The 57,671-nt window shown below is 63.1% G+C and carries 54 protein-coding genes (1 of these 54 running past the window's edge); 31 read left to right on the forward strand and 23 right to left on the reverse strand.

The features are described from left to right. Positions 1-147 precede the first annotated feature (147 nt). A complete protein-coding gene (locus P3G66_RS27735; protein ID WP_276117399.1) occupies positions 148-906 on the forward strand; it encodes an ABC transporter permease in 759 nt (252 codons plus the stop codon). Positions 907-915: 9 nt separating this feature from the next. Here P3G66_RS27735 and P3G66_RS27740 read toward each other — a convergent pair whose 3' ends face one another. Beyond that, positions 916-2,298 (reverse strand): amino acid permease, encoded by a 1,383-nt coding sequence (locus P3G66_RS27740; protein WP_073513025.1) that lies wholly within the window; start codon positions 2,296-2,298, stop codon positions 916-918. Further along, positions 2,298-3,251: a 2,3,4,5-tetrahydropyridine-2,6-dicarboxylate N-succinyltransferase gene (dapD, locus tag P3G66_RS27745; protein ID WP_019749368.1), complete on the reverse strand. Its 954-nt coding sequence runs from the start codon at positions 3,249-3,251 to the stop codon at positions 2,298-2,300. The genes P3G66_RS27740 and dapD overlap by 1 nt, the downstream gene beginning before the upstream one ends. 49 nt (positions 3,252-3,300) lie before the next feature. Between dapD and dapE the strand changes: the two genes are divergently transcribed. The 10 genes from dapE to P3G66_RS27795 all read left to right on the forward strand — a co-directional run bounded on the left by dapE (position 3,301) and on the right by P3G66_RS27795 (position 13,302). Beyond that, complete coding sequence (gene dapE, locus P3G66_RS27750; protein ID WP_030536946.1) at positions 3,301-4,371, forward strand: succinyl-diaminopimelate desuccinylase; 1,071 nt, start codon at positions 3,301-3,303, stop codon at positions 4,369-4,371. 16 nt (positions 4,372-4,387) lie between these two features. Beyond that, positions 4,388-5,191, forward strand: a complete 804-nt coding sequence (locus tag P3G66_RS27755; RefSeq protein ID WP_003945176.1) for a TIGR00730 family Rossman fold protein — start codon at positions 4,388-4,390, stop codon at positions 5,189-5,191. Then, positions 5,185-5,742, forward strand: a complete 558-nt coding sequence (locus P3G66_RS27760; protein ID WP_276117400.1) for a TIGR00730 family Rossman fold protein — start codon at positions 5,185-5,187, stop codon at positions 5,740-5,742. Before P3G66_RS27755 ends, P3G66_RS27760 begins: the two co-directional genes overlap by 7 nt. 112 nt (positions 5,743-5,854) lie before the next feature. After that, a complete protein-coding gene (locus P3G66_RS27765) occupies positions 5,855-7,627 on the forward strand; it encodes a long-chain-acyl-CoA synthetase (RefSeq protein ID WP_003945170.1) in 1,773 nt (590 codons plus the stop codon). Between the two features lie 1,582 nt (positions 7,628-9,209). Next, positions 9,210-10,109: a dihydropteroate synthase gene (gene folP / locus P3G66_RS27770; protein WP_030536944.1), complete on the forward strand. Its 900-nt coding sequence runs from the start codon at positions 9,210-9,212 to the stop codon at positions 10,107-10,109. Then, entirely contained in the window at positions 10,106-11,047 is a 942-nt protein-coding gene (locus P3G66_RS27775) for a glucosyl-3-phosphoglycerate synthase (protein ID WP_019749363.1), read from the forward strand. Before folP ends, P3G66_RS27775 begins: the two co-directional genes overlap by 4 nt. Before the next feature lie 32 nt (positions 11,048-11,079). Then, on the forward strand, positions 11,080-11,457 hold the full coding sequence (locus P3G66_RS27780) for a DivIVA domain-containing protein (protein WP_003945181.1): 378 nt from the start codon (positions 11,080-11,082) through the stop codon (positions 11,455-11,457). Continuing rightward, complete coding sequence (locus P3G66_RS27785; RefSeq protein ID WP_030536943.1) at positions 11,457-12,026, forward strand: DNA-3-methyladenine glycosylase I; 570 nt, start codon at positions 11,457-11,459, stop codon at positions 12,024-12,026. Before P3G66_RS27780 ends, P3G66_RS27785 begins: the two co-directional genes overlap by 1 nt. Positions 12,027-12,177: 151 nt before the next feature. Next, positions 12,178-12,345 (forward strand): DUF3117 domain-containing protein, encoded by a 168-nt coding sequence (locus P3G66_RS27790; RefSeq protein ID WP_003945169.1) that lies wholly within the window; start codon positions 12,178-12,180, stop codon positions 12,343-12,345. Between the two features lie 117 nt (positions 12,346-12,462). Further along, on the forward strand, positions 12,463-13,302 hold the full coding sequence (locus P3G66_RS27795) for a putative RNA methyltransferase (protein ID WP_054832111.1): 840 nt from the start codon (positions 12,463-12,465) through the stop codon (positions 13,300-13,302). Positions 13,303-13,308: 6 nt separating this feature from the next. Here the strand turns inward: P3G66_RS27795 and glgA are convergent, their stop codons facing one another. Further along, the gene (glgA, locus tag P3G66_RS27800; protein ID WP_064075552.1) at positions 13,309-14,481 is read right to left on the reverse strand and encodes a glycogen synthase; all 1,173 of its coding nucleotides are present in this window, start codon (positions 14,479-14,481) and stop codon (positions 13,309-13,311) included. 132 nt (positions 14,482-14,613) lie between these two features. On the opposite strand from glgA, the gene glgC reads away from it, so the two are divergent. Beyond that, positions 14,614-15,828 (forward strand): glucose-1-phosphate adenylyltransferase, encoded by a 1,215-nt coding sequence (gene glgC / locus P3G66_RS27805; protein ID WP_003945185.1) that lies wholly within the window; start codon positions 14,614-14,616, stop codon positions 15,826-15,828. Here the strand turns inward: glgC and P3G66_RS27810 are convergent. Further along, positions 15,825-16,460, reverse strand: a complete 636-nt coding sequence (locus tag P3G66_RS27810; RefSeq protein WP_007736091.1) for an O-methyltransferase — start codon at positions 16,458-16,460, stop codon at positions 15,825-15,827. The two genes, glgC and P3G66_RS27810, sit on opposite strands and share 4 nt — an antisense overlap. A 330-nt stretch (positions 16,461-16,790) precedes the next feature. On the opposite strand from P3G66_RS27810, the gene sigE reads away from it, so the two are divergent. The 4 genes from sigE (at position 16,791) to tatB (ending at position 19,820) form a co-directional block, all read left to right on the forward strand. Next, positions 16,791-17,387 (forward strand): RNA polymerase sigma factor SigE, encoded by a 597-nt coding sequence (sigE, locus tag P3G66_RS27815; RefSeq protein WP_029255812.1) that lies wholly within the window; start codon positions 16,791-16,793, stop codon positions 17,385-17,387. A 52-nt stretch (positions 17,388-17,439) separates the two neighbouring features. Continuing rightward, positions 17,440-17,799, forward strand: a complete 360-nt coding sequence (locus P3G66_RS27820) for a hypothetical protein (RefSeq protein ID WP_003945180.1) — start codon at positions 17,440-17,442, stop codon at positions 17,797-17,799. 75 nt (positions 17,800-17,874) lie between these two features. Continuing rightward, positions 17,875-19,353 carry a trypsin-like peptidase domain-containing protein gene (locus tag P3G66_RS27825; protein ID WP_064112472.1) on the forward strand — a complete coding sequence of 493 codons (1,479 nt, stop codon included), beginning with the start codon at positions 17,875-17,877 and terminating at the stop codon, positions 19,351-19,353. Positions 19,354-19,427: 74 nt separating this feature from the next. Then, a complete protein-coding gene (gene tatB / locus P3G66_RS27830; protein WP_003945177.1) occupies positions 19,428-19,820 on the forward strand; it encodes a Sec-independent protein translocase protein TatB in 393 nt (130 codons plus the stop codon). A gap of 64 nt (positions 19,821-19,884) precedes the next feature. Here the strand turns inward: tatB and P3G66_RS27835 are convergent, their stop codons facing one another. From P3G66_RS27835 to P3G66_RS27855, 5 genes are all read right to left on the reverse strand, one after another. After that, positions 19,885-21,021, reverse strand: a complete 1,137-nt coding sequence (locus tag P3G66_RS27835) for an Mrp/NBP35 family ATP-binding protein (RefSeq protein ID WP_003945178.1) — start codon at positions 21,019-21,021, stop codon at positions 19,885-19,887. A 24-nt stretch (positions 21,022-21,045) separates the two neighbouring features. Continuing rightward, positions 21,046-21,909, reverse strand: coding sequence for a lytic murein transglycosylase (locus P3G66_RS27840; protein WP_003945171.1), 864 nt, complete (start codon positions 21,907-21,909; stop codon positions 21,046-21,048). A 145-nt stretch (positions 21,910-22,054) separates the two neighbouring features. Further along, a complete protein-coding gene (locus P3G66_RS27845) occupies positions 22,055-23,518 on the reverse strand; it encodes a lytic murein transglycosylase (protein WP_225320098.1) in 1,464 nt (487 codons plus the stop codon). Positions 23,519-23,593: 75 nt separating this feature from the next. Beyond that, positions 23,594-24,136: a DUF1003 domain-containing protein gene (locus tag P3G66_RS27850; protein ID WP_003945067.1), complete on the reverse strand. Its 543-nt coding sequence runs from the start codon at positions 24,134-24,136 to the stop codon at positions 23,594-23,596. Further along, entirely contained in the window at positions 24,133-25,419 is a 1,287-nt protein-coding gene (locus P3G66_RS27855; RefSeq protein ID WP_003945077.1) for a CBS domain-containing protein, read from the reverse strand. Before P3G66_RS27855 ends, P3G66_RS27850 begins: the two co-directional genes overlap by 4 nt. A gap of 72 nt (positions 25,420-25,491) precedes the next feature. Here P3G66_RS27855 and P3G66_RS27860 point away from each other — a divergent pair, with 72 nt between their 5' ends. The 6 genes from P3G66_RS27860 (at position 25,492) to ugpC (ending at position 31,613) form a co-directional block, all read left to right on the forward strand. Continuing rightward, complete coding sequence (locus P3G66_RS27860; RefSeq protein WP_209922304.1) at positions 25,492-26,454, forward strand: CoA ester lyase; 963 nt, start codon at positions 25,492-25,494, stop codon at positions 26,452-26,454. Between the two features lie 107 nt (positions 26,455-26,561). After that, positions 26,562-27,056, forward strand: a complete 495-nt coding sequence (locus tag P3G66_RS27865; protein ID WP_003945065.1) for a general stress protein — start codon at positions 26,562-26,564, stop codon at positions 27,054-27,056. A 251-nt stretch (positions 27,057-27,307) separates the two neighbouring features. Then, positions 27,308-28,645 carry an ABC transporter substrate-binding protein gene (locus P3G66_RS27870; RefSeq protein ID WP_276117416.1) on the forward strand — a complete coding sequence of 446 codons (1,338 nt, stop codon included), beginning with the start codon at positions 27,308-27,310 and terminating at the stop codon, positions 28,643-28,645. Next, complete coding sequence (locus tag P3G66_RS27875) at positions 28,642-29,607, forward strand: sugar ABC transporter permease (RefSeq protein ID WP_276117401.1); 966 nt, start codon at positions 28,642-28,644, stop codon at positions 29,605-29,607. Before P3G66_RS27870 ends, P3G66_RS27875 begins: the two co-directional genes overlap by 4 nt. Position 29,608: 1 nt before the next feature. Next, entirely contained in the window at positions 29,609-30,439 is an 831-nt protein-coding gene (locus tag P3G66_RS27880; protein ID WP_003945075.1) for a carbohydrate ABC transporter permease, read from the forward strand. 4 nt (positions 30,440-30,443) lie between these two features. Then, a complete protein-coding gene (gene ugpC / locus P3G66_RS27885; protein ID WP_019749347.1) occupies positions 30,444-31,613 on the forward strand; it encodes a sn-glycerol-3-phosphate ABC transporter ATP-binding protein UgpC in 1,170 nt (389 codons plus the stop codon). 4 nt (positions 31,614-31,617) lie between these two features. Here the strand turns inward: ugpC and P3G66_RS27890 are convergent, their stop codons facing one another. Continuing rightward, on the reverse strand, positions 31,618-31,854 hold the full coding sequence (locus P3G66_RS27890) for a hypothetical protein (RefSeq protein ID WP_218959858.1): 237 nt from the start codon (positions 31,852-31,854) through the stop codon (positions 31,618-31,620). Between the two features lie 126 nt (positions 31,855-31,980). Here P3G66_RS27890 and P3G66_RS27895 point away from each other — a divergent pair, with 126 nt between their 5' ends. Both P3G66_RS27895 and P3G66_RS27900 read left to right on the forward strand, forming a co-directional pair. Beyond that, positions 31,981-33,246, forward strand: a complete 1,266-nt coding sequence (locus tag P3G66_RS27895; protein ID WP_050656204.1) for an ATP-binding protein — start codon at positions 31,981-31,983, stop codon at positions 33,244-33,246. 10 nt (positions 33,247-33,256) lie between these two features. Beyond that, complete coding sequence (locus tag P3G66_RS27900; protein ID WP_073513021.1) at positions 33,257-34,363, forward strand: winged helix DNA-binding domain-containing protein; 1,107 nt, start codon at positions 33,257-33,259, stop codon at positions 34,361-34,363. Here P3G66_RS27900 and P3G66_RS27905 read toward each other — a convergent pair. Together P3G66_RS27905 and P3G66_RS27910 are read right to left on the reverse strand one after the other, a co-directional pair. Beyond that, positions 34,356-35,219 carry a hypothetical protein gene (locus P3G66_RS27905; RefSeq protein ID WP_003945080.1) on the reverse strand — a complete coding sequence of 288 codons (864 nt, stop codon included), beginning with the start codon at positions 35,217-35,219 and terminating at the stop codon, positions 34,356-34,358. The two genes, P3G66_RS27900 and P3G66_RS27905, sit on opposite strands and share 8 nt — an antisense overlap. Then, complete coding sequence (locus P3G66_RS27910; RefSeq protein ID WP_042450375.1) at positions 35,209-35,907, reverse strand: metallophosphoesterase; 699 nt, start codon at positions 35,905-35,907, stop codon at positions 35,209-35,211. Before P3G66_RS27910 ends, P3G66_RS27905 begins: the two co-directional genes overlap by 11 nt. Before the next feature lie 71 nt (positions 35,908-35,978). On the opposite strand from P3G66_RS27910, the gene P3G66_RS27915 reads away from it, so the two are divergent. Then, on the forward strand, positions 35,979-36,563 hold the full coding sequence (locus P3G66_RS27915; protein ID WP_007736116.1) for a suppressor of fused domain protein: 585 nt from the start codon (positions 35,979-35,981) through the stop codon (positions 36,561-36,563). A 25-nt stretch (positions 36,564-36,588) separates the two neighbouring features. Here P3G66_RS27915 and P3G66_RS27920 read toward each other — a convergent pair whose 3' ends face one another. Together P3G66_RS27920 and P3G66_RS27925 are read right to left on the reverse strand one after the other, a co-directional pair. Then, positions 36,589-37,035 (reverse strand): SRPBCC family protein, encoded by a 447-nt coding sequence (locus P3G66_RS27920; protein WP_007736117.1) that lies wholly within the window; start codon positions 37,033-37,035, stop codon positions 36,589-36,591. Between the two features lie 134 nt (positions 37,036-37,169). Next, positions 37,170-38,240 (reverse strand): magnesium and cobalt transport protein CorA, encoded by a 1,071-nt coding sequence (locus P3G66_RS27925; RefSeq protein ID WP_007736118.1) that lies wholly within the window; start codon positions 38,238-38,240, stop codon positions 37,170-37,172. Positions 38,241-38,409: 169 nt separating this feature from the next. Between P3G66_RS27925 and P3G66_RS27930 the strand changes: the two genes are divergently transcribed. The 4 genes from P3G66_RS27930 (at position 38,410) to P3G66_RS27945 (ending at position 41,867) form a co-directional block, all read left to right on the forward strand. After that, positions 38,410-39,264 (forward strand): PHP domain-containing protein, encoded by an 855-nt coding sequence (locus P3G66_RS27930; RefSeq protein ID WP_007736119.1) that lies wholly within the window; start codon positions 38,410-38,412, stop codon positions 39,262-39,264. Then, positions 39,264-39,875, forward strand: a complete 612-nt coding sequence (locus P3G66_RS27935) for a MarC family protein (RefSeq protein WP_003945093.1) — start codon at positions 39,264-39,266, stop codon at positions 39,873-39,875. The genes P3G66_RS27930 and P3G66_RS27935 overlap by 1 nt, the downstream gene beginning before the upstream one ends. 3 nt (positions 39,876-39,878) lie before the next feature. Further along, positions 39,879-40,271: a hypothetical protein gene (locus P3G66_RS27940; protein WP_118603908.1), complete on the forward strand. Its 393-nt coding sequence runs from the start codon at positions 39,879-39,881 to the stop codon at positions 40,269-40,271. A gap of 402 nt (positions 40,272-40,673) precedes the next feature. Next, a complete protein-coding gene (locus tag P3G66_RS27945; protein ID WP_003945072.1) occupies positions 40,674-41,867 on the forward strand; it encodes an NADP-dependent malic enzyme in 1,194 nt (397 codons plus the stop codon). Positions 41,868-41,940: 73 nt separating this feature from the next. Here the strand turns inward: P3G66_RS27945 and P3G66_RS27950 are convergent, their stop codons facing one another. The 4 genes from P3G66_RS27950 to P3G66_RS27965 are packed head-to-tail and all read right to left on the reverse strand — an operon-like array spanning position 41,941 to position 45,403. After that, the gene (locus tag P3G66_RS27950; protein ID WP_003945081.1) at positions 41,941-42,630 is read right to left on the reverse strand and encodes an ABC transporter permease; all 690 of its coding nucleotides are present in this window, start codon (positions 42,628-42,630) and stop codon (positions 41,941-41,943) included. Continuing rightward, positions 42,627-43,310, reverse strand: a complete 684-nt coding sequence (locus tag P3G66_RS27955) for an ABC transporter permease subunit (protein ID WP_007736121.1) — start codon at positions 43,308-43,310, stop codon at positions 42,627-42,629. Before P3G66_RS27955 ends, P3G66_RS27950 begins: the two co-directional genes overlap by 4 nt. Positions 43,311-43,314: 4 nt before the next feature. Beyond that, complete coding sequence (locus tag P3G66_RS27960) at positions 43,315-44,460, reverse strand: ATP-binding cassette domain-containing protein (RefSeq protein ID WP_030536933.1); 1,146 nt, start codon at positions 44,458-44,460, stop codon at positions 43,315-43,317. A gap of 4 nt (positions 44,461-44,464) precedes the next feature. Beyond that, positions 44,465-45,403 (reverse strand): ABC transporter substrate-binding protein, encoded by a 939-nt coding sequence (locus tag P3G66_RS27965; protein ID WP_003945094.1) that lies wholly within the window; start codon positions 45,401-45,403, stop codon positions 44,465-44,467. A 203-nt stretch (positions 45,404-45,606) separates the two neighbouring features. On the opposite strand from P3G66_RS27965, the gene P3G66_RS27970 reads away from it, so the two are divergent. Next, positions 45,607-46,491, forward strand: coding sequence for an ABC transporter substrate-binding protein (locus tag P3G66_RS27970; protein ID WP_116058296.1), 885 nt, complete (start codon positions 45,607-45,609; stop codon positions 46,489-46,491). Here the strand turns inward: P3G66_RS27970 and P3G66_RS27975 are convergent. From P3G66_RS27975 to P3G66_RS27985, 3 genes are all read right to left on the reverse strand, one after another. Next, positions 46,485-47,426, reverse strand: a complete 942-nt coding sequence (locus P3G66_RS27975; protein ID WP_276117402.1) for an alpha/beta hydrolase fold domain-containing protein — start codon at positions 47,424-47,426, stop codon at positions 46,485-46,487. The genes P3G66_RS27970 and P3G66_RS27975 overlap by 7 nt on opposite strands. A 63-nt stretch (positions 47,427-47,489) precedes the next feature. Then, on the reverse strand, positions 47,490-48,320 hold the full coding sequence (locus P3G66_RS27980; RefSeq protein WP_007736128.1) for an SDR family NAD(P)-dependent oxidoreductase: 831 nt from the start codon (positions 48,318-48,320) through the stop codon (positions 47,490-47,492). Continuing rightward, positions 48,317-49,891 (reverse strand): NAD(P)/FAD-dependent oxidoreductase, encoded by a 1,575-nt coding sequence (locus P3G66_RS27985; protein ID WP_276117403.1) that lies wholly within the window; start codon positions 49,889-49,891, stop codon positions 48,317-48,319. Before P3G66_RS27985 ends, P3G66_RS27980 begins: the two co-directional genes overlap by 4 nt. Positions 49,892-49,962: 71 nt before the next feature. Between P3G66_RS27985 and P3G66_RS27990 the strand changes: the two genes are divergently transcribed. Next, positions 49,963-50,592 carry a TetR/AcrR family transcriptional regulator gene (locus tag P3G66_RS27990; RefSeq protein WP_007736130.1) on the forward strand — a complete coding sequence of 210 codons (630 nt, stop codon included), beginning with the start codon at positions 49,963-49,965 and terminating at the stop codon, positions 50,590-50,592. A 72-nt stretch (positions 50,593-50,664) separates the two neighbouring features. On the opposite strand, the gene P3G66_RS27995 is transcribed toward P3G66_RS27990, so the two are convergent. After that, entirely contained in the window at positions 50,665-54,426 is a 3,762-nt protein-coding gene (locus P3G66_RS27995; RefSeq protein WP_047268983.1) for a multifunctional oxoglutarate decarboxylase/oxoglutarate dehydrogenase thiamine pyrophosphate-binding subunit/dihydrolipoyllysine-residue succinyltransferase subunit, read from the reverse strand. 175 nt (positions 54,427-54,601) lie between these two features. Continuing rightward, on the reverse strand, positions 54,602-57,671 hold the 3' portion of the coding sequence (locus P3G66_RS28000; protein WP_276117404.1) for an ABC transporter ATP-binding protein. The gene runs 740 nt beyond the window's last position; 3,070 of the gene's 3,810 nt are visible here — the last part of the coding sequence; the start codon falls outside the window, past its right edge; its stop codon occupies positions 54,602-54,604.

Below are 57,671 nucleotides of genomic sequence, written 5' to 3' on the forward strand. Positions count from 1 at the left end.
CGAGGATGCGTTCATGAAGTTGACCGGGGACGATGTCCAGTACCACGCATCCGGTGTCGATCCGGGTGTCGGTGCACACCACGCAAATACGCAGCAGGCAAATACGCAGCAGGCAAACACGCAGCAGGCTATGGGAGGTGCACTGTAATGGCTGTTCTCAGTGCTGAACGTATCAAGATCACCACGACCAAGTCGCCGCTGTGGTGCACGATCATCATCATCGTGCTCGGGTTGGGACTCGCTACCGTTTTCGGACTGAGCGCCAAGTCGTCGCTCAGCAGCCCCAACGGTGCAATGATGCCGACAGTTTCGGGGGCACTCAGTGGAGTGACCGGCTTCGGTGTGTTGGTTCTGATGATCATGGCGGCTCTCGCGATCACCAGCGAATATCGTTTCGGGACCATCCGCACCACCTTCCAGGCAGTTCCGAACCGCGCCTCGGTGCTCGTCGCCAAAGCGGGCCTCATCGGTGGGTTCGGAGCGGTGCTGACTCTCGTGTTGTCGTTCGGCGCCTTCGCCCTCACGAAGGCCACGGCAGGTGACGCCGGAAGATTCTTGACTCTGTCCGGCGACGAGAACTGGCGGGTCGTCTACGGAACACCGATCTACGCGTTCTTCTGCGTAGTTCTAGCAGTCGGAGTGGGCGCGTTGCTCCGGCAGTCTGCAGGTGCGATCGCGCTTCTGCTGTTGTGGCCCTTGCTGATCGAGAATCTTTTCAACCTGTTCGGAAGTATCGGCGCGAAGATCATGCCGTTCCTGCCGTTCATGAACGCCAACAACTTTCTCGGTTCCAGCGGTGGCGTCGATTTCCACTGGGGACCCTGGGGCAGCCTGATCTACTTCGCCCTCTTCGTGCTCGTCGTATTCGGTCTCAGCATCGTCGTCGTGAACAGGCGGGATGCATAGGCACACGGATCAGGCGGGCTGATTCTGCTTACGCCAACGGGCGTTGAGGAAACCCAATGCCGCGATCACGAGGAACAACACGGTGGTCGAGATCAACTGTGCACGGGCATCGGCGTCGAAGAGCATGAGGACGACGAACACACCGAGCATCGCGAGTGTCGCGTAGCTCAGATACGGGAACAGCCACATCCGAACCGTCAGCTTGCCCGACGCTTCGAGTTGTTTTCGCAGTCGCAGATGCGAGACGACGATGAAGATCCAGATGACGAGCAGCGCAGCGCCGACTGCGTTGAGCAGGATGCCGAGCAGGTCGTCGGGGAGCAGCCAGTTGAGCAGGACGCTGACGAAGCCGAAGAACACCGACAGCAGAACGGCATTGGTCGGAACTCCGGTGCTCGACAATTTCGCCATGAAGGCGGGTCCGTCGCCGCGGCGCGAAAGTGAGAACGCCATGCGAGAGGTGCCGTAGATGTTGGCGTTGAAGGCGGAAAGCAACGCCACCACTACGACGAGTTCCATGAACCCGGCAACGCCTGGAATGTTCGCCTTGTTCAGGACGGCCACAAACGGGCCGCTCTCGAGTTCGGGGTCGTTCCAGGGCAGCACCAGAACCATGATCGAGATGGCGCCGATGTAGAAGACGCTGATGCGCCACACGACGCTCCGGACAGCGACGGCGATGGAGCGTTCCGGATTCTCGGATTCGGCTGCGGCGATGGTGACGATCTCGATCCCACCGAAGGCGAATGCCACGACGAGAAGTCCTGCGGCAATGCCGGACAGCCCGTTGGGCATGAAGCCGCCCTGGCCGAACAGATTGCTCGTACCGACCGGGTCGGTATCGGGGAGGATGCCGAACACCAGCAGGACACCGATGACGAGGAAGGCGATGATGACGGTGACTTTGATTGCGGCGAACCAGAACTCGAACTCACCGAAGTTGCTGACTTTCGCCAGGTTCACCACGGCGAAGAACACCACGAAAACCAGGGCGACAACCCATTGCGGGATCGACGGCACCCAGTCGTTCACGATCGCCGAAGCCCCGGTGATCTCGGCGCCCAGCACCATGATCAGCATGAACCAGTAGAGCCAGCCCATCACGAAGCCGGCCCACTCGCCGATCCCCAGGCGCGCGTAGTGAGAGAAGGAACCGCTGGCCGGGATCGCGGCGCCCATCTCGCCGAGCATGCGCATCACGAACACCACGACGGCGCCCGCAAGGATGTAGGAGATCAGGACGGCCGGCCCGGCCTTGGCGATACCGACGCCGGTTCCGAGGAACAGGCCGGCGCCGATGGCCGAGCCCAGGCCCATCATCGTCAGATGGCGGACCTTGAGACCGTGGCCGAGAGCAGTGGTTGTTCCGTCGGAGACGTCGGTGCTACTCATCAGTCGTTGGCGTGCAAAGCAGCGTTCAGTTCGACGCCGGTGCCCTTCCACGGCACGACCTCGACGGCACCCGAGACCGAGTTACGACGGAAGAGAAGGTTCGACTTGCCGCTCAGTTCCTTGGCCTTGACGACGGTTCCGTCCGGGCCGGTGACCTTGGTGCCGGCGGTGACGTAGAGGCCCGCTTCGAGGACGCAGTCGTCGCCGAGCGAAATGCCGAGGCCGGCGTTTGCGCCGAGGAGGCAGCGCTTGCCGAGGGAGATCGTTTCCTTGCCTCCACCGGAGAGGGTGCCCATGATCGAGGCGCCGCCGCCCACATCGGATCCGTCGTCGACGACGACGCCCGCGGAGATGCGGCCTTCGACCATCGAGTTGCCGAGGGTGCCGGCGTTGAAGTTGACGAAGCCCTCGTGCATGACGGTCGTTCCGCTGGCGAGGTGTGCACCGAGTCGGACACGGTCCGCGTCACCGATGCGAACTCCGGACGGCACGACGTAGTCGACCATGCGGGGGAACTTGTCGACGCTGAACACGGTCACGACGCCGCGGATGCGCAGACGCGAGCGAACCTGCTCGAAACCTTCGACGGCGCACGGGCCGAAGTTGGTCCACACGACGTTGCTGAGCAGGCCGAACTGGCCGTCGAGGTTGACACCGTGGGGTGCGACGAGACGGTGCGAGAGGAGATGGAGGCGCAGGTAGACGTCATGTGCGTCGACCGGCGCCTTGGAGAGATCGGCGATGGTGGTGCGCACGACGACCTGCGATACCTCGCGAGCGTCATCAGTGCCTGCCAGCAGTGCAAGATCGGAAGGAATATCTGTTCCCTCGACGTTCTCGGTACCGGTCTTGTCGAATGTTCCCAGCTCCGGTGCCGGGAACCAGGTGTCGAGGACGGTTCCGTCCGCGGTCACGTTGGCGATACCTACTGCTGTTGCTCCCTGTGCGCTCACGGGACTAGAGATTACTGGGTGGTGGGTGCACCGGCCTAGGCTGGTGCGTGTGAGCATCCTCGATCTTGCTTCGGACCCCATCGACTTGACGGCCGCCCTGGTCGACATCCCCAGCGTCTCGCACGACGAATCCGTCATCGCGCAGGCTGTCGAGGATGCGCTGCGTGAGCAGACTTCGGGCTTCGAGATCATCCGCAACGGCAATGCCGTGTTGGCGCGTACGTCGCGTGGTTTGCCCAGTCGGGTCATGCTCGCCGGACATCTGGATACGGTGCCGATCGCGGACAACGTTCCTTCGCGGCGTGACGGCGACATCCTGCACGGCTGCGGGACCGTGGACATGAAGTCGGGCGACGCGGTCTTCCTACACCTTGCGGCCACCATCGAGAACCTGGCCCACGATCTGACCCTCGTCTTCTACGACTGCGAAGAGATCGCCGCAACGTACAACGGCCTGGGACGGATCGAACGCGAGATCCCGCAATGGCTCGCGGCGGACGTCGCAATTCTCGGTGAGCCGACGGCCGGTTTCATCGAGGCCGGGTGTCAGGGCACGATGAGGGTGCGGTTGACGGCTTCGGGAACTCGCGCCCATTCGGCCAGGTCCTGGCTGGGGGACAATGCCATTCACAAGTTCGGCGGAGCGTTGGAGCGGTTGTCGAGTTACCAGCCGCGCTCGGTCGACATCGACGGTTGCGGCTACCGCGAGGGCTTGTCGGCGGTGCGGATCTCCGGTGGCGTCGCCGGAAACGTCGTCCCGGACGAAGCCGAGATGGACGTCAATTTCCGATTCGCGCCCGATCGCAGCGAGGTACAAGCCGAGGCGCACGTGCGCGAAGTGTTCGACGGTCTGGGCCTCGGATTCGAGGTCACCGACTCCTCGCCTGGCGCGCTGCCCGGCTTGGCGAACCCGTCCGCTGCCGCCCTGATCGAGGCGGCCGGTGGTCAGTTCCGTGCGAAGTACGGGTGGACCGACGTGTCCAGGTTCTCGGCGCTCGGCATTCCTGCCGTGAACTACGGACCGGGTGATCCGAACCTCGCGCACAAGCGCGACGAGCACGTTCCGGTGCAGCAGATCACCGACGTCGCGGCCGTGCTGAGGAAGTATCTGTCGGCCTGACCGTTAGCCTTGCCGCATGGCACCAGAGAAGAATTCGGCTTCGAAGAAGCAGAGCTCGTCGATCAAGCACCGCGGGCCGGTTCAGCTTCGACGCAAGCGCAAGGACGAGAAGACCACGACGGATCAGCGCTTGCTCGACAAGCGCGGACCCACGGATTGGGTACACACCGATCCGTGGCGTGTGCTGCGTATCCAGAGCGAATTCATCGAAGGTTTCGGCGCACTCGCCGAGGTCCCGCGTGCGGTGACGGTGTTCGGTTCGGCCCGCACCACGGTCGATCATCCCGAGTACCAATCCGGGCGCGAGCTGGGAACGGCGTTGGCCGAGGCCGGGTACGCCGTCATCACCGGTGGTGGGCCAGGAGTGATGGAAGCTGCCAACCGCGGTTGCAGTGAGGCCGGCGGGTACTCGATCGGCCTCGGCATCGAGTTGCCGTTCGAGCAGGGACTCAACGAGTGGGTGGATCTCGGAATCAACTTCCGGTACTTCTTCGCACGCAAGACGATGTTCGTGAAGTACTCCCAGGCATTCATCTGCCTGCCGGGTGGCTTCGGAACACTCGACGAGCTGTTCGAGGCACTCACCCTGGTGCAGACCCACAAGGTCACGCGCTTCCCGATCGTCCTGTTCGGTACCGAGTACTGGTCCGGACTCGTCGATTGGATCCGCGGCACCCTCGAGCGTGACGGCAAGATTTCCGAAGGTGACGTGAACTTGCTGCACGTCACCGACAGTGTGGAAGAAGCAGTACGAATCGTCCTCAACGCCGACAAGGGCGTCGACGAGGCCGCAGATCTGGGGAAAGAAGAAGAATGGTGACCGATTCCGACAAGAAGTACTCGATCTGCGTCTACTGCGCGTCGGGTCCGGTGGACGAATCGTTCCTGGCGTTGGCTGCCGAGGTGGGAACCGCGATCGGTCGACGCGGATGGCAGTTGGTCTCGGGTGGCGGCAACGTGTCGATGATGGGCGCTGTCGCCGAGTCCGCTCGCGCGGCGGGTGCCTGGACCGTCGGCGTCATCCCGAAGCCCTTGGTGCACAAGGAAGTTGCCGACGTCGATGCCGACGAGCTGATCGTCACGGACACCATGCGCGAACGCAAGAAGCTGATGGAAGAGCACGCCGACGCGTTCATCACGCTGCCCGGCGGAATCGGGACGCTGGAAGAGTTGTTCGAGACGTGGACAGCCGGCTACCTGGGAATGCACGAGAAACCTGTCGTGATGCTCGATCCCGTCGGCCACTTCACCGGCCTGCTCGAGTGGTTGAAAAAGCTCGACGGGACCGGCTTCGTCGGGCGTCAGGCGCTGGACACTCTGCTGGTGAGGACGGACGTCGAGGCCGCGCTCGACGCGTGCGTCAAATCCTGATCAGACGCGTGCGTGAAACCCTGACCTGGGGCATGGCGGGCTTTATTACCGTGCAGTAAGGTGGCCGCAGACTGGGCGGCCGAATGGGCGCCGGATACGTGTTAGGGGAGCCATGAGTTCGGAAGCCCGTTCGACCGTCGGCCTGCTCGATCTGGCGGCAAAACTGCCGTCGATGATCACCGAGGTGCCGATCCTGGCGCGGGGGGCCGCCGGGCTCACCCGTAAGCCTTCGGCCAAGGAATCGATCGGGTTGATCTTCCAGAAGGCCGCGCACGCGCACCCGTCGCGCCCGTTCATCCGGTTCGAGGGCCACGCGACCAGTTACGCGGAGGCCAACGAACTGGTGAACCGCTACGCCGACGTCCTCCGCGGACGAGGAGTCGATCGCGGAGACGTCGTCGGAGTGCTGGCAAAGAACACCCCCGAAGCCCTGCTGATCGCGTTGGCCGCCGTCAAACTCGGCGCGGCTGCGGGCATGTTGAACTACAACCAGCGCGACGACGTTCTGGCACACAGCCTTACGCTGCTCGACGCGCGCGTCCTGGTGGTCGCCGACGAGTGCGAAGAAGCCCTCGAATCGTTGCCCGCCGGATTTAGCGGACCGAACCAACTTCTCGTCAGCGAACTCGCGGATCTTGCGAAGACGGCTGATCCGTCCAACCCCGCGGTCACCGCCGAGGTGCTGGCAAAGGAGAAGGCGTTCTACATCTTCACCTCGGGCACCACCGGAATGCCCAAGGCCAGCTTGATGACTCACTTCCGTTGGTTGAAGTCGATGTCGGGGCTCGGGTTGATGGGCGTGCGCTTGCGCGGCTCGGACACCCTGTACTGCTGCCTGCCGCTCTACCACAACAACGCGTTGACGGTCTCGCTGTCCTCGGTGCTCGCGTCCGGTGCGACGATCGCGATCGGACGTCAGTTCTCGGCCTCGCGGTTCTGGGACGACATCGCACTCAACAAGGCGACCGCGTTCACCTACATCGGCGAACTGTGCCGCTATCTGCTCAACCAGCCGGTCAAGCCGACCGACAGCGACAATGCTGTTCGGCTGATGGTGGGTAACGGTCTGCGCCCTGAGATCTGGGCCGAATTCACCCAGCGGTTCGGCATACCCCGCGTCGCCGAGTTCTACGGTGCGAGCGAATGCAACATCGCGTTCGTCAACGCACTCAACGTCGACAAGACAGCAGGCATCTGCCCGTTGCCGCACGCCGTCGTGGAGTTCGACGAGGACACCGGAAAAGCGTTGCGTGGAGCCGACGGTCGACTCCGCAAGGTTTCCACGGGTCAGGTCGGACTCCTGCTGTCGAAGGTCACCGACCGGGCGCCTTTCGACGGTTACACCGATGAAGCGGCGAGCAACAGCAAACTGGTACGCGGCGGATTCAAGGACGACGACACCTGGTTCGACACCGGAGACCTGGTGCGCAAGCAGGGATGGGGCCACGTCGCCTTCGTCGACCGTCTCGGCGACACCTTCCGTTGGAAGGGAGAGAACGTCGCCACCACGGAGGTCGAGGGCGCGCTGAGTTCGCACCCGGCCGTCGAGGAAGCAGTTGTCTACGGCGTCGAGATTCCGGGCACCGACGGTCGCGCGGGCATGGCGGCGGTCAAGCTGCGGGACGGTCAAAGCTTGGAGGGAAGTGAAGTCGCGGCACACCTCTACGGCAAGCTCCCCAACTACGCGGTCCCGCTGTTCATCCGCATCGTCGACTCACTCGAACACACCAGCACTTTCAAGTCGCGCAAGGTGGAATTGCGCAACGAGGGTTACGACGTCGGCGCCGACACTCTGCACGTTCTCGAAGGCCGCGAGGGTGGTTACGTGGACTCGTACGACGAATACGTCGGAAAGGTCGCGGCGGGCTCGGTGCCCAAGGGCTAGATCAGTCGAGACGTTCGGGTTCGGACAATTCTTTACGGAGCGATCAGATATAGGTGAGGGTGAGTCGTGATATTATTACCGGAATCAGATTGCAGGATGACGGCAGTTCTCGGAAAAGGGTAACTGACTTGCGCTGGGCCAATCTTGATACTCGCGAAACTGGAATCGAAAGTGTGGCGGTTTTGATCGACTGGATTCGCTCGGGAATGCTCGTGCGGATTCATAATCGAGAATATGGAGATCCCCAGGTTTACCTTATAGATGGAATTTCAGAGAAGGAGCTATCTGCTGGACTCGATGTCGAGGGTGTCGACTTGCTCATGGCACTCTCCGAGGTGTAGTAGAGTGTCGGTTAGAGGCTAATCTTGAGATTCATATGCAATGATGAGCGCTCGTCGATATCCTAGTTCCGCACACGGTTGGCGCTGGCTGCTCCCGTTCCATTGAACTGACACGGCTGTGAAATATTCTTGTGTGTCACGAATGGTCAGTAGAGGGTTTAGCTGAATACATGCGACTTTAACAGCGTCTTCGAATTTCCAGGGACCGTTAGCGATCTGCAGTGGTCCGCGCGTTACCTTGGTATTGAACAAATGGCGTGTGGGGATTGAAACAATCCACTCCATTCCTCGAAACAGGACCCGGCGCTGGTGCATCTCCACGATCAGGATTGCTCTGATAGTTTGTGCCAGCCGAAAACTGTCTGTCTCTCCGAGTCTGGGGCGTAGGAGGGCCACATGTTCCGAGATTTTGTTTAGCTTCGCCTTAGTCTTGCGAGGGCTCGATATTTGTCGAAATTCCCATCGCATTCGTTCCTCGAGTGGTATTGATGTCAACCTAAGAATCCCGTCGGGAGTTTTCACGGAACTTGATTCCGTCGCTCTTGGGAGGTTCGGGCAAGTGATTCTCTGCTTCGAAGCGCAAAGGAGGTTAGTCCCGATCCAATTAGAATAGAGACGATTGTTCCGAACAAGTTTTCAATTGCCCACGCGCTGAATGATTTTCCCGTAAGTGCAGTCGATGTCCAATCGAGATAATATCCAGCGAGTCCAAATGCTCCATATGACGTAGCGTATGTAATCCATAATGTCAACACTTGCCAGTCTTTGTAACTCACATATGAAGGCAGTGGACGGAACATCGCTGGCCAAATGAGCAGAGTGCCGCCGAGTGTTGCCGCGGCAAGTGCTGCGGACCAGTCGATGTTCAAGACACCTAAGATAAATCCGGTAGTGGCCGCATAGATAATCCGGCGAATTATTGCATTTCGACTATTGGCATCTCGGTACCATTTGATTTCATTTGGTTGCATATCGCCGAAAATTAGGTCGGAGACGGCAAAATAAGGCCCCAAGTTCCTATTGTCCAAATTCACTGCGATCGCAAGTAGGAAGCCGGGGACGACTACCCATGGCCACGATGTCACTAGGAACTCCAATACGTTTCGATAGCAGCCACCTTCGTTCGGCCGATCTAAGCATATGAACGGTTGGTGGCGTGCTTGACTAAGGGTTGCTGCTGGCGGCAAATGCGGTAGGTGCCCAAGGGCTAGACCGAGTTCCGTCATGCCAGTATGAGTGGCATGTCTTCACTACCCGGTTCTACCGCGCAGCCAGGTCCGGCGCCCACCCTGTGTGGGCGTCCGGTCGCGGTCGACCGTGCACTGGTGATGGCCATCGTCAACCGCACTCCCGATTCCTTTTACGACCAAGGCGCGACGTTCTCGGATTCGGCAGCGATGGCTGCCGTCGACAGGGCCGTCGACGAGGGCGCCGATCTGGTGGACATCGGGGGAGTGAAAGCTGGGCCCGGCGACCTCGTCGACGCCGACGAAGAGGTCAGGCGAGTCGTTCCGTTCGTCGCCGCGATCAGAGCCAAGTACCCCGAGCTGATCATCAGCGTCGACACCTGGCGGAGCGGCGTCGCGCGGCTGGCACGCGCCGAAGGCGCCGACCTGATCAACGACACGTGGGCGGGTGCGGATCCCGACCTCGTCCTGGTTGCTGCCGAGACTGGTGCCGGGATCGTCTGCTCGCACACGGGTGGCGCGGTTCCGCGCACCCGCCCGCATCGTGTCCGCTACGACGACGTCGTCGCAGATGTGGTCACCGAGGTCGTGTCGGCGGCAGAGCGCGCCCTGGCACTCGGGGTTCCGCGTGACGCGATCCTGATCGATCCCACCCACGATTTCGGTAAGAACACCTTCCACGGGCTCGAGTTGTTGCGGAAAGTGGACGTTCTTGTAAACACCGGGTGGCCAGTGCTGATGGCGCTGAGTAATAAGGACTTCATCGGGGAGACTCTTGGTGTGGAGCTTTCCGAGAGGTTGGAGGGAACATTGGCAGCGACAGCAATGGCCGCGGCGGGCGGCGCCCGGGTGTTCCGTGTTCACGAGGTGGCGTCCACCCGTCGAGTCGTCGACATGGTGGCCGCGATCCAGGGACGCCGTGCCCCGGTACGTACGGTTCGAGGTCTGGCATGAGTATCACCGGTGCGGGCCCGACCCGCGTATGGGCAGAAGCCAACAGTTGGGACCATCCGAGTTGGACGGTCGCAGAACTCGAACGGGCGAAGGGCGGCCGAACCGTCTCGGTGGTGTTGCCCGCGCTCAACGAAGAGGACACCGTTGCTGCGGTGGTCGACACCATTCATCCGTTGCTCGGTGGTTTGGTCGACGAGTTGATCGTTCTCGATTCCGGTTCGACCGACCGTACCGCCGAGCGTGCTCGCGCGGCGGGGGCGACGGTGATCAGTCGTGAGAGCGCAGTCCCGTCCATCCCGCCGACCGCGGGCAAGGGTGAGGTGCTGTGGCGTTCGGTCGCCGCAACGACCGGCGATCTGATCGCATTCGTCGACTCCGATCTCATCAATCCCGATCCGGCGTTCGTGCCCAAACTGCTGGGGCCGCTGCTCACGGTTGACGGCATCCATCTGGTGAAGGGCTACTACCGCCGTCCGCTGCGCGTGAGCGGCACGGAGGATGCCAACGGCGGCGGGCGAGTCACGGAATTGGTTGCGCGGCCCATGTTGGCCGCGCTGCGGCCGGAACTCACGTCGGTACTGCAACCGCTTGGCGGTGAATACGCGGGCACCCGTGAGCTGCTGTCCGCTGTCCCGTTCGCGCCCGGCTACGGCGTCGAGATCGGCCTTCTGCTCGACACGTACGACACGTTGGGGCTGGCGGCGATCGGTCAGGTCAATCTCGGTGTGCGCAAGCATCGCAACCGGCCGCTCGCCGACCTCGGTGTGATGAGCCGGCAGATCATCGGAACGATGCTCCGGCGGTGCGGGATCGAGGATTCGGGTGCCGGGTTGACCCAATTCCTGGTCGACGGCGATTCTTTCGTGCCCGAGACCACCGAGGTTTCGCTACTCGATCGACCCCCGATGAATTCGATAGTGCGCACCGCGGGGGTCTGACCGCTCACACTCGGGTATGGGAGTATCGGTCCATGATGACGATCCTCCTGTACCTGATTGTCATGGCTCTGGTCGGCGCGATGATCTTCCTCGCCGCCAGCGCTGTGTTCGGGCGCTCGGAAGAGCTGCCGCCGCTGCCTCCTGGCACGACGGCGACCGTACTCCCGGCAGAGGACGTCACCGGGGCGGATGTCGACGCGCTGCGTTTTCAGCAGGTGCTGCGTGGCTACAAGGCGAGTGAAGTGGATTGGGCCCTGCATCGCCTCGGGTTGGAAATCGATTCTCTGCGTGCACAACTGGGCCGTGACGAGCGGTCTGAGGTCCTGGTGAAAGCGGATGCTCCGGCCAAGGCCGAAGCATCGCAGGAGGAGCCTGAGACCGTATCCGAATCGAAGGATTCCCAGGGCTGATGGCCGACGGACTCGTTCGGTGCGGCTGGGTGGTCGAGACGCCCGGCGACACGCTCTACCGCGACTATCACGACGAGGAGTGGGGGCGTCCGCTGCACGGGCGCGACGAACTGTTCGAACGACTCGCCCTCGAAGCATTCCAATCGGGACTTTCGTGGATCACGATTCTGCGCAAACGCGAGGCGTTCCGCGAAGCCTTCGACGGGTTCGATCCGGACAAGGTCGCAGCGTACGGAGTTGCGGATGTCGAGAGATTGCTCTCCGATGCCGCGATCGTCCGCAATCGCGCGAAGATCGAGGCGACGATTTCCAACGCCCGAGTGCTCGTGAATTCGCCCGATCTGGACCTCGATTCGTTACTCTGGTCGTTCTCGCCGCCTCGACGCACCAGAAGACTGACATCAATTGCAGAGGTTCCCGCGGTCACTCCCGAGTCGACTGCCATGGCTAAGGAACTCAAGCGGCGCGGGTTCAAGTTTGTGGGTCCTACCACGGCTTATGCGCTCATGCAGGCCACCGGAATGGTCGATGATCACGTGGCTGATTGCTGGGTTCCGGTGCAGGTGTGACGGTCGACTGAACACCCCTAAATGTGACTCAGATTCCCGGTTCCCGCATCCATAGGGAACAATGGAGGGTACGAGCCTCGCTGATTGTTGGCGGGGCGCACCGTTAGTCGAGGCGCAGAGCAATGCAGCGCAGATCTGGAGGGAGCAGAGGATGGCGGCCATGAAGCCCCGGACCGGGGACGGTCCCCTCGAAGCAACCAAAGAGGGACGAGGAATCGTCATGCGGGTTCCACTCGAGGGTGGCGGACGCCTCGTCGTCGAGCTGACCCCGGATGAAGCTGCAGCGCTCGGTGTGGAACTCACGAACGTCACCAGCTAGTCGGGTCCAGGTTGTAGCAGTACGAACAACAGCACGTGATTGCACGCAGGCTCCGTATCCGTTTCGGTACGGGGCCTGAAGTGTGTGCGCACCGCCGGTAGCCGAAAGGACGGATCAATGCTTGCCGCCGTGATCGATCTTCTGTCCTGCCCGCAGTGTGCTGCTGATCTGGAATTGGTGGACGGCGCCGCCGAGTGCGACCGCGGACATCGATTCGATATCGCTCGCCAGGGTTACGTGAGCCTGATCAGTGGCGGTGCCACGAAGTTCACCGGCGACAGTGCCGAGATGATTGCCGCGCGTGCACGATTGCTCGGCGCCGGCCACTTCGGCCCGCTGATGGATGCCGTCACCCGAGCCTGCGCGACGACGGCGAGGTCGGATCCCGCGCGGATCGTCGAAATCGGCGCAGGCACAGGACAATACCTCGCACACGTCGTGGATTCGCTGCCTGATTCTCGGGCGATAGCCTTGGACGTGTCCAAGTTCGCGGCCCGGCGTGCCGCGAAGGTCCACGAAAGAATCGGTTCGATCGTCGCAGACGTCTGGCAACCACTACCCATTCGCGACGGAGCGCTCTCTCACGTGCTCTGTGTGTTCGCTCCTCGTAACGGTCCGCAGTCCCATCGAGTTCTCGCCGAAGACGGCGTTCTGGTGGTCCTGACGCCCACCGACAGGCATCTGCGCGAGCTGATCGACATTCTCGCGATGGTCCGGGTCGACGACCGCAAAGTGGAACGTCTCGAATCGTCGATGGCCGGATACTTCGAGCGTGTGAGTAGCGACGAGGTCGAGTTCACGATGTCACTCTCACACCAGGACGTCCTCGACTTGGTGGGGATGGGACCGTCGGCGAGACACCTGACGCCCGCCGATCTGGCTGCCGCCGTGGCGAAGCTGCCGCAGCCGAGCACCGTCACCGCGTCGGCGACGGTCTCGACCTATCGCAAGATCTGACGCGGATCAGCGTCTCGTGACGGCGTCCGCGTAGACCTCGAGCGTCTGCTTGGCGATTTCGGCCCAGGAGAACTCGTCGATCGCACGGATCCTGCCCGCACGACCCATCGCGTCGGCGCCTTCTCGGTCGGCGACAACGGCATTGACGGTGGCCGCGAGCGATTCCTCGAATGCGGTCGGCTCGTAGGCGTTGTAGTGCACGAGTCGACCGGTGACGCCGTCGGCGACCACCTCGGGGATGCCGCCGACGTCGGAAGCGACCACGGCGGTCTCACACGCCATGGCTTCGAGATTGACGATCCCGAGGGGTTCGTACACCGAAGGGCAGACGAATACCGTTGCTGCCGAAAGTATTTCCCTGATCTGCTCGGTCGGGAGCATCTCGCGCACCCAGTAGACATTGCCCCGGTGCCGGGCGAGTTCGGCCACCGCCTTCTCCGTCTCGGCGGCGATCTCCGGCGTATCGGGAGCGCCGGCGCACAGCACGAGCTGAATCTCCGGGTCGAAGTGGTGGGCTGCCGCGACGAGGTGCCCGACGCCCTTCTGCCTCGTGATGCGTCCGACAAAGGCCACGATGGGTTTTGCCGGGTCGACGCCGATCGACGCGAGTGCGGACTGTGCTCCCGGCGCAGATCCCCCGGGATGCCATACCTCGGTGTCGATTCCGTTGCGGACTACGTGAACGCGACTCGGATCGACAGCGGGGTACGCGTCGAGGACGTCGAGTCGCATACCGGAACTGACGGCGATGATCGCGTCTGCGTGCTCGACGGCGTTGCGTTCGGACCACGACGAGATCCGATAGCCGCCGCCTAGCTGTTCGGCCTTCCACGGGCGTCTGGGCTCGAGTGAGTGCGCGGTGAGGATGTGCGGCACGTCGTAGAGAGCCGACGCGAGATGCCCGGCCAGTCCGGTGTACCAGGTGTGGGAGTGGACGATGTCGACACCGGCCGCGGCGTCCGCCATGCGCAGTTCGGTGGAGAGCGTCGTCAGGGCCGGGTTGGATCCGGCGAGAGCGGGGTCGGGAGAGTGGACGATCGCGCCTTCGCGCGGGGCGCCCATGCAGTGCACGTCGACCTCGCACAGCCGTTTCATCTGAGCGACGAGCTCGGTTACGTGTACTCCTGCGCCGCCGTAGATCTCCGGCGGGTATTCCTTGGTCATCATCGCGACTCGCACGCGCTAAACCTAACCGCCCGTGGTCGATCCGGCTACCGATCACGTTATCCCCGACCGTTCGGAGGGGGACACGATCGGACCTCTCGGACTGCTTCGCTAGCGGGAGTTCACCAGTGCGGATAGGTTAGCGGTGTGAGAAGCCAGCCGCATGTGCTTGGAATCGTGCTCGCCGGGGGCGAGGGCAAACGCTTGTATCCGCTGACCGCGGACAGAGCGAAGCCCGCAGTGCCCTTCGGAGGTGCATATCGACTTATCGACTTCGTGTTGAGCAACCTTGTCAACGCGGGATATCTGCGTATTTGTGTGTTGACGCAATACAAGTCACATTCACTCGACCGCCACATTTCGCAGACGTGGCGATTGTCCGGGTTCGCGGGTGAGTACATCACCCCGGTCCCGGCCCAGCAGCGGCTCGGGCCGCGCTGGTACACCGGCAGTGCCGACGCAATCCTGCAGTCGCTCAATCTCGTTTACGACGAGGACCCCGAGTACATCGTGGTTTTCGGTGCCGACCACGTGTACCGGATGGATCCGGAACAGATGGTTCAGCACCACATCGAATCCGGGGCAGGCGTGACGGTCGCGGGTATTCGTGTACCGCGAAGTGAGGCTTTTGCTTTCGGCTGCATCGACAGTGACGAGTCCGGACGCATCACCCAGTTCCTGGAAAAGCCCGCCCATCCTCCCGGGACACCGGACGACCCCAATTCGACGTTCGCGTCCATGGGTAACTATGTGTTCACCACCAAGGTACTCGTGGACGCCATCCGCGCTGATTCAGAGAATTCCGATTCCGATCACGACATGGGCGGAGACATCATTCCCGCCTTGGTCGCCGCGGGTGAGGCGTCGGTCTACGACTTCAAGGACAACGTCGTTCCCGGTGCCACTGATCGAGACCGCGGCTACTGGCGTGACGTCGGTACCCTCGACGCCTTCTACGACGCTCACATGGACCTGGTGTCGGTGCACCCGATCTTCAATCTCTACAACCGTCGCTGGCCCATCCGCGGCGCCACCGAGAATCTCGCGCCCGCAAAGTTCGTGAAGGGCGGACTCGCGCAGGAATCGGTGGTCGGTGCGGGGTCGATCCTGTCCGCGGCGACCGTGCGCAATTCGGTACTCAGTTCCAACGTGATGATCGAGGACGGTGCGACCGTCGAGGGCAGCGTGCTGATGCCGGGTGTGCGCATCGGCAAGGGTGCCGTCGTACGGCGAGCGATCCTCGACAAGAACGTCGTCGTCGGTGACGGCGAAATCATCGGCGTCGATCTCGAACGTGACCGCGAACGATTTGCCGTCAGTCAGGGTGGCGTCGTCGCCATCGGTAAGGGCGTCTGGATCTAGAGCTTGCTCGCGCAGAGGAGGCCGTCACCGAGGGGGAGGAGGACTCGAATGAGTCGCTCGTCCTCGGTCACGGCCTTTGCCGCTTCTCGGACCGCAACCGTTGTCGCGTCGCGCGCGGAGCTGTCGGCAACGCGGCCGTCGGCCAGGGCGTTGTGCAGAACGATGACACCGCCGGAGCGCAGCAGGCGGACACCTTCGCGGACGTAGTGCGGGTGGTCGATCGCGGCGCAGTCGACGAACACCAGGTCGTAGCCGCCGTCCGCGAGCCGGGGAAGCACGTCGAGAGCCCGTCCGTTGATCAGGCGAGTGCGTGCCGGAGCGATTCCGCTTTCGCGGAAGGTCAGCTTGGCGGCCCGCTGATGTTCGGGTTCGCTGTCGATCGTGGTCAGGACGCCGTCGTCGCGCATTCCGTGCAGAAGCCACAGGCTGCTCACGCCGGCTCCGGTACCCACCTCGACGGCCGTCTTCGCGTCGAGCATCCTCGCGAACATCGCGAGCGTCGCACCGACGGCGGGCGTCACCGGATGGGCTCCGAGATCCAGCGCTCGATCTCGCGCCGCGGTCAAAATCTCGTCCTCGGAAACTACGTCCTCGACGTGGCGGAGTATCTGTTCGGCGTGGGTCACGCTCATGAGGTTATCGGGCGGTTCGGATTGTCGCTGCAAGGCGCGCAGTCACCAGGATTCTCAGGAATCCCTCAGGCTCCTCATATGGCGTGCACACCGCGATGAGAAAAGGTGTATACATCGCCGGATCGAAGATCGCACGGCGGTATCGATTTCTACCAAGTTGATCTTTCGCAGCTCGGTGATCGGGAACAAATCACAGCATCGGCTGGTTCTCCCGAATATCGCGCATCACGTGATTCGGACAACGCGGTGATCGAACTACGCGATCCCGAGCAGGAGGATCAACTTATTTACCAGGTCAACGACGAGCCTCGCCCTCGAGAGTCGGAAGTTTTGACGACGGAATCGGCTGTGGATTCCGAATTGATCGGCACTGCTGTGTTCGATGCAACTGGTGAGAAGTCCTCCATGCCGTCTTGGGACGAACTCGTGCGTCAGCACGGTGACCGGGTGTACCGCCTGGCCTACCGGTTGTCAGGCGATGCCCAGGATGCCGAGGACTTGACGCAGGACACCTTCATCCGGGTGTTCCGCTCGCTCTCCGATTATCAGCCCGGAACTTTCGAGGGCTGGTTGCACCGCATCACCACAAACCTGTTCCTCGACATGGTTCGCCGACGCAATCGCATCCGTATGGAAGCGCTGCCCGAGGACTACGACCGCGTTCCCTCGCCCGGTCCCGACCCCGAGCAGATCTACCACGACGCGCGCCTCGACGCAGGTCTGCAAGCCGCACTGGACTCACTCGCACCTGAATTTCGTGCCGCTGTCGTGCTCTGTGACATCGAAGGTCTGTCGTACGAGGAAATCGGTGCCACACTGGGAGTGAAGCTCGGAACGGTTCGTAGCCGTATCCATCGTGGGCGACAGGCGATTCGTGATCATCTGGCAGCGCAGCGCGCAGCCGAATCCGAACTCGTCGGTTTCTGACGGTCGGGTTCGAGCTACAGAGCGGGACGTGGTCAATCACCTGGAGGGACGAATGACGGAGGCGCGGGCACATCGCCAGTTCGGTTCGACCGAACATCTGGCCAGCGAGGCAATCGCTGCCTACGTCGACGGAGAACTCCGAATGCAGGCCTACTTGCGGGCCTCGCATCACATCTCGATCTGTGCCGAGTGCGCTGCGGCCGTCGATGCTCAGCAGCAGGCACGTGGTGCGCTGCGTCGAAGCGGCGAGATGACGATGCCGTTGTCCCTGGTGGGACTTCTCAGCCAGATTCCTTCGTGCAACAGTCCGACTACCGGGCCGAATTCGGAAAACGCCGACAGTTCCGTCGGTAATCAACCCGCCGGCTTCTCCACCATCAGCAAGAGGTTGTCCCGTCGCTGGCGCAAATGACGCCGCGCGCCAGCTTCCCGGCGCGGATCAGTGATACTGGACCATGTGACTGACGGAAAAAGGGGGCACTCCGGAGTGAGTTCGGATTCTTCGGCAAACGGTTCGGTGGACAGACCGGCAGATGCGCCGGTTCTCGACCCCCGTCCGGTCTATCGACCCCAGATCGATCCGGCCTCGCGCCAGGTGTTCGGTCGGCCGAGTGGAGTCGAGGGCTCGTTCACTCCGGTGGCCGCGCGATCGACTCCGTCCTCCGATGTCGTGATCGGGACTCCGGACCCGGTTCTGGCCGAAGCGTTCGGTCGACCCGCAGACGCCACCGAGTCGATCGGTCGCGATCCCGATGCGACGGCGAACAACACGCCCGACGAAGAACCGCCGCGTGATCCGTGGCGTGATCCTGAATCCGCCGTCTCGCTCGGCAAGCCCGCAGAGTCCGAGGCGCCGGTGCAGTTGCCTCCCGCCCAGAAACTCGACGTGCGTGAGCTGTTGTTCGGTCGCAAGGTCGCCCCCTCGGCACTGGCCGCGCTTGCGGGCATGGCGCTTGTCATCGCTCTCGTCGGTGGGTTGTTTGCCACTGTCATCACTGCCGATCGCAGTTCACTCACCAGCTCACGTGTCACGCTCGTTCAATCCGGCGGTGGGGAACAGCCGGAGTCTCAGGTGGCGAAGGTCGCCGACGCGGTACTGCCATCCGTGGTGTCGATTCAGGTCGCCGTCGGTGACCAGGGCAGCACGGGTTCCGGTGTGGTCATCTCGGGTGAGGGATACATCGTCACCAACAACCACGTGATCTCCTCGGCCGTTCCGCCCGCTCAGGACGCGAAGATCCAGGTGATCTTCTCCGACGGAACCAAGACCGACGCCCAGATCGTCGGACGTGATGTCAAGACAGACCTCGCAGTGCTCAAGGTGTCGGCGAACAATCTGACGGTCGCTCAGCTCGGAAAATCCGAGGATGTTCAGGTGGGCGACGACGTCGTCGCCGTCGGCTCACCGCTCGGATTGAGCAAGACTGTCACCCGCGGGATCGTCAGTGCACTGAACCGGCCTCTGCGGTTGTCGGGTGAAGGCACTGACACCAACGCCGTCATCGACGCCGTCCAGACCGACGCGGCGATCAATCACGGCAATTCCGGTGGTGCGCTCGTCGACGATGAAGCCCGCGTCATCGGCATCAACACCGCAATGCTCAGTGAGTCCGGTGGTTCGGTCGGGCTCGGCTTCGCGATTCCGATCGACACGGTCACCGAGGTGGCTCAGACCATCATCCGTGACGGCAAGGTTCATCACCCCGACATCGGCGTGAATGCCCGCACCGCGGTCAATGACGCGACCAGTGGTGCTGCGGTGGCCAACGTGCGCGACGGCAGCCCCGCTCAACGTGCGGGGATCGTCGAGGGTGACGTCATCGTCAAGGTCGGTGACCGACCGGTGACAAGCGCCGACGAATTGGTGGTTGCGGTCAACGCGACGACCGTCGATCAGCCTGTCAACGTTCAGTTGATCCGCGACGGACGGCAGGTCGACATTTCGGTCACGCCGGTGTCGGACTGATCGGACCCTGCGATCTTCCTGTGAGGTTGATCCGGACATGCGCGCACCGAGCGAGCACACAGTAGGCTGACCCTGTGTTTGGCAACATCGGTTGGGGCGAGTTCATGATCCTCCTCGTAGCGGCTCTGGTCATCTTGGGACCTGAGCGGCTTCCTGGTGCGGTCTCCTGGGTCACGAAATCCCTGAGGCAGGTGCGCGAATATGCTTCGGGCGCTTCCAATCAGCTAAAGGAAGAACTGGGCACCGATTTCGAGGATCTGCGTAAACCGCTCGCAGATCTGAACAAGCTGCGCGGAATGACGCCGCGCGCTGTGATCACCCAGCACCTCCTCGACGGCGACGACTCCATCTTCACGGGCAACTTCGACAAGAAGCCGCAGAGCGGAGTGCAGGAGCCGAAGACGCTGTCGAAGGACAAGCCACTCACCGCCGGCGAACGTCCTCCTGTGGACTTCGACGCCACCTAGATTCGACATACGCAAGGGCGCCTGTCACCGATCGGTGACAGGCGCCCTTCCGTATGAGGGGGTTCTACAGGTTGCGAACCGTGTTGATACCGAGCGACATTCCGGCCAGCCCGCGCTGACGGACGGCCAACTTGTCGGCGATGTCCTTGAGTGCGATGGCTGCGGGTGAATCGGGAGCGCTGAGGACGATCGGCGTCCCGGCGTCGCCTGCCTCGCGGACGGACGGATCCAGCGGGATCTGTCCGAGAAGCGGAACCTTGGCGCCGACGGCCTTCGTGAGGCGATCGGAGACGGTCTGCCCGCCGCCTTCGCCGAAGACGTCCATACGGGTGCCGTCGGGAAGTTCGAGCCACGACATGTTCTCGACGACGCCGGCGACGCGCTGGCGGGTCTGCAGGGCGATCGCGCCCGCGCGCTCGGCGACCTCTGCAGCAGCCTGCTGCGGTGTGGTGACGACCAGGATCTCGGCGCTCGGGATGAGCTGAGCCACCGAGATGGCGATGTCACCGGTGCCGGGCGGCAGATCGAGCAGCAGCACGTCCAGATCGCCCCAGAACACGTCGGCGAGGAACTGCTGGAGCGCGCGGTGCAGCATCGGTCCGCGCCAGACGACAGGTGTGTTGCCCTGGGTGAACTGCGCGATGGAGATCATCTTCACGTCGTGGGCGACGGGCGGCATGATCATGCGCTCGACCTGAGTCGGCTTGGCGTCAGTGCCGAGCATGCGGGGGATCGAGTGGCCGTAGATATCCGCGTCGAGTACACCCACGGACAGTCCGCGCGCGGCCATTGCTGCCGCGAGATTGACTGTCACGCTGGACTTTCCGACTCCGCCCTTACCGGAGGCCACGGCGTAGACGCGGGTGAGTGAACCTGGCTGGGCGAACGGGATGACGGGCTCGGCGGAATCGCCGCGAAGCGACTTGCGAAGCTCGGTTCGCTGAGCGTCGTCCATGACGTCGAGTTCGACGCGAATCGCACCGACCCCGGCGACGTCGGCGACGGCTTTGGTGACGCGTTCGGTGATCTCGGTGCGCATCGGGCAGCCGGCGGTCGTGAGATAGATGCCGATGTCGACGCTGTTGTCACTGGAGAGGGAGATCCCCTTGACCATCCCCAGTTCGGTGATGGGTTTGCGGATCTCTGGGTCCAGAACTCGCGCGAGCGCGGAGCGAACGTCGGACTCGGTCAGTACAGACATGACTCCATGGTAAGTCCAGGTAGGTCAGTGGATGCGCGGCAGGTCCGATGCGGCGGGCACGATGCCGGTGGAGTACCCGAGCGACCAGGCCAGAACGTTGGCGACGTAGGCGGCCGAGTTGTTGTAGCGGTGGATCGCGGAGGCAACCTGGGTGACGTCCTGCATGTTGAGTCCGCCGTCGCACAGGTACTTGCCGGTGGTCAGTGCGGAGTCGAAAAGGTTCTGCGGGTCGGCGATTCCGTCACCGTTGCCGTCACCGGCGTATTGGTTCCACGTGGACGGGATGAACTGCATCGGGCCGACTGCGCGGTCGTAGACGGTGTCGCCGTCGAGGGCGCCGCCGTCGGTGTCCATGATGACGGCCTGGCCGGGGAGGCTGCCGTTGAGTGGCAGGCCGATCACGGGCTTGTAGAGGTTGCCGTTCGCGTCGGCGTCCTTGCCGTCGTTGGCGTGGCCGGATTCGACGCGGCCGATACCGGCGAGGAGCGTCCAGTGCATGTTGCAGTTGGGCTTCTCGACGGCGAGGATCCGCTCGGCGTTCTGGTAGGCGGCGACGCTCACGCTCGGGATTCCGAGTGCTCCCTCGGCCATGGACGCGGGGAGCGGGGGAGTGGCCTGCACGGGAGCCAGCGGCGCGGGTTCCGGCGCGGGGGCGGGAGCCGGCTCGGCGATTGCTTCGACGGCGGGCAGAATCTGCGCCTGCGGCTCCTGCGTGGCTTGTGCGGCGGTGTCCACCGTTTCGGCGGAGCTGGTGTTGAAGAACGGGACCTTGGGAGCGGCGCCGGCCGTGTTGGCTGCGGTGACGAGTCCGATAGGGATGAGTCCGGTGAGCGCGATGACCGAATTTCGACGGATGTGCGAATCTGTCTTCTTGCTGTGCCGACCCACTGTGTATGCCTCCTGAACCTCCGCGAGGAGGTTTTCCGTTCAACTGACGGAGTCGAGGCTACCTGATTTGTTGCGTTTCCGTTATTCAACCGTGATCTAGAAGGGCAGTTTGGGGCATATGCACTGTTCTTTCGTGATTTTTCGGTTACAGAGCGGGCATGCCGGGTAGGCCCGGGAAGAACGGCACGAATGCCGGAGCCGGGGCCGGAGCGGGCTCCGGTGCGGGTGCGGGTGCCGGTGCGGGCTCCGGAGAGGGGGCGGCGGGTGGAGAGGATTCCGCGGGAGCCGCGTCGGTGGTGGCGGGTGCCGTGGCGGCCACTGCCATGCCCGGGATCGTGCACGGCAGAAGGATGCCGTCCTGCAAGGCGTCGAGGGCTGCGGGGTCCGGAAGGATCACACACATGTCGTCGGGCCAGCGCCATCCCTCGGCCGTCAGAATCGGCCACACGAGACCCCGTGAGGTGAGGACGGGGAGCGGGATGATCGGACCGGGAGCCGCATTCCGGGCGGCGTTGGGTCCCGGAGCGGGGCTGGTCGGCATGACGCCCGGCGGGATCAGTGCCTGGATCTCGGGTGAGAGTGCAGGCATGTCCGGCAGACCCGGGAAGAGGGGAGTGGTGGTCGGGGTCGGCGTCGTCGACGCTGATTCCTTGTCGCCGGCCGCCGGATCGGTAGCCGCAGCCGCGGCAAGTACGGCCGAAGCGGCGGAGTCTGCCGAGGCGGCGGCGTTGATCGCGGAGCTGCCGGTGTTGATGCCCGAGGTGTACGGCAGCTGACCGGAAGGAATGACACCGTTCTTGTATGCCGTCGACCACATGATCACGTTTGCTGCGTAAGCGGCCGAGTTGTTGTATCGCAGAACAGCTTTGGTCTCCTGGGCGACATCGCGCAGGTTGAGTCCGCCGCTGCAGAGGTACTTCGCTGCCGAGAGCGCCGCATCGAAGACGTTGTTGGGGTCCTTGATTCCGTCCCCGTTGCCGTCGCTGGCATATCCGGCCCAGGTGGCCGGAATGAACTGCATCGGCCCGACGGCGCGGTCGTGAGTGGGGTCGCCGTCGATCGCGCCCTTGTCGGTGTCCCGAATGACTTCGTTGCCTGCCAGCCGTCCGTCGAGGACGGGGCCGAGGATCGGGGTGACCGTCGTACCCACCGAGGTCGTCTTGCCGCCGTTGGCGTGACCGGATTCGATGCGTCCGATGCCGGCCAGAAGATGCCAGGGGATTCCGCATCCCGGTGCCTCGGTCATCATCACCAGCTCCGCGGAGCGGTACGCGTTCAGGACGATCTCGGGGATGCCCAGAGAGGTGAGGACGACGGCCGCAGCGTTGGGCGCTGCCGGGGCGCCGGCGACCGTATCGCTGGGCGGGGCCGATCTTTGCGTTCGGACCGTGCGGGGCGTCGGGAGGAAGTCGACAGAGTCCGGCTGCGCAATCGAGGCGGAGCCCGCCAGTGCGATCGGAACCTGTGACCCTCCGGTCGGTGCGCTTCCGGCAGTGAGGGCCGCTGGACCTGTGACGACGAGCAGTCCCCCCACCAGTGTGGATGCTGCAATCATTCCGCGTACTCGCACGATTCCCCTTTGCTGGCGCTCCCGCTCCGGAGTACCCACCGTGATATCCATATTGCTGTGACTTACGTTACATATCGGTCACGGTGCGTGCAGCAAAACTCAGCGAACGCTCAGCTAGTTGTGACTTTGTTTCGCAGTATTCGAGTCACGGTGCTTCTTCTTCGGGGTCGGTTCGCCGTCGGCAGCAAGGATCGACTTGATCTCCTCGAGCTCCCGTCGCAGGTAGTCGCGGGTGGCAACCTCGCCGACGGCGATACGCAGAGCTGCGAGTTCTCGGGCGAGGAATTCGGTATCCGCCTTGGTTTGCTCGGCGCGTGAGCGGTCCTCCTCGAGCGAGACCCGGTCGCGGTTCTCCTGACGGTTCTGGGCCAGCAGGATCAGCGGCGCCGCGTAGGCGGCCTGGGTGGAGAAGGCCAGGTTGAGCAGGATGAACGGGTACGGGTCCCACTGCAGGGCCACCGCGAACACGTTGATCAGGATCCAGACGATCACGATGATCGTCTGGATTGCGAGATAACGCCCGGTGCCGAGGAAGCGGGCGATGCGTTCACTGACGCGCCCGACAGCTTCGACGTCGAAATCGAGATTGAACCGGCGGCTTCCGCGAGGCGTTTCCAGTCGTTGCCGTGCGGTCGTGCTCGACGCCCGTTCGCTCATCGGAGTAGTTCCTCGTCGTCGGAGTAATCCTCACGCCAGTCTTCCGGCAGGAGGTGATCGAGCACGTCGTCGACCGTCACGGCCCCGATCAGGTGGTTCTCGTCGTCCACGACCGGCCCGCATACCAAGTTGTACGTCGCGAAATATCGGGTGACCGACGCCAACGAGTCGTCCGGGGCCAACCGGGGCATGTCGGTGTCGAGTAGTCCGCCTACCAGGCTGGCGGGAGGCTCGCGGAGAAGCTTCTGCAAGTGGACGCAGCCGAGATACCGCCCGGTCGGAGTCGCCGTCGGCGGACGTACGACGAAGACCATGCTCGACAGCGCCGGGGTCACGTCGTAGTTGCGGGCGCGGGCAAGGGCCTCCGCGACCGTCGTCGAGGCCGTCAGTACCACCGGTTCGGGCGTCATCAGACCACCGGCAGTGTCCGGGGAATGCTCGAGCAGGCGTCGAACAGGTTCGGAATCCTGCGGGTCCATCAACTGAAGCAGTGACTCGGCCTCGGTTTCGGGCAGCTCGCCCAACAGGTCGGCGGCGTCGTCGGGATCCATCGCTTCGAGTAGATCGGCGGCGCGTTCGACTTCCAGGTGCATCAGCAGATCGGTCTGGTCGTCCGCCGGCAGTTCCTGCACGACGTCGGCGAGGCGTTCGTCGTCGAGCGCCACGGCCAGTTCGTGGCGGCGCTTCTCCGGCAGTTCGCGCATGGCGTTGGCCACATCGGCGGGTCGCATGCCTTCGTACTGGAGAAGCAGGTGAGCTACGCCCTGGCCGGGGAGTGAGAGATCGCTCTGGGTGAGGCCGGCGACGTGCTGCCAGTCGACGATGTGAATCGCCGCGCGTCGACCGAGGCGTCCGCGATGGCCGCGAACCGCGACCTTGGAGACCACCCAGTCTCGCGTCCGCGTCGATTCGATTCCGAGATCGACGACTATCGTGTCGACGCCGTGAAGCTCCTCGAGTTCCGGGTCGTCCACGCGCACATGCGAATCGAGTACCTGCGCCAGAGCGAGCACTTCGCCCGGGCGCTGGTTGAAGCGCCGCAGACTGACGTTACCGGTGGTGAGGGTGACTGCACTCGGTTCGATTGCTGTCACACGCAACATCGGAACGAAAATGCGTTTGCGCGTGAACATTTCGATCACCAGACCGAGAACGCGGGGTTGCTGGCGTCCGATGCGGACCGTGATGACGACGTCGCGCACACGACCGATCGATTCGCCGTCCGGGCCGAGTACAACCAGGCCGGCAAGCCTGGCTGCAAATACCTTGCCTGCTGCTGCCATGATTGCAAGGCTAATTCGTCCAGCGTCAAAATCTGCAACGGCGCCACCGAAAATCGAGAAGGGCAGTCCGCAATGACTTCACGCAACCGTTCCCGTCGATCGGTATTGGCAGTTCCCGGCAGCAGTCGGAAGATGATCGACAAGGCGAAGGGATTGCCCGCCGACGAGATCTTTCTCGACCTCGAAGATGCGGTGGCGCCGCTGGCGAAGCAGGCGGCCAGGGAGTCGATCGGCGACGCGTTGGCCGAGGGCGGGTGGGGCAAACAGGTCAAGGTCGTCCGGGTCAACGACTGGACCACCGAATGGACGTATGCCGACGTCGTGGAGGTGGTGGGCCGCGCCGGAGCGCATCTGGACGCCATTCTGCTGCCCAAGGTTCCCGATGCGAGTCACGTCCAGGCGCTCGATTTGTTGTTGACGCAGGTCGAGAAGGCCAACGGTCTCGAGGTCGGCAGGATCGGGATCGAACCGCAGATCGAGAACGCGATCGGCTTGACCAACATCGACGCGATCGCCACCGCGAGTCCCCGCGTCGAGGCGCTCGTGTTCGGCCCGGCCGACTTCATGGCGAGCCTGAACATGCGAACTCTGGTCGTCGGTGAGCAACCGGACGGCTACGACCGCGGTGACGCGTATCACCACATCCTGATGACCATCTTGATGGCCGCGCGGGCGCACGGCGTCCAGGCCATCGACGGGCCGTACCTGCAGATCCGCGACGTCGAGGCTTTCACTCGGTCGGCTGCGCGAACGGCAGCGCTCGGTTTCGACGGCAAGTGGGTTCTGCACCCCACGCAGATCGAGGCGGCCAACGAGGTGTTCAGTCCGCGCCAATCCGATTACGACCGTGCGGAACTCATCTTGGACGCGTACGCGTTCCACACCTCGGCTGCCGGGGGAGGGCGGGGCGCCGTCATGCTCGGCGACGAGATGATCGACGAGGCGAGTCGCAAGATGGCACTGGTGATTTCGGCCAAGGGCCGCGCCGCGGGGATGGCGCGCACGTCGGAATTCACGCCGCCCGAACACGCCTGACGCTCGCATAGCCGAACGAATCAGGTCTGTAAAGGGCACAATAGGGGGTAGATGTACTTGCGTCATCCGCGTGGATGACGTGCCCGAAAAGAGGAGCGCAGCCAGCCATGTCCAATCCGCTCGGTCAATCGTCGAATGGGTCGCGCCGTGGAGCGTTGCCGACACCGCCTTCGGGATGGCCTATCGGGTCGTACCCCACCTACGCCGAGGCGCAGCGCGCAGTCGATTACCTCTCCGATCAGGAATTCCCGGTTCAGGACGTCACGATCGTCGGCGTGAACCTGATGCAGGTCGAGCGAGTTCTCGGTCGGTTGACGTGGGCCAAGGTGATCGGTGGCGGCATCGTCTCCGGTGCTTGGCTCGGTGTCTTCTTCGGCCTGGTGCTCGGAATCGTCACCGGTGGTTTCCTCGCTCCGCTGATCGCGGGCATCGTGGGCGGCATCATCTTCGGTGTCATCTCCACGACGATTCCGTACGCCGCGACGCGTGGGCAGCGGGACTTCGCCTCGACGATGCAGTTGGTCGCCGGACGTTACGACGTACTGTGTGAGCCCAAGACGGCGGAGTCGGCGCGCGACCTGCTCGCCAAGCTCGCCATCTGACATTCTCGCTCGGGCTGCCAACTTGTGTGATCTCGGTTACTTTATGTACACGCGGGCGAGGTAGTACTCGCTTCCCGTGACCGTTTGCCGGACAAGGAAATAGGTCCCTTCTCCGGCAAAAGTGCCGATGTGTGGTGCGTCGGCCAGCCGTAACGACTGCGCCGTCTCGCCGCCCGAGGAGGACGGCTGTGCAGAACAAGAGATCGCGGGCGGGGCAGAACGAGAGATCGCGGGCGGGACAGAAGAAGAAATTGCGGGCGGGGTTGCTCGGCGCGGCAACATTGTTGTTGGCGCCCTTGCTCAGTGCGTGCGGATCGGACAATGACGACGGCGTGGTGCTGTCCTTCTACACCGCTGCCGACGGCGCCGAGCAGTATGCGGAGGCCGCCGCCAATTGTTCGGCGGCGTCGAACGGCGCGTACCGGGTCGAGCAGAAAACTCTGCCCAAGGGTGCCGACGACCAGCGACTTCAGTTGGCCCGGCGTCTGACCGGCAATGACAAGTCACTCGATCTGATGACGCTCGACGTGGTGTGGACTGCCGAATTCGCCGAAGCGGGATGGGCATTGCCGCTTCCTGACGACGTGGCGGCCGAGGTCAGCAACGGGACGCTCGAGGGTCCGCTGGAGTCGGCGAAGTGGCAGGACCAGCTCTATGCGGCGCCATTGAACACCAACACCCAATTGCTCTGGTATCGAAAGGATTTGATGCCGGACGGGCAACCACCCCAGACCTGGGATCAGATGATCGACATCTCCGAAGGCCTGGCCGCGGAGGGGCGCCCCAGCTGGATCGGTGTGCAGGGCAAGCAGTACGAAGGATTGATGGTCTGGTTCAACACCCTTCTCGCCAGTGCCGGCGGATCGGTGGTGGGGCCGGACGGAACAACCGTGACGGTGGCCGACGGTGATGCTGCCCAGCAGGCGCTGACCGTCATGAAGCGCGTCGCTACCGCCAAGGGTGCGGATCCCTCGATCTCGCAGGGGGATGAAGCGTCGTCGCGACTGGGTATGGAGAGCGGCAAATCTGCCTTCCAGGTCAACTGGCCATTCGTGCTGCCCGGCATCATGGAGAATGCCGAGAAGGGCGATCTGCCGTACATCGACGACAAGGGCAACGTCACCAGTGAGAACACCGGAAACACGGTGCTCACGGTGAACGGAGAACGGAATTTCCTTGCCGCTCCGTATCCCTCGGTGATCGAGGGTAAGCCGGCCGAGGTCACGATCGGCGGCTTCAACGTGGCGGTGGCCAAGACCAGTCAGCATCCGGACCTCGCTTTCGAGGCGCTGACCTGTCTGCGTAGCGAGGAGAATCAGCGCAACAACGCGGTAGCCGGTGGCGTTCCGCCGACTCTCGAGAGCCTGTACGACGACCCGGCGTTCCAGGAGGCGTACCCGGCGTGGCGTGAGGTTCGCGACAGCCTGGACACCGCTTCGGTTCGGCCGGTTTCTCCTGCCTATCAGAGTATTTCGACGCTCATCACTGCCACGCTGAACCCTGTGGGAAACATCGATCCGGAATCGACCGTGAACGATCTTGCCGAGCAGGTACGCAAGGCAGTCAATTCCGAGGGGCTGATTCCGTGACGATCGACAGCGAAAATTCGGGAGCTGCACCAACAGTCGCGACGGCGTCGCCGGAGCCGAAGCACTCCGCGAAAACGAAGATATCCGACGGAAAGGCGGCCGAGCGTCGCCTCGGTCTCTGGCTGGTGGCCCCGGCCGCGATTCTCATGATCGCGGTGACCGCTTATCCGGTGGTCTACGCCGTCTGGCTGAGTTTGCAGCGCTACGACCTGCGCTTCCCGGATCAACGAAAGTTCGTGTGGTTCGACAACTACGTGTCGGTGCTGACCGACGGTTACTGGTGGCAAGCGTTCGCGGTGACGACGTCGATCACGGTTGTCTCGGTCGTCATCGAGTTCGTTCTCGGACTGACCATCGCACTGGTGATGCACCGAACGATCGTGGGTAAGGGGCTCGTCCGCACCGTTGTGCTCATCCCGTACGGCATCGTCACCGTCGCGGCGGCATACAGCTGGTACTACGCGTGGACGCCGGGGACCGGCTACCTCGCCAATCTCCTGCCCGACGGCAGTGCGCCGCTCACCGACCAGATCCCGTCGCTCGCGATCATCGTCCTTGCCGAGGTCTGGAAGACGACGCCGTTCATGGCGCTGCTCCTGCTCGCCGGCTTGGCGCTCGTGCCCGATGACCTTCTCAAGGCGGCTCAGGTGGACGGCGCCGGCGCGTGGACCCGGTTGGTACGCATCATCCTTCCGCTGATGAAGCCCGCCATCCTCGTCGCTCTGCTGTTCCGCACACTCGACGCATTCCGCATCTTCGACAACATCTACGTGCTCACGAAGGGAGCGAACGACACCGGGTCGGTGTCGATTCTGGGTTACGACAATCTGTTCAAGGCATTCAACTTGGGCATCGGATCCGCGATCAGCGTGCTGATCTTCGTGTGTGTGGCCGTGATCGCGTTCATCTTCATCAAACTTTTCGGTGCTTCGGCTCCCGGATCCGATATGGAAGGACGCTGACATGACCGTGACTCCCAGACTCAAGATCAGCTGGTCCGTCGTCAACCTTCTGGTCTTGCTGTACGCGCTGGTTCCCGTCCTGTGGATCGCCAGCCTGTCCTTCAAGCCCGCCGGAACCATCAAGGACGGCAAGTTCATTCCGGAGAAGTGGACCCTGGACAACTACCGAGGAATCTTCGACACCAGCGCCTTCACCAGTGCTCTGATCAACTCCATCGGCATCGGACTCATCTCGACGGTCATCGCCGTGGTGATCGGAACCATGGCTGCTTACGCGATTGCGCGCCTGGATTTTCCGGGCAAGAAGCTGCTGGTGGCTGTTGCCCTGCTGATCGCGATGTTCCCGCAGATTTCATTGGTGAGCCCGCTGTTCGACATCGAACGACGGCTCGGACTCTTCGACACCTGGGCCGGACTCATCCTGCCGTACATCACCTTTGCGTTGCCGTTGGCGATCTACACGCTCTCGGCGTTCTTCAAAGAGATTCCTTGGGAACTCGAGAAGGCGGCGCAGATGGACGGCGCGACTCCGGGGCAGGCGTTCCGGAAGGTGGTGGCTCCACTGGCCGCGCCCGGCATCGTCACTGCGGGAATCCTGGTGTTCATCTTCTGCTGGAACGACCTGTTGTTCGCGATTTCGCTGACGTCGACCGAACGCTCCATCACCGCCCCTGCGGCCATCGCAAACTTCACCGGCGCTTCACAATTCGAGGAGCCCACCGGGTCGATCGCCGCGGCCGCCATGGTCATCACCATTCCGATCATCATCTTTGTTCTGTTCTTCCAACGTCGTATCGTGGCCGGGCTTACTTCCGGCGCAGTGAAGGGATAAGCCTGTGGCCGAGATCGTGCTGGACAAGGTGACCAAGCTGTACCCGGACGGAGCCAAGGCGGTCAGTGATGTCGACATCACCATCGCCGACGGAGAATTCATCATTCTCGTGGGCCCGTCCGGTTGTGGAAAATCCACGACGCTCAACATGATTGCCGGGCTGGAAGACATTTCGACCGGTGAGTTGCGGATCGCGGGTGAACGCGTCAACGAACGCGCCCCCAAGGACCGCGACATCGCGATGGTGTTCCAGTCGTATGCGCTGTATCCGCACATGACGGTGCGTCAGAACATCGCTTTCCCACTGACATTGGCGAAGATGTCCAAGGACGAGATCAACGCCAAGGTCGACGACGCTGCGCGGGTCCTCGACCTCACCCAGCATCTCGATCGCAAACCGGCGAACCTGTCGGGCGGTCAGCGTCAGCGTGTCGCGATGGGACGCGCAATCGTGCGCAGCCCGAAGGCGTTTCTCATGGACGAGCCGCTATCGAACCTGGACGCCAAACTGCGCGTGCAGATGAGGACGGAGATCGCCCGTCTGCAGCAGCGACTCGGTACGACAACGATTTACGTGACCCACGACCAGACCGAGGCGATGACGCTCGGCGATCGGGTAGTCGTGCTGCGCGGCGGAATCGTGCAACAGATCGGTGCGCCGCAGGAACTCTACGATCGTCCGAACAATCTGTTCGTGGCGGGATTCATCGGGTCCCCGTCCATGAACTTCTTCCCCGGACAGTTGACGGCCGACGGTGTGAGCACGCCGATCGGCGATGTTCGCCTGCCAGCGGCGGCGCAGTCGAAGATCTCGGGCAGCGGTTCGGGCAAGGACGTGGTGGTCGGTATCAGACCGGAGCATTTCGAGGACGTGGCGCTGGTCGATGCAGCGCAGAAGCCGCACGGCGGTACGTTCACCGTCGACGTGGACGTGTTGGAGTCGATGGGTTCGGACAAGTACGCGTATTTCCTTGCCGGTGGTCCTGCCGTCAATTCTCGTGAACTCGAGGAACTCGCCGCAGATTCGGGAACGGCCGTCGCTGGTGGCGGCCAACTGGTTGCCAGGCTCTCATCCGAGTCCACGGTGGCCCAGGGCAGGTCGATCGATCTGTGGTTCGACCCCGCCAAGATCGCGGTCTTCGACGGCGGTACGGGAGCCAACCTGCTGCTGTGAACCTCTACCCGGGCAAGGTGACCGAATACGTCGCGGCCCAGGGCAGCGGTACCTGTTCGGGGCCGGGCGCTGCGTCGGCCGGTTCGGGTAGGGGGACCAGGCGGCCGAATTGTTCGTGATGGGTGGAGGCCGGGGCGGCTTGCGCTGTCCCGGCCACCACGGCGATCGGCGCCGCTGCCAGGGCGCCGGCGACGGCAAATCGAGTGGCGATGCGGCGCTTGCTTGCTCGGGTCGAGATCATGAGCACTCCTGCGTGGTTTCGAGGTTCGGTGAATGCTGTGCCATTCACGGTATTGCGGGTTGATTGTGAAATCTCGTGTGCGAAGCTCATTCACAGGGAACTGGGATGGGCGGCACAGGAGGACAGATGAACGAATCCTCGGTACGAACCGAGCACCTGCCCGGCGGCCCGGACCTCGAGCGGATCTTGCGCGAACACGCCTACCGCGGTGCGTACCTCCAACTGACGGTGCGCGGCGCTCTGGTGCTGTTCATCGCCCTGACACTGATCTTCGTCCCGCCGATGAACGACGCGGGATGGTGTTTCGCGATTCTGGGCGCCTATGCCCTCTGGTCGGCAGCCGTGGCGCTGTGGATCCGCAAGGGCGGCACCGGCCCGGTGACGATGATCTGGCTCGGCTTGTTCGTCGACCTCGCCGTGCTCGCAACTCTGACATTGCTGACCGGTCTCGCAGCCGAGCAGAGTTGGACCGCCGACATCTTGAGCAACGGGCTCTTCGTCATTCCGGTTCTTGCGTGTACGCAACTGCGGACGGACGTGTGTGTCGGCGTCGTTGCCTGCACGATCGGGGTGTTCTTCGTTTCCAGTTGGGCAACGATGACTTCGAACTCCGAGCCGTGGCCGTCGATCCTGCTGAGCACCATGGCCTTGGCCGGAGTGGGCGCGGGCGCAATCGGATTGACTCGGATTCAAAGATCACGCGTGTTGACCATCGGACAACTCGTCGGGCATCGCACGAGCCTTCTTGCCGAGCTCATGGGGCTCGAGCAGCGTGAGCGCACGGAACTGTCGGAGCAATTACACGACGGGGCGCTGCAGTACGTCCTCGCGGCGCGGATGGATCTCGACGAATTGGCAGACAGCGCGGAGCCTGTCGCCCTGGCGCGAGCCGCGAAAGCGCTCGGTGAAGCGACAACGCTGTTGAGATCCTCCGTCTCGGAGTTGCATCCCACTGTCCTTGTTCACGTGGGTCTTGCCCGCGCGATCGGGGACCTCGCGCGCTCGGCGCAGGGACGCGGCGGAGTGGTGGTCGACGTCGACACTTCGGGCTGGAACGACGATCTACGCACGTCTGCCGACGAGGTCTTGTTCGGCGCCACCCGAGAGCTTCTGGGCAACGTCGTCAAACATGCCGGCGCGCAGAACGTCCGGATCGAGCTTGCACGACTGGACCACCGTGCGGTGCTCGTGGTCTCGGACGACGGCCGGGGGATCAGCGCCGATCGGATTGCCGAACGACGGGCCGCCGGGCACATCGGACTGCTCTCGCACGAACTGCGTGTGGTTGCCGCGGGTGGCTCGTTCTCGGTCGGACCGGGTGAAGAGTCCGGAACCCTCGCGCGAGTGGAGATACCGTTCGAGATCGTCACCGCCACTGACCACGATCGTTGAGGAGTTGTCGATGGCTGCACTGATCACCGATCGCGAGCTCAACCTGGCGACTCTGGCGCGGCAGTTCATGCTGCGGAGGGCCGAGGTCAGTGCGTTGGATGCGATCGAGCACCTGGCAGGTCTGCAGGCCCAGGCGCCGAATCCGCCTTACCTGGCACTGTGGGCGCGGCTGAAGAACTTTGCGGCAGAAGACCTCTCCACCCTTGTCGAGAAGCGCCAGGTGGTGCGGCTTGTTGCCATGCGGGGCACGGTCTTTGCCCTCTCGGCCGCGGATGCGGGTCCCTTCCGGGCCACGGTTCAGACGATCATGGAACGCGATCTCCACACCAACAGCACTCAGCGTGCTGCGCTCACCGGGTTGGATCTCGACGCGCTTGCGCGGGCGGGGCGTGACCTGGTAGCGGACGGGCCGCTCACTCAGATGCAGATGAGACCGTTACTGGCAGAGCGCTTTCCCGGCCACGCGGCCGAGGGACTGGCGCACGGCGTTCGAGGGCTTCTGCCGATGGTGCAGGTCCCACCGCGAGGTTTGTGGGGACGATCCGGAGCGCCGGCACTGACGACCTTGGAGAATTGGCTTGGCGCAGAGGTGAGTTCATCGCCGGATCCCGACGCGATGGTGCTGCGCTATCTGGCTGCCTTCGGGCCCGCGAGTGTGAAGGATGCGCAAGCGTGGTCGGGACTCACGAGACTCGCCGAAGTCTTCGAGAGGCTGCGTCCCGGCCTGATCACCTTTGTCAACGCGAAAGGGGCCGAGGTGTTCGACCTGCCGGATGCGCCACGACCGAACTCCGGAACACCGCCGGTCAGAATCCTTGCTCCGTTCGACAACATCCTGCTCTCGCACGCCGACCGCTCGCGAATCATGGACGAGCAGTATCGAACTCGCGTCTTCACCGTCAACGGCATCATCAAGCCCGCCATCCTGGTGCGCGGAAAGGTGGTGGGATTCGCGACGGTGACGCCGGCCAAGGAGACGGTCGAGTTGAGCGCGACTCTGTTTGCACAGCAACCGAAGACCGCGCTCGCATCCATCGAGAAGGAAGCGCGTGCGTTGCTGAAATTCATGCACCCGAAGATCCCGAACCGAGAGGTGCGGTTCGCTGTCGCTACGTAGCGGGCTTGTGCTTTCGCGGTGCTCGATCGCGTAGTTCGGCCACGATCTCGTCGTTCCACATGTGCCGCCGCACCAGTCGGTACCGCTCCCGGGCGATCCACAAGTAGGCCTCGGCGTCGGTGTGCTCGGGCAACATGTCGGCGCCCCGCAGCATTCGCACGACGGGCAGAAACTCCTCGCCGAACCAGCGGCGGGCGACGGTGTCTCGGCCGAGGAACTCACCCTTTTCCTGCATGAGCCGAAAACCCCACGCCTCCACACACTCACTGAGTTCGGCGTACTCCCACGGGTCGGTGACCTGGACGGCTTCGCGTTGTGAACCCTGCAGCGGAACGCGGGTGAGGAAGAGTCGACGATGATCCTTGATGAGCAGATCAGCGCGCTGAGTGATGCCTTCCGGCGAGATACGCGTGATGATCTCGGTGACGTACGCGTCGATTGTCTTCTGGTGCATCGCACACGCAATGGACACTCGGTGGTGCCCGTCGATCACGAAATGCATGGAGCCGACGCGATACAACTGAACAGGTGGTACCGATTCGCCGCGTCGTTGCGCCACCGCAAGTCGCTCCCAACGAGCGCGCGAGTGAGTGGACGTCGGACGGAAGTACCTGTCGAAATCACCTGTGCGGTCGACACTTCCGACTATTGATTCGATGGTGACGACCTGCAGCCCCAGAGACTTCTCGCCGACCTTGCCCAGAGCTGCGACAACCTCGTCGAACGGCAGGATCGCGTTGACGTCGTCGGGTTCGCGTCGTAGCCAACTGACCAGACGGGCAACGTCGGCACGTCGACGCTGACGAGCGAAGTCGTTTTCCGCGTCGGCTGTGGGAAATCCGGTGTCACGAGCCATGTCGGCGCCTCACGATCGTCGGCGGAGTACCTGGGGAAATCTCCATCAGCGTGAAGCCGACGGTATTGAGCACGATAGTCCGGCCTACCTCCAGATCGAGAGGGGTTCGCCCGTGCGGGTGGATGTGTCCGTGGACCATCACCGTCGGATCGAGGTTGTGAATCAAAGGCGTGAAGCATTCGAACCCTCGATGTGGCCGATCCTCGGCGTCGCCGACACCGCGGGCGGGACTGTGGGTGAGCAGCACATCCACGCCCGCCCGGCCGCCGGGAAGCCGCGATTGCCAGGCGTTTCGCCAGGCGAGCGAGCGAGCGCGTCGGCTCTGCTGGCGCTCGGACCACTGATTGGGACCCGTGTTGTATCGGATGGAACCACCGAGGCCCGCGATCCGCAGACCGGCGACGGTCACGATGCGTCCGTCGGCGTTGACTGCGCCGGTAGGCCCTGGCCACTGCGCAGGCATCCCGGCCCGCGTCCAACCCGATCTCTTGTTCGAATATCCGGACAGATCGGCGTCGTGGTTTCCGGGAACGAACACGCAAGGCGCATTCAGTTGGTCAGACAGGTACTCCAGATACGCAAACGGCAGATCGCCCGCGCCCAGGATCACGTCGACTCCGAGTGAACGAACCTGACTGCTCCACAGGAATTCGACGGTCTCGTCGCTGACAGCGAGAACGGAGACCATTTCGACGACGCTACCGCCACCGCGAGGTATCTGCGCTGCGAACCTCGCGGGCACGGTGTTTAGATGGACGAGTGTCAGACAGCGTCGTATCTTCCGTCCGGGCCCATCTCGTCAGCAGCATCGAGGGGCCGGACCCCACCGCGGCCTCGGTGACGTTCCTCGGTGTCGAACCGCTGGACGTGCTGCGTTTCGAATCACCCGACGGCCTGGTCCGCTACGTCACACTGGGGTGCTCGCGTCATCCGATGGGCGACCCCAACGAACTGGTCGCAGACCCCACACGCGGACCCCGCGCCGAGTTGGTACTCACGCTGCGCGGTGGCACCGGTGTGGCGTCAGGTGTGGCCAGGACGCTCGCGGTGCTGGCTGCGGCGCCGTCCGTCGAAGGGGTCGTGCTGCTCGAGGACGCACTGTTGGACCTGGGTGAGCCGCTGTGGAAGGACACTGCGTTCACGGCGGTGCTTCTCGGTGACAGCGGGATCGAAGACCTGACGCTGCCGGAGCCGTTCGACCCGGTGCGCTTCCTTGGTGTGGTCCCCCTGACCGGTACCGAAGCCGCCTGGGTGCGTCTGCGCGGCGCGGAGGCACTGAGGGAAGCGTGGACCGAGGCGGGGATCGACATCCGCGATCCGCACCGTTCTGCTGCCTCGCTCTAGCTGCGCTGGCCCTTTGTCCGTCAGATCATTCGGCGTGCACGAGGATGTCCGCCAAGTTCTCGAGACTTACCCGAACCGTCCGTGAAAATGCTTTCGTGACGATCGGGTCGGCCATCTTGCCGAATACTCCTCCCAGGCCGCTTTCGCTGTCGAGTCGGTAGGTGACCCGAGTGCCGTCACCGACTTCTTCGCAGGTCGTGGTCTGCGAGAAGCTGACCGGACTTTCGACGGACGTCGATTTCGACGATCTCGGTGGGTCGTACTCGGTGAATTCGGATGTCCACTCGAGACGCTTGCCCAGGATTCGCGAGACACCGTGCCAGCGGCTTCCCACGCCCATCGGGCCGTCGGTGATCTGTTTGCACTCGACCATCGAATTCTCCCAGTTGGGCCAGTTCTCGGCGACGGCGATGTACTCCCAGACGTCCTTGGGTGGCAACGCGATCTCCACGGATTGCTCGACTGTAGGCATGGTTGCTCCTCCACTTCTCCTTGGATCTGAATTTGCTTGTCGCAAAATGGATTTCGGGAACGGAATGAAAATGCGTACCCATATCCATTGTCCGCCTGCGACGGTGGCAAGTACAGGGAGTCAGCGTGCGAGGTTCACAGCCAGTTGTTGCGACGGAAGAGAAAGAACAAGCCGACACACACCGACGCGATGAGGAACAGGATGGACTGATAGCCGTACTTGTAACCGAGTTCCGGCATGTTCTCGAAGTTCATCCCGTAGATACCGGCAACGCCGGTCGGCACGGCGGCGATAGCGACCCACGCGGAGATCTTGCGCATGTCGGTGTTTTGCTGCACCGCGATCTTCGCGAGTGCGGCGTCGACCAGCGAACTCAACACCTCGTCGTATTCCGAGATACGTTCGGCCACGATCGTGTGGTGATCTCGTACGTCACGGAAGTATCGCCGGATCTCCTTCGGGACGAGGCCGCCCGCGGGCTGGGTCAGCTGGAGCAGTGGCAATCCGAGTGGAGTGACCGAGCGTCGTAGTTCGACGATTTCACGTTTGAGCAGGTAGATGTGCTCGACGGCAACGGTGTTCCGCGGGTTGAACACCAACTCTTCCATGCTGTCGACGTCCTGTTCGACGAGTTGGATGACGGAGAGATAGCTGTCTACGACGTGGTCGGTGATCGCGTGCAACACCGCGAACGGGCCCATGGTGAGGCGCTCGGGGTTCTGCTCGAGTGACTTGCGCACGCTTGCCAGTTCGGAGTGATCCCCGTGCCGGACGGTCACCACGAAGTCGGGGCCGACGAACACCATGATCTCGCCGGTTTCGACGATCTCGCTCGCCGTCGCGACGGACTCGTGCGGCACGTAGACGACCGTGCGCAGCACCAGGAACATGACGTCGTCGTAGCGTTCGAGTTTCGGGCGCTCGTGTGCATGGACGGCATCCTCGACCATCAGCTCGTGGAGTCCGAAAGTTGCTGCGACATCTTGCATCTGACCTTCGTCGGGAGCGTGCATTCCCACCCAGACGAACGCGTTGTCGCGACTACGAACCTCGGCCAACGCAGCGCGGTGCGTGTACTTGCCCGGCAACCGCACGCCGTCCACGTAGACCGCGCAGTCGACGATCGCGCGGGCTGCCGGAACGGGGATCTTGGGCGCATCGGCTTGCGTCGATTTGCCGTTCGACCAATTCGGCAGTGACGGCATGGTTGGCACGCTCGCTCCTTCTCGGTCTGTAATGCAGGGGAACGGCAGGGGAACGGCACTACAGCGACACCTGATCGAATTGCGCTGCCGCTGCGGCGTAATCGTACGTCAGCTTCCGGCTCGCCCACCGGAGCGCGATGAAGTTGCCGATTGCTGACACACTGGAACAGTGCGAATAGATCTTCACACCCACTCCAACGCATCGGACGGCACCGACACCCCGGCTGCCCTCATGCGCGCCGCAGCCGACGCCGGACTCGACGTCGTCGCCATCACCGATCACGACACGACTTCGGGCTGGGCCGAGGCGGCGCAGGCCTTGCCGGCCGGCGTCAGCCTGGTTCGTGGGATGGAGATGTCGTGCGAAGGTCGAGGTGAGCGTGGTTGGCCGGTCGCTGTACATCTGCTTGCGTACCTGTTCGATCCGACGCACCCCGAATTCGCAAAAGAACGTGAGCGACTGCGCGCCGAACGCGTCGAACGTATCCGGGTGATGACGACCATGATGGCGCGTGACGGTCTGCCCGTCGATCCCGATCAGATCCTCGCCGACGCCGGTCCGTCCGTCGGACGCCCGCACGTCGCAGCGGCCCTGATGCGAGCGGGAGTGGTGTCGAGCATCAGTGAGGCTTTCTCCGACCTGTTGTCCAGTCGAGGGCGATACGACGTTCCCAAGTACGACACTCCGCTCGAGTACGCCGTCGAACTGGTGGCAGCGGCCGGGGGAGTAACTGTCCTTGCGCATGGACGGGCGCGTTCGCGCGGCGGATTGCTTGCGCTCGACCACATCCGTGATCTGGCCGAGCTGGGTCTCGGGGGTCTCGAAGTCGATCACCCGGACCATCGCAGCGACGATCGTGACGTCCTGCGCCGCCTGGCTGTCGACCTGGGTTTGGCAGTCACCGGATCCTCGGACTACCACGGCGAGAACAAGACGATCGGACTCGGCGACGAGCTCACGGACGAGGCCGAGTTCGACAAACTCGTCTCGGCTGCCACCGGCGTGGAGGTACTGGGGCGCTGATGCTCGACACCACGCTCTACCTCACCGTGTTCATCACGCTGTTCGTGATCATGGACCCGCCCGGAGTCATCCCGGTGTTCTTGTCACTGGTCGGCCGCAAAAGCCGTGAAGATCGCAACCGAGCGGCATGGCAGGCCCCCGCCGTCTCCCTTGCGGTCATCTCGGTCTTTGCCATCGGCGGTCAGGCGATCCTCAACTACCTCCACATCGGCATTCCGGCGTTGCAGGGCGCCGGCGGACTACTCCTGCTTCTCATCGCACTCGAACTGCTGACCGGCAAGGCCTCCAACCGTCCGCAGGGAGCCGACGACGTCAACGTCGCACTCGTTCCTCTGGGAACGCCGATGATGGCCGGTCCCGGTGCGATTGCAGCCGTCATCGTCTTTGTCGCCCAGGCCGACGGTGAAGCGGCGTCGTATCTGGCCATCGCGTTGGCGATTCTGTCCATCCACCTCGTGCTGTTCGTGGTCCTGCGCTTCTCGACCGCACTGATCCGGATACTGGGCGAGGGTGGCATCAGTCTGCTGGCACGCATCGCCGGTCTTCTGCTCGCCGCCATCGCGGTTCAACTCATTGCGGAATCAGTCCGCGGATTCGTCGCGGGAGCGTAAGAGATGACATACGACGACAGGTACGACCGGAACGACAGGTACGAGGACGACTACCAGTACCAGGAATATCAGGACTATCAGTACGAAGACGGTTACGACTATCCCGCCGACAAACGACAATGGCTGCTGGTCCGCGCTCTACGCGCCCTGAGTGGCACCGTGGCGGCCGGAATCGTGGTCTTGACACTCGTGATCATCGGTTCGGCATATCTGGGCGGCAACCGCGGATTCCCGGGTCCGGGAACAACGTCGATCACCGCGCACATTGCGGCCTCGGTGGTTGCTCTCGCCGCGCAGATCTGGTGCGACCGCAGGCGGGGTATCGCGGCGGTTGCCGGATCGGTGGTCGTGCTCGTGGTGGCGGGGCTGTTGTTGGTGACGCAGTGGTGGGGATGACTGGGTGGGGATGACACGGTGGGGATGACTGGGGATGACGGTTCGGTTTCGAGTGTGGTGAGGAATCCGACCGCTTGGAGGATTTGATTGTGATCCGACTCTGGTGGCAAACTGGAGTTACTTCGAGGCGGCGCCACAGCCCGGCCCCGAAGTGCAGGTTTCGTCAGAATTTCTCCCGAAACCTAGATTGCATGGGTACGCCAGGGCTCACCCGCCCCACACCATGACGCTTCGGATGTATTGCGGCCCACTTTCTCGCGCACGCCGAATGCTCTTCTTCTCAGTAGTCGTTCGCGGAAGAAATGATCTCTGACCGTTGTGAACGTAGTTTCGCAGCGGTCCGAAGGATTACTTCCCAGTAACCCAGCCCCGCTTGAGGCTGGACTAATCAGGAGTGTCATCGTGTCCCTCGTGACTGAAGCCATCAACGTACCCAAGGTCGAGTTGACCGACGAAGAAATCTTTGCCGCTCACGTCGGTGGCAAGCTCTCGGTCGAGACCACAGCACCGCTCGATACGCAGCGGGCCCTCTCGATCGCCTACACGCCGGGTGTTGCTCAGGTGAGCCGCGCCATCGCTGCAGACGAAACCCTTGCCGATCGATACACGTGGACCAACCGACTCGTCGTCGTGGTCAGCGACGGCACCGCGGTTCTCGGACTCGGCGACATCGGCCCTCGCGCGTCGCTGCCCGTCATGGAGGGCAAGTCGGCGCTGTTCAAGAACTTTGCCGGACTGAACTCCATTCCGCTGGTTCTCGACACCAAGGATCCCGACGAGATCGTCGAGACACTCATCCGACTGCGTCCGAGCTTCGGCGCGGTCAACCTCGAGGACATCTCGGCGCCGCGTTGCTTCGAGATCGAGAAGCGCGTTATCGAAGCTCTCGACTGCCCCGTCATGCACGACGATCAGCACGGAACCGCCATCGTGGTCCTCGCGGCACTCAAGGGCGCCGTGAAGGTCCAGAGCCGCGACATCACCACACTCAAGGTCGTCATCTCCGGCGCCGGCGCTGCGGGTGTTGCCTGCGCGAACATCCTGCTTGCCGCCGGAATCAGCGACGTCATCGTGCTGGACTCGAAGGGCATCATCTCGGGTGAGCGCAGCGATCTCAACGACGTGAAGGCAGAACTCGCGGCCCGCACCAATCCCCGTGACCTGCATGGTGGTGCCATCGAGGCTCTCGAAGGTGCTGACGTGTTCCTCGGTGTCTCGGCGGGCAAGATCCCCGAGGAGCTCATCGCTTCGATGGCTCCCGAGTCGATCGTGTTCGCACTCTCCAACCCGGACCCGGAGATTCACCCCGAAACCGCGTCGAAGTACGCGGCGATCGTGGCGACGGGCCGTAGTGATTTCCCGAACCAGATCAACAACGTTCTTGCCTTCCCCGGTGTCTTCAAGGGCGCGCTCGACGCCGGCGCCCGTCGCATCACCGAAGGTATGAAGCTCGCTGCCGCCGAGGCAATCCTGTCGGTGGTCGGCGACGAGTTGGCGGCGGACAAAATCGTCCCCAGCCCACTCGACCCTCGCGTGGCACCCGCAGTAGCGGAAGCCGTCGCGGCCGCAGCGCATGCTGAGGGCGTGACCAGCTAAGAGGGACTACGAAAGCCCCGATCGGAACCCGCACACAAGGTTCCGATCGGGGCTTTTTCGTGTGTACCGAGAGCTACAGACGAGTGAGGTCGGGTGTTCGGCGCAGCCTGCCGGTCCCGGGAACCGATGCCCAGACCACCAGCGCCAGTAAGCCGTCCACGACGAGAGCCACAACCGCGACCAGGATTGCGCCGACGACGACTCGGTCGTACTTGTAGAGTGCGAGACCGTCGAAGATGTACCGGCCGAGGCCGCCGAGGTTGACGTAGGCGGCGACCGTTGCCGTGGCAATCACCTGCAGTGTTGCGTTACGCAGTCCGCCGAGAATCAATGGCAGCGCATTGGGTATCTCGACGCGGAAGAGCACTTGGAGTTCGGTCATACCCATCGCCCGTGCGGCCTCGACGACGCCGCGGTCGACGCTGGCGATTCCGGCGTACGTGCCGGCGAGTAGTGGGGGAATACCAAGAATGACGAGGGCGAGAATCGGCGGCATCACTCCCAGACCCATGAGAAGAACGAGGAAGGTCAGCAGGCCGAGAGTGGGCAGTGACCGCAGTGCGTTGACCAGACTGACGACCACGATCTCACCGCGACGCAGATGGCCGATGAGTAATCCGATGGGCACCGCGATCACAGCCGAAAGTGCCACGGCCAGAACGCTGTACCAGAGGTGCTGGAGGATGCGGGTGCCGATTCCGGTGTCGCCGCTCCAATTTCCGGGATCGACGATGAAGTCCCAGGCCCCGGTGAAGATGCTCATACGGGTTCCCCCTCGGCCGACAGGACGGCGGGAACCTTCGACGAGGTCGACGTTCTGGTCCACGGGGTCAGGAATCGGCCGATCAGATACAGGATCAGATCGAGCGCCAGTGCCAGCACGACGATCGCGATGATGCCCGCAACGATCTGGTCGGGATAGTCGCGGTCGTAGCCTTGTTTGAACAGGACTCCAAGCCCGCCGATTCCGATCAGAGATCCGACTGACACCAGCGAAATATTGGTAACGGCAATAACTCTGATGTTCGCGATCATCACCGGCAGCGCCAATGGCAACTCGACCGTCAGAGCGCGTCGTAGTGGTGTGAAACCGACGGCGGTGGAGGCGTCGATGACGTTGTCCGGCACCGAGTCGAGTGCTTCGGGTACTGCCCGGATGAGCAGTGCCGTCGCATACACGCTGAGTGCGATCACGACGTTGAGAGGATCAAGGGTCTTGAGTCCGAACAACTGGGGGATGGTGACGAACAGCGCGAGCGACGGAATCGTGAACGCAATGCTCGCCAGGGTCAACGTGATTCGGCGCAGCCATCTGACGTTGCGGATCGCTGTTCCGACCGGAACGGCAATCAGGAGACCGATCAGCAAAGGAAGCAGTGCCAGATACAGATGGGTCTTCGAGTAATCCACGACCGTCGAGAAATTGTCGATGAGCCAGCGCATGCCGCTACGACCCGAATCCCTCGGTGAAGGCGACGCGGTTGCGTTCCTCGTCCTCGCGTCGACGCTGATCTGCCAATTTCGCAACGACTTCGGAACCGAGGATCCCGCCGATGACCGCGCCCTCGCCGTCGACGGCAACGCCGATACCGGAAGGCGACGAGATTGCCGCATCGAGTGCTTGGCGGAGATCGCCGCCGGGGGAGAACAGCGAACCACCGGCAGACGTCGACTGAGCAAGGGTTCGTCCCGAGCGCAGGCCTTCGACGCCGGTCACGTCGATCCATCCCTGCGGAGTTCCGTTGTCCGTGACCACGAGAACCCATTCGCCCAATTCGAGACGTAGAGCCTTCAATTCGTTCTCGACGGCCGTGCGAATGGGGTGCAACGGAACCTCGTCGGCAGCGCGGAACGACAATCCCCGATAGCCGCGATCGCGTCCGACGAATCCGGCGACAAAATCCGTTGCCGGAGCGGCCAACACGTCGCGAGGTGCCGCCACCTGCTGAAGCCGCCCGCCGGGACCGAAGACGGCAATGTGATCACCGAGTTTGACTGCCTCGTCGATGTCGTGGGTGACAAAGACGATCGTCTTCTTCAGTTCGCTTTGAAGACGGAGCATTTCGGTCTGCAGATCCTCACGCACCACCGGGTCGACGGCGCTGAAGGGCTCGTCCATCAACAGGATCGGCGGATCGGCAGCCAATGCTCGCGCAACTCCCACACGTTGTTGCTGCCCACCCGAGAGTTGCCCGGGATAGCGGGTGGCAAGGGAGATGTCCAGACCGACTCGTTCGAGTACCCCCAACGCGGCTTTGCGCGCTGCGCGGCGGGACTCACCGCGCAGTACCGGAACTGTTGCGACGTTGTCGATCACGGTGCGATGCGGAAGCAGGCCGGCGTTCTGGATGACGTACCCGATACCGAGACGCAGCTTCACCGCGTCGGTCTGGGCGATGTCACGACCGTCGACGAAGATCTTGCCCGACGTCGGTGTGATCATCCGGTTGATCATGCGCATCGACGTCGTCTTGCCGCACCCGGACGGCCCCACGAACACCGTGAACGACTCGGCCTCGATGGTGAGATCGAGACGGTCGACGGCGGTGGTGCCGTCCGGATACTGCTTGGTGACGCCCTCGAAGGTGATCACGTGACTACGAGACCGGCTTGTCGAGGCCCTGCGCCGTCACCCACGCCTTGGCCGCCGCTGCCGGCTCCGTCTTGGTGTCGCCGGACACCTGGACGTTGAGTGCCAACAACTCTTCGGTGGTGAGCTTGGCGGACACCGCATCGAGGACTGTCTTCAACTTGTCGGAAGACTTCGACGCGCGCAGCACCGGCACCACGTTCTGAGCCGGGAAATTGTTCTTCGGGTCTTCGAGAACCACGAAGTTGTTCTCCGGGATGGAGGCCGACGTCGTGAAGATGTTTGCCGCGGTGATGTCACCGGAGGAGAGAGCCTTCACGGTTGCCGGTCCACCGCCGTCGGCGATCGGAACGAAGTTGGCTGCCGAGATGTCGAGGCCGTAATTGGACTTCAAACCGGGCAATCCGGCTGGACGTTCCTGGAACTCGGCCGGAGCACCGAACTTGACCTCGGCGGAATGCGGAGCCAGATCGGCGATCGTCTTCAGGTTCCACTTGTCAGCGGTTTCCTTCGTGACGACGACGGCGTCCTTGTCCTCGGCGGATGCAGGCGTCGCAATTGCCAATTCCGACCCGAGAGCTGCGGGAAGAGCAGCGAGGACGTCAGCGGAGCTGGTGGCCGTGCTGTCGGGATCCAAGTACTGCAGGAGATTTCCCGTGTAATCCGGAATGACACTGATGGACCCGTCCTTGAGTGCCGGAATGTACGCCTCGCGGCTGCCGACGTTGAACGACGTGGACACATCGAACCCGTTGACACGCAGTGCTTCGGCGTAGATGTTGGCGATCGTCTCGGATTCGGTGAAGTTGGCGGAGCCGACGACGATCGCGTTGGGATCGCTGTTGGAGTCACCGTCGCTGCTACCGCACGCTGTCAGTGCGGTCAGAGAGACAACGGTTGCCGCGGCTACGAGCCAACGGTTGGAACGAAATCGTGAGGTGCGCATGAGCGTCCTTCCGGTTTTTCGGGCGTCCCGTGTTTCGGGCGTCGGAAACCATTCCCTTATGGCGAAGCCACCCGAGTGACTTCGACGGCGCCGCCACCGAGTGGCTGCGTCAGGACTGGTTACCGCGCATCGCCCGACAAGTGTAACGATAGGTACCGACATGGCACGGTTTTCGATCCATGGGATTGGATGTGAGGATTTCGGTGAAGAGCACACGCACGAAGTATTCGACTGTTGTTGCAGCACTGATGGTCCTGCCGATTCTCAGCGGATGCGCAAACGGTGATTCGGTGGTAGAGGGTGCCGAAGCGGAGTCTCGTGACCAGATCGTGGTGGCTGCTGACGCATCGGTGGAGAGTTCGGTGTTGGCCGAGGTGTATTCGACGGTGCTCTCCTCCTCCGGCCTGTCGGCTCGCGTCGAATCGGTGGGTGGTGGCCGAAACCAATCACTCGAGGCTCTGGACGCAGCGCGAGTCACTTTGGTGCCCGAGTTCACCGGCGCGCTGCTCGATCACTACGACCCGTCATCCCCGGCCCGCAAGGCCGACGACGTCTTCGAAGCCTTGAGTCGCTCTCTGCCGGAGGGTCTTTCGGTCTCCGACTATGCGATGGCCGAAGATCGTGCGGTCCTCGCACTCGACACCGGATACGCACAGTCGTTGGGAGCGAAGACGATAGAAGCCTTTGCTCCTTCGTGTGCCGCGGCGACGCCGCTCGTCTCCGCGAGATTCGTCGAGGACGGGGCAGTGGAACAGTTGGCCGAGGGCGCCGATTGTGTCTTCGCCGGTGTCGATCAGGCAACGCCGGCAGACGTACCCGGTGCACAAGTATTCGGAACCACGACGCTGTCGGCGTTGGCACAATCCGATGCCGTCACAGTGCTCGCTGATTCGAATCACGTTCTGGCTGCGCAGAATGTCGTTCCGCTCTTTCGAGCGGGCGCACTGGGAGATTCGGCTGTCAAGGCGCTCAGCGTCGTTGCCGGTGAACTGTCCACCACCGATCTCGCCGCAATGATCGAGCAGGTGCGGACCGGCAAGGCGTCAGCCTCGGAAGTCGCCCGCACCTGGTGGGACACCCGTCAGTGAGCGCTTGATCCCACTGCTGAACTCGAATCATCCTTGGCACGAATCAGTTTCGATGCGATGAACTGGCCGAGGTCGGAAACGGCGTCTGCTGCTTCCTTCACCAGTGACGCCTGTGCGTGAGCCACGTGCCAGAGTCTTGCGTACTCGACCAGGGACACATCGACGCCGGCAGCGGCGAGCTTGTCGGTGAACGTCATGATCTGCGGGTAGAGGACTTCCTCGGAACCGACGTGAATCCTGGTGGGTGGCAACCCGTCGAGCTTGCCGTGCATCGGTGCGTAGCCGGGATCAGTACGGTCGCCTCCGGCAAGGTAGGCGTCGGCGGCGTCGAAGGACCACGCTGTGTTGACCACCAGGTCGGCCTTTTTGGTAGCACCCCGATCGCCGGGATCGACCCACGGTGAGATCAGTGCAAGCGCGCCGGGGGTCACGCCGTGACGCTCGATCAGACGGATAGCGGTCGCCGCGGCCAGGCCGCCACCGGCCGAATCGCCGGCGATGGCAACGCGGTCTTCCGAATAGTCGAACTCGGTGACCAACTGCATGAAGGCTGAGACCGCGTCGTCGAGAGCGGCGGGATACGGATTCTCCGGCGCGAGACGGTAGTCCAAGGTGAAGACCGCACTGGACGACTCACGGGCGAGATGAGCTGCGAGAGAACGGTGTGTGGACAGCGAACCGAGCGTGTACGCCCCGCCATGCAGGTAGAGAACTGCAGTGGGGCGCTCGGTTGCGCCGACGGTGATCTTCTCTGCCGGTCGGCAAGCCAGCTCCAGCGGGTGCACGACGGCGCCCGCTGGAACCTGCTGTAGCGGTGCCCCGGCCTCGAGCAACAGACGTTGAATCCGATACGGCAGCCGCGAGTTGAAAGCCAGACGGAAGTACGGCTTCAACAATAATGCGACCACGGGCAGCGGAAGGGTGAACGTGCTCACCGGCAGGGCTCCTGACTCTTTATGCGAACTGCGCTGTGAAACGAACGGCGCTGTGAAACGAACTCAGCTGGACTTGGGCATCATTCGGCCGGCGACGATCGCGACGATGCGCTGGTAGCCCGATCCTACGAGGCGAACCCAGGCGTCGAGTGCGATTGCGTCCATCCCGATGAGAACTCGCGGCTTGCTCTTCCGAACACCGTTGACGATCGTCTTGGCGGCGTCCTCCGGTGTGGTGCGCGCGAGCTTGCGGTCGAAGAACTCGGAGAAGACCGCAAGATCTTCACCCGGGCCTGCGGTGGCGTTGCGTGCGATGGCGGTCTTGATTCCGCCCGGGTGCACACAGGTCACCTTCACCGGGTGCTTGGCGATCAGCATTTCCTGGCGAAGCGACTCGGTGAAACCGCGAACGGCGAACTTGGCCGAGTTGTAGGCGCTCTGACCCGGCATCGACAGCAGACCGAAGAGGCTCGACACGTTCACGATGTGCCCGTCGCCGGAGGCGATGACGTGGGGGAGGAATGCCTTGGTGCCGTTGACAACTCCCCAGAAGTCGACGTCCATGACACGTTCGAAGTCCTTGAATTCGGACTTCTCGAAAGTGCCGTGGTAGGCGATTCCGGCGTTGTTGTAGATCTGGTTGACCTTGCCGAAATGGGCGACAACCGCGTCGGCGTACTCGAGAACCGCTTCGCGCTGGGTGACGTCGAGATGGTCCGACTTCACCTCGGCGCCGATGGCTTCCACCAGACGCGTTGTCTCGGCGAGCCCGATGGTGTCCACGTCGGAGATTGCCAACTTGGCGCCCTGGCCGGCCAGGTTCAGTGCTAGTGCGCGACCGATGCCCGATCCCGCTCCGGTGATGACTACGACCTTGCCTGCAAAATCACTCATTGTGCTACTGCCTTCTCGTCGTCGAGGTCGATCTGTGAAGTGGTCGCGGTGCCGACGGCGCCGAGATCCGAGGTGGCGACGCTGCGGTATGCCGCGAGGTCGAAATGCTTGGTGGCATTGCGGAACTGGAAGGTGAAGCCAGGCCACAGGGTGGTGTTGTTTCCGTGCTTGTCCATGTACCAGCTGGCGCAACCGCCGTTGTTCCACACGCTCTTGGACATAGCTGCCTGCAGGTCCTTGTTGTACTTGTCCTGCTTGTCCTTGCGCACCTCGATGGTGCCGATGTCGTACTTGTCGATGGTGGCGATCGCGTCGACCAGGTAGTTGATCTGCGACTCGATCATGAAGACCATCGACGAATGTCCGAGGCCGGTGTTGGGTCCGACGAGGAAGAACATGTTGGGGAAGTTGGCAACTGCCGCGCCCTTGTATCCCTGCATGCCGGTCTCTTCGAAGACCTCGGCGAGCGAGCGTCCGTCCTTGCCGAAGATTCCCGCGAAGGTGGGGGAGTCGGTGACGTGGAATCCGGTCGCCACGACGATGGCATCGATCTCACGCGTGGTGCCGGTCTTCGAGACGATCCCGTTGGCGGTCACCTCTTCGATGCCTTCGGTCACCAGGTCGACATTCTCCTGGGCGAGGGTGGGGAAGTAGTTGTTCGAGATCAGCATGCGCTTGCAGCCGATCTGGAAGTTAGGCATGACCTTCTTACGAAGATCCTTGTCCTTGATCTGAGCCTTAAGGTGACGCTCGGCGGCGAACTGCAACGGCTTCATGAAGACCGGCGCCTTGGCCAGGCCGACGACCTGCGTCTCTCGCATCCAGTAGATACCGGTACGGCACAACTTCTGGAAGCCGGGAAGGTACTTGAACGCGAGGTGCTCGATCTTGGTGTACTCGCGGTCTGCGCGGGGCAGGATCCACGGCGCCGTGCGCTGGTACACGTCGAGATGCGAGACCTTCTTGCCGATGGCCGGCACGATCTGGATGGCCGAGGCGCCGGTTCCGATGACGGCCACACGCTTGCCGGTCAGATCGGCGTCGTGGTTCCAACGCGAGGAGTGGAAGATCTCGCCCTTGAAGCCGTCGATACCCTTGATGCCCGGAAGTGAAGGCTCACACAATGCGCCGACGGCCGAGACGACGATCTTTGCGACGAATTCGCCCTTGTTGGTGCTGACGTGCCACCGAGCAGACGCCTCGTCCCAGCGTGCGGAGAGAACGTCGCAGTCGAAGATGTGCTTGTCGAGCACCTTGTGGCGGTTGGCCACCGACTGGATGTACTTGTAGATCTCGGGCTGAGTGGAGAAGGAGCGCGTCCACTCCGGATTGAGTGCAAAAGAGTACGAGTACAAATGCGACGGCACGTCACACGCGGCGCCCGGGTAGCTGTTGTCACGCCAGGTTCCGCCGACGTCGTTGCCGCGCTCGAGAACGACGTAGTCCGTGATGCCGGCCTGTGCCAGTTTGATCGCCGCACCGAGACCGGCGAAACCACTGCCGATGATCAGTGTGCCGACGTGGCGAGTATCCGCGGCAGGTGCTGAGGTATCTGTAACTGGAAGACTCATGTAGGGAACGATATGCCTTTATTGAGTCACGGTCAATAGCTTATTGACGAATATTCAGTAGTCTATTGGGCATGGACGCAGTAAAGCGAACGCGGCTCGACCCTGCGCAGCGCCGAGCGCAACTCATCGACCTCGGGGCGCGGATGCTGGCCGAACGGCCGCTCGAACAGATTTCCGTCGAGGACATCGCCGATCAGGCTGGTGTCTCGCGGGGGCTTCTGTTCCACTACTTCGCGTCGAAAAGCGAGTTCCATCTGGCGATCGTCCGACACAGCAGTGAACAGATGCTCCAGCGCACCGAACCGAGCGAGTCGGACGATCCGATGCTCACCCTCCGCTCGGTGCTGGCGTCGTACGTCGACTACGTGACCGAGAACCGCAATACCTACGTCTCGCTGCTCCGGGGGACCGCCAGCGGGGATCCGCAGATGCGTGAGGTGTTCGAGCAGACTCGCGACATCATGGCCAAGAGAACCCTCGATCAGCTCCCCAAGATCGGCCTGACTCGAACACCTCAGGTGGAGTTGGCCGTTCGCGGTTGGATCGCGTTTGTCGAGGAAGCCACCATCAGTTGGCTCCGAGCGCCCGCCATCACCCGCGAGGAACTGATCGACCTGACGGTTCAGTCGTTACCTGCGTTGGCACTGGCCGCCGTCGGCTTCGATGCCGGGCCGGATCTGGGTCTGCTGCAATCGAATTGACGTGAACGCAGAAAGGCCGGGCCCCACACTCCTTGCGGAATGTGGGGCCCGGCCCTTGTCAAATTACTGAGATCAGTTGGTCGGCAGGAACGCCTCGTCCAAGATCTCCTGCTGCTCCACCGCGTGGACCTTGCTCGATCCCGAAGAGGGAGCGGACATCGGACGACGCGAGATGCGCTTGATACCGGTCAAGGTCTCCGGCAGAAGGTCCGGCAGAGCCAGCCCGAGGAACGGCCACGCACCCTGGTTTGCGGGCTCTTCCTGGACCCAACGGAACTGATCCGCATTCGGGTAACGGTCCAGGGTCTCCTTGAGGCGACGCTTCGGCACGGGGTAGAGCTGCTCCATGCGCACGATGGCGATGTCGTCACGCTCGTCCTTGTGCTTCTTCGCCAGGAGTTCCCAGTACAGCTTGCCGCTGACCAGCAGAACCCGCTTGACCGATTCGCGTGCGCTTTCGCCGCTCTCGTATGCCGGCTCCTCGAAGACTGAACGGAACTTGCCCGTCGTGAAGTCCTCGACGTTGCTGACGGCAGCCTTGTTACGCAGCATCGACTTGGGCGTGAAAACCACCAGCGGACGGCGGATGCCGTCGAGGTGATGGCGACGCAGCAGGTGGAAGTAGCTGGCCGGAGTCGACGGAACCGCAACGGTCATCGAGCCTTCTGCACACAGCTGAAGGAAACGCTCGATGCGACCGGAGGTGTGGTCCGGACCCTGACCCTCGTGACCGTGCGGCAGGAGCAGCACGACGTCGGAGAGCTGACCCCACTTGGCCTCACCCGAAGAGATGAACTCGTCGATGATGGTCTGCGCGCCGTTGACGAAGTCACCGAACTGCGCTTCCCACAGGACCAGAGCGTCGGGGTTACCGACCGAGTAGCCGTACTCGAAGCCCAGACCTGCGTACTCGGTGAGTGCGGAGTCGTAGACCATGAACTTGCCGCCGTTTTCGGCGTCGGCAGCGATCTTGGCGATCGGGCTGTACTCGTTGCCGGTCTTGCGGTCGATGAGGACCGAGTGACGCTGCGTGAACGTTCCTCGCTTGGAGTCCTGACCCGCGAGGCGGATCAAGGCACCCTGCTCGGCCAACGAGCCGAACGCGAGCAATTCTGCGAACGCCCAGTCGACATGTCCCTCACGGGCCATCTCGCGGCGCTTCTCGGCAACCGGCTTGACGCGCGGGTGAACGGTGAAGCCGTCGGGGACGTTGACGAACGCATCACCGATGCGCTCGAGGACCTCGGGAGCGACAGCCGTGGTCAGGCGAGCCGGGGGAGTCTGGTCGAGTTCGACGGACTCGGACGGTTCGGGCTGGAACTTCTCGAGTTCACGGACCTCGTTGAAGACCCGCTCGAGCTGGCCCTGGTAGTCGCGAAGTGCGTCTTCGGCTTCCTTGAGCGAGATGTCACCGCGGCCGATGAGGGACTCGGTGTAGCTCTTACGAACGCTGCGCTTGGTGTCGATGACGTCGTACATGGCCGGCTGGGTCATCGACGGGTCGTCGCCCTCGTTGTGACCGCGACGGCGGTAGCAGATGAGGTCGATGACAACGTCCTTGCCGAACTTCTCACGGAAGTCGACGGCCAGCTGAGCAACCCAGACGCAAGCCTCGGGGTCGTCGCCGTTGACGTGGAAGACCGGTGCGGCGATCATCTTCGCGACGTCGGTGCAGTACTCGGACGAGCGTGAATGTTCCGGAGCGGTGGTGAAGCCGACCTGGTTGTTCACGACGATGTGCACGGTGCCACCGGTGCGGTAACCGCGAAGCAGCGAGAGGTTGAGCGTCTCGGCGACAACGCCCTGACCGGCGAATGCAGCGTCACCGTGCAGCATGAGCGGCAGGACGGTGAAGCCTTCTTCACCCTTGTCGAGGATGTCCTGCTTGGCGCGGACCAGGCCTTCGAGAACCGGGTCGACGGCCTCGAGGTGCGACGGGTTTGCGGTCAAGGAGACAGCGATGTCGTTGTCACCGAACATCTGGATGTACGTTCCGCTGGCACCCAGGTGGTACTTCACGTCGCCGGAGCCGTGAGCGGCTGCCGGGTTCATGTTGCCCTCGAACTCCGTGAAGATCTTGGAGTACGGCTTGCCGACGATGTTGGCAAGCACGTTGAGACGGCCACGGTGCGGCATGCCGATGACGACCTCGTCGAGCTGGTGCTCGGCGGCCTGGTCGATCACGGCGTCCATCATCGGGATGACGGCTTCGGCGCCTTCGAGCGAGAAGCGCTTCTGGCCGACGTACTTGGTCTGCAGGAACGTCTCGAAGGCCTCGGCGGCGTTGAGCTTGCTCAGGATGTACTTCTGCTGAGCGACCGAAGGCTTGGCGTGATGGCCCTCGACGCGGTCCTGGATCCACTGACGCTGATCCGTCTCGAGGATGTGCGTGTACTCGACGCCGACGTGGCGGCAGTACGCGTCGCGCAGCACGCTCAACACGTCGCGCAGCTTCATCTTCTCTTGACCGTGGAAGCCGCCGACCTTGAACTCACGGTCCAGATCCCACAGCGTCAGGCCGTGGCTGATGACGTCGAGGTCGGGGTGGCTGTGGAACTTGTCCTTGACGAACTGCAACGGGTCCGTGTCGGCCATGAGGTGGCCGCGGTCACGGTATGCAGCGATCAGTTCGAGAACGCGGGTGTTCTTGTCGACAGCGCCTTCCGGCACGTCCTTGCGCCAACGCACCGGCTCGTACGGGTTGCCGAGCGCGTGGAAGATCTCGTCGTAGAACTCGTCGCTGATCAGCAGGTTGTGGATCGTGCGCAGGAAATCGCCCGACTCGGCACCCTGGATGATGCGGTGATCGTAGGTCGAGGTGAGAGTCATCAACTTGCCGACGCCCATCTCGGCCAGCTTCTCGTCGCTGGCGCCCTGGAACTCGGCGGGGTATTCCATCGCGCCGGCACCGATGATGGCGCCCTGGCCCTTCATCAGGCGAGGAACGGAGTGAACCGTGCCGATACCGCCCGGGTTGGTCAGCGAAATGGTGACGCCGGTGAAGTCTTCGCCGGTGAGCTTGCCTTCACGGGCGCGTCGGACGATGTCCTCGTACGCCGCGTGGAACTGGACGAAGTTCATCGACTCGGTGTTCCGGATGGCGGCAACTACCAGTGAGCGGTTGCCGTCCTTTCCGGGAAGGTCGATCGCGAGTCCGAGATTGGTGTGCTCGGGCGTGACCGCGTTCGGCTTGCCGTCGATTTCGGCGAAGTGCCGGTTCATGTTGGGGAACGCGTTGACTGCCTGGACGATCGCGTAACCCAAGAGGTGGGTGAACGAGATCTTGCCGCCGCGGGTACGCGCGAGGTGGTTGTTGATGACGATGCGGTTGTCGAACATCAGCTTCGCGGGGATGGCACGCACGCTGGTTGCAGTCGGGATCTCGAGCGAGAGCGACATGTTCTTGACGACTGCGGCTGCGGCGCCGCGGAGAACCTTGGTTTCCTCGGCTCCGCCGGCAGGGGCGGGCTTCGCAGTAGCGGCCGCGGGCTTGGCTGCTGCGGGCTGGGCCGGGGCGGCCTTGGCGGCGGGCGCTGCCGTCTTCGCGGGGGCCGGAGCGGCAGCCTTGGCAGCCGGCGCAGGAGGTGCGGTCTTGGGGGCGGGAGGCGTGGCCTTGGGAGCAGCAGGCGGAGCTACAACAGCGGCGGGTGCAGCCGCGTTGCCGTTCGAGGCAGTCCCGTTTCCACCTCCCGTGTTCGCCGAGTCCGGCGAGTAATCGGTCAAGAATTCGTGCCAACTGGGATCCACGGACGACGGATCGTCCTGGAAGCGTTGGTACATCTCGTCAACCAGCCACTGGTTCTGTCCGAATTGGGATGTAGAACTGCTGCTCACGGCAGGTGTTCGCCTCGTTTCTATTTCGGTACCCGATCAGAGCGCCTATATACATGAGATTAGCCCGAGCGTGTGACGAGCAATTGTGCGGCACACAATTTGTGAGCTGTCTCACGGAAGTCCGTGATCTTGCGATCGCGCACTACCTCTCGGCGGTACAAATCCGTGCCGACTGTCACGCGACGGGGTTGCCTTCGATGACAGTTCTCGACGTCAGATTATTCCCCTCACGCGCCTGCGATGCATCCCAGAGTCCCGAGTAGTGACCACCGGCATACCGCAGAACATCGTGCGGGCCGTATTCAACGATACGTCCCCGGTCAACTACGACAACGAGGTCCGCTCGGGCAGCTGTCGCGAGGCGGTGAGCTACGACGACGGAAGTCCGTTTCCGGGTGACCGACCGACTTGCTTCGAGCACCATTCGTTCGGTCGCGGGATCGAGCGTCGCGGTCGCCTCGTCGAGGAGCAGAAGGTCCGGGTCGACGAGTTCGGCACGGGCCAATGCGATCAGTTGGCGTTGGCCCGCCGAGAGCCCCTGGCCGCGCTCGCCGACGGGATGATTCATGCCTCCACGCATGTCGGCTATCGAATTCAGTGCGCCGACGGAACGTGCCGCTTCCTCGATCTCCGCGTGCGACGCCGACGGCCTGCCGTACGCGATGTTGTCGGCGACCGTGCCGGTGAACAGATGGGCTTCTTGTGGGACCACGCCGAGGCGACGTCGGTACTGCGAGAGGTGGAAGTTCCGGATGTCGGTTCCGTCCACGTCGACCGATCCGGACGTCGGGTCGTAGAAGCGGGCGAGCAACTTCACGACCGTCGACTTCCCGGCACCGGTTCGGCCGACCAGAGCGACGGTCGTGCCCGGCGGGATTTGCAGATCGAAATCGGAGAGGGCGTCGACGTCCGCACCCGAGTACCGGAACCCGACCCCGTCGAGATGGACGGCGCCGTCGAGTCGTCCGGAGATCGCGATCAAATCCTCGCTGTCGGCAGTCTCGATCGAACTGCGAGTGCGCAGCAGGTCGCCGATTCGTTGCAATCCGACGTTTGCCTGTTGGTAACCATCGAACACTTGTGAGAGTTGCTGAATCGGTCCGAACAGCAGACCGAGGTAGAGCACGAAAGCGATCAGTACGCCGGGCGACGTCGATCCGTTGGCGATCTGGTGCGCACCGACGAACACGACCGCGGCCAACGCGAGGTCGGACAGGAACGAAATGAAAGGGAAGTAGATCGAAATGGCTCGCTGCGACCGCATCCGCGATCGGCGGTAGCTCTCGGAGCGTTCTGCGAACCTACGCGCCGCACCTTCTTCGCGGCGGTAGGCCTGAGCCGCTCGCAGACCGGCGATGTTCTCCTGGAAGTCGGCATTGACGAGCGAGATCCGTTCGCGGGACTGGCTGTAGGCAACCGAGGAGATCTTGCGGAAGATCACGGTCGCAACCACGAGCGGTGGGATGACGGCCAGCGCCACCAGGCCGAGCGTCACGTCGGTCGCCAGGAGGGCGATCGAAATTCCGCCGACGGTCAGGACGCTCACGATCGCCGTCGACATACCGGTTTGGATGAACGACGAGAGCGCGTCGACGTCGGTGGTCATACGCGTCATGATGCGGCCGGACAATTCCCGTTCGTAGTAGTCCAGACCCAGGCGCTGCAGGTGTGCATAGCTGCGTACGCGGAGCCCGAACAACACGCGTTCGCCGGCCCGGGCGGTGAGCACCGTCATGACCGCGACGACGACCCAGTCCGCTGCGACCAGGAGCGCGCCGAATGCCGTCGCTATCCAGAGCGTGCTGCTGTCCGCGGTCACGACTCCGTGGTCGATCGCGTATCTGACGAGGGAGGGAAATGCGATCGCCGCTGCGGAGTCCAGGGCAAGGCACACGACAACCGCCAGTAGAACCCAGCGGACCGGCCTCAAAATCTGTCGTAGTGAGAACTGTGGATTCGATTCGCGCAGGCTCTCAGGAGCGATTCCGGGGTCTTCGCGTGCGGGTGGGAGAGCGTCGACTGCTGCCCGCAGAGACGGAGTCACCGCGATTCCGCTGAGCGCTCCGGCCATCGGTCCGCCGGCACTCTGCGCCGAAGCGGTAGTGCTGTCGGCTTCGGATTCCGGAGCCTGCGGCCACAGCTGCTCGGCTGTGGGCTCGCGGCGTTGATGTCCGAAAGCGTCAGGGCCGGCCTCGTCGATTTCGGCGGATAGTTCCGGCGGCGAGGAGAACAGGGCGCGAAAGAGCGGACATCGCGCTTCCAGCTCGTCCACGGTTCCGGAGTCGATGATCCGTCCGCCGTCGAGAACCGCGACGCGATCTGCCAGCGTCAAGGTGGATCGCCGGTGCGCGAGGATCAGCGTGGTTTGCCGTCGTCTGGCCCGGAACGCGTCGAAGATCGCAGCCTCGGTTGCCGCATCGACCGCGGAGGTGGCGTCGTCGAGGACCAAAATCCGCGGGTCGACGAGGAGGGCTCGGGCAAGCGCGATGCGCTGACGCTGGCCGCCCGACAGCGTCAGACCTCGTTCACCGACAACGGTGTCGTATCCGTCCGGGAGTGCCTCGATGAAGGTGTCTGCCTGTGCCAATGCAGCTGCGGCGCGGATGTCCTCGTCGGAGGCGTCCTCGCGCCCCAGTGCGATGTTGGCGGCGATGGTGTCCGAGAACAGGAAAGGTTCGTCGAAGACCAGGCTGACGGCGGCACGAAGCTGTTCTGTGCGCAGTTCGCCGATGGGGAACGTCTCGCCCGCGGTATCGACGGTCACTACACCCGAAGTCGGGGCGTAGAACCGGGGGAGAAGCAAGGACAACGCGGTCTTGCCCGACGCGGCCGGCCCCACGACGGCGACGGTCTCGCCCGGTTCTATGCGGAGGTTCAGCCCGGTCAGGACGTCGCGTTCGGTGTCGAATCCGAATGCCACGTCGTCGAAGGTGACTCCGAGAGGACCGTCGGGCAGGTCCACCGGATGGTCTGGATCGGCGATGTCCGGCTGAGCGTTGATGACGTCGTAGACACGCTCGACAGCGGCGCGCGCCAGCTGCGCCATGACGATGACCGACGACAGAGTTCGGGTGACGCCGGTCATCGTCACGATGTAGGTGGCGAACGCGAGAAACGTTCCCACGGTGATCTTGTCGTGCAGTGCGAGATACCCGCCGAGGGCGATCACTCCCACCTGCCCCAGCTGGGGCAAGGCGGCCATGGTCGGCGCGAATTTCGCGTTCAACCACGCGGCGCGAAGACGC

This window comes from Rhodococcus sp. C3V, from assembly GCF_029269915.1.
GTDB lineage: Bacteria > Actinomycetota > Actinomycetes > Mycobacteriales > Mycobacteriaceae > Rhodococcus_F > Rhodococcus_F qingshengii.

Bases quoted from the DNA above. Each gene is read 5' to 3' on its own strand.
- P3G66_RS27735 (WP_276117399.1), top strand. From the start codon at position 148: ATGGCTGTTCTCAGTGCTGAACGTATCAAGATCACCACGACCAAGTCG.
- P3G66_RS27740 (WP_073513025.1), bottom strand. From the start codon at position 2,298: ATGAGTAGCACCGACGTCTCCGACGGAACAACCACTGCTCTCGGCCAC.
- P3G66_RS27755 (WP_003945176.1), top strand. From the start codon at position 4,388: ATGGCACCAGAGAAGAATTCGGCTTCGAAGAAGCAGAGCTCGTCGATC.
- P3G66_RS27760 (WP_276117400.1), top strand. From the start codon at position 5,185: ATGGTGACCGATTCCGACAAGAAGTACTCGATCTGCGTCTACTGCGCG.
- P3G66_RS27765 (WP_003945170.1), top strand. From the start codon at position 5,855: ATGAGTTCGGAAGCCCGTTCGACCGTCGGCCTGCTCGATCTGGCGGCA.
- folP (WP_030536944.1), top strand. From the start codon at position 9,210: ATGTCTTCACTACCCGGTTCTACCGCGCAGCCAGGTCCGGCGCCCACC.
- P3G66_RS27775 (WP_019749363.1), top strand. From the start codon at position 10,106: ATGAGTATCACCGGTGCGGGCCCGACCCGCGTATGGGCAGAAGCCAAC.
- P3G66_RS27780 (WP_003945181.1), top strand. From the start codon at position 11,080: ATGATGACGATCCTCCTGTACCTGATTGTCATGGCTCTGGTCGGCGCG.
- P3G66_RS27785 (WP_030536943.1), top strand. From the start codon at position 11,457: ATGGCCGACGGACTCGTTCGGTGCGGCTGGGTGGTCGAGACGCCCGGC.
- P3G66_RS27790 (WP_003945169.1), top strand. From the start codon at position 12,178: ATGGCGGCCATGAAGCCCCGGACCGGGGACGGTCCCCTCGAAGCAACC.
- P3G66_RS27795 (WP_054832111.1), top strand. From the start codon at position 12,463: ATGCTTGCCGCCGTGATCGATCTTCTGTCCTGCCCGCAGTGTGCTGCT.
- P3G66_RS27810 (WP_007736091.1), bottom strand. From the start codon at position 16,460: ATGAGCGTGACCCACGCCGAACAGATACTCCGCCACGTCGAGGACGTA.
- P3G66_RS27820 (WP_003945180.1), top strand. From the start codon at position 17,440: ATGACGGAGGCGCGGGCACATCGCCAGTTCGGTTCGACCGAACATCTG.
- P3G66_RS27835 (WP_003945178.1), bottom strand. From the start codon at position 21,021: ATGTCTGTACTGACCGAGTCCGACGTTCGCTCCGCGCTCGCGCGAGTT.
- P3G66_RS27850 (WP_003945067.1), bottom strand. From the start codon at position 24,136: ATGAGCGAACGGGCGTCGAGCACGACCGCACGGCAACGACTGGAAACG.
- P3G66_RS27855 (WP_003945077.1), bottom strand. From the start codon at position 25,419: ATGGCAGCAGCAGGCAAGGTATTTGCAGCCAGGCTTGCCGGCCTGGTT.
- P3G66_RS27860 (WP_209922304.1), top strand. From the start codon at position 25,492: ATGACTTCACGCAACCGTTCCCGTCGATCGGTATTGGCAGTTCCCGGC.
- P3G66_RS27865 (WP_003945065.1), top strand. From the start codon at position 26,562: ATGTCCAATCCGCTCGGTCAATCGTCGAATGGGTCGCGCCGTGGAGCG.
- P3G66_RS27880 (WP_003945075.1), top strand. From the start codon at position 29,609: ATGACCGTGACTCCCAGACTCAAGATCAGCTGGTCCGTCGTCAACCTT.
- P3G66_RS27890 (WP_218959858.1), bottom strand. From the start codon at position 31,854: ATGATCTCGACCCGAGCAAGCAAGCGCCGCATCGCCACTCGATTTGCC.
- P3G66_RS27895 (WP_050656204.1), top strand. From the start codon at position 31,981: ATGAACGAATCCTCGGTACGAACCGAGCACCTGCCCGGCGGCCCGGAC.
- P3G66_RS27900 (WP_073513021.1), top strand. From the start codon at position 33,257: ATGGCTGCACTGATCACCGATCGCGAGCTCAACCTGGCGACTCTGGCG.
- P3G66_RS27905 (WP_003945080.1), bottom strand. From the start codon at position 35,219: ATGGCTCGTGACACCGGATTTCCCACAGCCGACGCGGAAAACGACTTC.
- P3G66_RS27910 (WP_042450375.1), bottom strand. From the start codon at position 35,907: ATGGTCTCCGTTCTCGCTGTCAGCGACGAGACCGTCGAATTCCTGTGG.
- P3G66_RS27920 (WP_007736117.1), bottom strand. From the start codon at position 37,035: ATGCCTACAGTCGAGCAATCCGTGGAGATCGCGTTGCCACCCAAGGAC.
- P3G66_RS27925 (WP_007736118.1), bottom strand. From the start codon at position 38,240: ATGCCGTCACTGCCGAATTGGTCGAACGGCAAATCGACGCAAGCCGAT.
- P3G66_RS27935 (WP_003945093.1), top strand. From the start codon at position 39,264: ATGCTCGACACCACGCTCTACCTCACCGTGTTCATCACGCTGTTCGTG.
- P3G66_RS27940 (WP_118603908.1), top strand. From the start codon at position 39,879: ATGACATACGACGACAGGTACGACCGGAACGACAGGTACGAGGACGAC.
- P3G66_RS27950 (WP_003945081.1), bottom strand. From the start codon at position 42,630: ATGAGCATCTTCACCGGGGCCTGGGACTTCATCGTCGATCCCGGAAAT.
- P3G66_RS27955 (WP_007736121.1), bottom strand. From the start codon at position 43,310: ATGCGCTGGCTCATCGACAATTTCTCGACGGTCGTGGATTACTCGAAG.
- P3G66_RS27965 (WP_003945094.1), bottom strand. From the start codon at position 45,403: ATGCGCACCTCACGATTTCGTTCCAACCGTTGGCTCGTAGCCGCGGCA.
- P3G66_RS27980 (WP_007736128.1), bottom strand. From the start codon at position 48,320: ATGAGTGATTTTGCAGGCAAGGTCGTAGTCATCACCGGAGCGGGATCG.
- P3G66_RS27985 (WP_276117403.1), bottom strand. From the start codon at position 49,891: ATGAGTCTTCCAGTTACAGATACCTCAGCACCTGCCGCGGATACTCGC.
- P3G66_RS27990 (WP_007736130.1), top strand. From the start codon at position 49,963: ATGGACGCAGTAAAGCGAACGCGGCTCGACCCTGCGCAGCGCCGAGCG.